This window comes from Rhodopirellula sp. MGV (assembly GCF_002251265.1).
Classification (GTDB): Bacteria; Planctomycetota; Planctomycetia; order Pirellulales; family Pirellulaceae; genus Stieleria; species Stieleria baltica_A.
In genome coordinates, this window is sequence record NZ_NPDI01000014.1 from 1 (window position 1) to 46,386 (window position 46,386).

The 46,386-nt window shown below is 53.6% G+C and carries 36 protein-coding genes; 11 read left to right on the forward strand and 25 right to left on the reverse strand.

Going from position 1 to position 46,386, the window contains the following annotated elements:
• Positions 1-33 precede the first annotated feature (33 nt).
• The gene (locus tag CGZ80_RS05410; RefSeq protein ID WP_094412162.1) at positions 34-1,113 is read left to right on the forward strand and encodes a methyltransferase domain-containing protein; all 1,080 of its coding nucleotides are present in this window, start codon (positions 34-36) and stop codon (positions 1,111-1,113) included.
• A gap of 223 nt (positions 1,114-1,336) precedes the next feature.
• Here the strand turns inward: CGZ80_RS05410 and CGZ80_RS05415 are convergent, their stop codons facing one another.
• The 19 genes from CGZ80_RS05415 to CGZ80_RS05505 all read right to left on the reverse strand — a co-directional run bounded on the left by CGZ80_RS05415 (position 1,337) and on the right by CGZ80_RS05505 (position 26,820).
• Positions 1,337-3,154 carry a heparinase II/III family protein gene (locus tag CGZ80_RS05415; RefSeq protein WP_158222563.1) on the reverse strand — a complete coding sequence of 606 codons (1,818 nt, stop codon included), beginning with the start codon at positions 3,152-3,154 and terminating at the stop codon, positions 1,337-1,339.
• Positions 3,155-3,200: 46 nt separating this feature from the next.
• A complete protein-coding gene (locus tag CGZ80_RS05420) occupies positions 3,201-4,541 on the reverse strand; it encodes a glycosyltransferase family 4 protein (protein ID WP_143543755.1) in 1,341 nt (446 codons plus the stop codon).
• Positions 4,542-4,771: 230 nt separating this feature from the next.
• On the reverse strand, positions 4,772-5,437 hold the full coding sequence (locus CGZ80_RS05425; RefSeq protein ID WP_158222564.1) for an FkbM family methyltransferase: 666 nt from the start codon (positions 5,435-5,437) through the stop codon (positions 4,772-4,774).
• A gap of 83 nt (positions 5,438-5,520) precedes the next feature.
• Entirely contained in the window at positions 5,521-6,903 is a 1,383-nt protein-coding gene (locus CGZ80_RS05430) for a flippase (protein ID WP_094412171.1), read from the reverse strand.
• Positions 6,904-6,942: 39 nt separating this feature from the next.
• Positions 6,943-9,066, reverse strand: a complete 2,124-nt coding sequence (locus CGZ80_RS05435) for a bi-domain-containing oxidoreductase (protein ID WP_094412173.1) — start codon at positions 9,064-9,066, stop codon at positions 6,943-6,945.
• Between the two features lie 26 nt (positions 9,067-9,092).
• Complete coding sequence (locus CGZ80_RS29085) at positions 9,093-9,662, reverse strand: CatB-related O-acetyltransferase (protein WP_143543756.1); 570 nt, start codon at positions 9,660-9,662, stop codon at positions 9,093-9,095.
• A gap of 73 nt (positions 9,663-9,735) precedes the next feature.
• Positions 9,736-10,962 (reverse strand): glycosyltransferase, encoded by a 1,227-nt coding sequence (locus CGZ80_RS05445; RefSeq protein ID WP_094412177.1) that lies wholly within the window; start codon positions 10,960-10,962, stop codon positions 9,736-9,738.
• Positions 10,963-10,964: 2 nt separating this feature from the next.
• A complete protein-coding gene (locus CGZ80_RS05450) occupies positions 10,965-12,299 on the reverse strand; it encodes an O-antigen ligase family protein (RefSeq protein WP_094412179.1) in 1,335 nt (444 codons plus the stop codon).
• On the reverse strand, positions 12,296-13,579 hold the full coding sequence (locus CGZ80_RS05455) for a glycosyltransferase family 4 protein (protein WP_143543757.1): 1,284 nt from the start codon (positions 13,577-13,579) through the stop codon (positions 12,296-12,298). Before CGZ80_RS05455 ends, CGZ80_RS05450 begins: the two co-directional genes overlap by 4 nt.
• The gene (locus tag CGZ80_RS05460; RefSeq protein WP_094412183.1) at positions 13,579-14,154 is read right to left on the reverse strand and encodes an acyltransferase; all 576 of its coding nucleotides are present in this window, start codon (positions 14,152-14,154) and stop codon (positions 13,579-13,581) included. Before CGZ80_RS05460 ends, CGZ80_RS05455 begins: the two co-directional genes overlap by 1 nt.
• On the reverse strand, positions 14,148-15,338 hold the full coding sequence (locus CGZ80_RS05465; protein ID WP_094412185.1) for a glycosyltransferase family 4 protein: 1,191 nt from the start codon (positions 15,336-15,338) through the stop codon (positions 14,148-14,150). Before CGZ80_RS05465 ends, CGZ80_RS05460 begins: the two co-directional genes overlap by 7 nt.
• Positions 15,339-15,399: 61 nt before the next feature.
• Positions 15,400-16,872 (reverse strand): oligosaccharide flippase family protein, encoded by a 1,473-nt coding sequence (locus CGZ80_RS05470; protein ID WP_094412187.1) that lies wholly within the window; start codon positions 16,870-16,872, stop codon positions 15,400-15,402.
• Positions 16,873-16,914: 42 nt separating this feature from the next.
• Positions 16,915-17,709, reverse strand: coding sequence for an FkbM family methyltransferase (locus tag CGZ80_RS05475; protein ID WP_094412190.1), 795 nt, complete (start codon positions 17,707-17,709; stop codon positions 16,915-16,917).
• Between the two features lie 36 nt (positions 17,710-17,745).
• Positions 17,746-20,346 (reverse strand): O-antigen ligase family protein, encoded by a 2,601-nt coding sequence (locus CGZ80_RS05480; RefSeq protein WP_143543758.1) that lies wholly within the window; start codon positions 20,344-20,346, stop codon positions 17,746-17,748.
• 78 nt (positions 20,347-20,424) lie between these two features.
• A complete protein-coding gene (gene gmd, locus CGZ80_RS05485; RefSeq protein ID WP_094412194.1) occupies positions 20,425-21,438 on the reverse strand; it encodes a GDP-mannose 4,6-dehydratase in 1,014 nt (337 codons plus the stop codon).
• Positions 21,439-21,512: 74 nt separating this feature from the next.
• The gene (locus CGZ80_RS05490; RefSeq protein WP_094412196.1) at positions 21,513-22,481 is read right to left on the reverse strand and encodes a GDP-L-fucose synthase family protein; all 969 of its coding nucleotides are present in this window, start codon (positions 22,479-22,481) and stop codon (positions 21,513-21,515) included.
• Between the two features lie 6 nt (positions 22,482-22,487).
• Positions 22,488-23,882, reverse strand: coding sequence for a UDP-glucose 6-dehydrogenase (locus CGZ80_RS05495; protein ID WP_094412198.1), 1,395 nt, complete (start codon positions 23,880-23,882; stop codon positions 22,488-22,490).
• A gap of 71 nt (positions 23,883-23,953) precedes the next feature.
• Positions 23,954-24,535, reverse strand: coding sequence for a transcription termination/antitermination protein NusG (locus CGZ80_RS05500; RefSeq protein WP_094412200.1), 582 nt, complete (start codon positions 24,533-24,535; stop codon positions 23,954-23,956).
• A 713-nt stretch (positions 24,536-25,248) separates the two neighbouring features.
• Positions 25,249-26,820, reverse strand: coding sequence for a glycosyltransferase family 4 protein (locus tag CGZ80_RS05505; protein WP_094412203.1), 1,572 nt, complete (start codon positions 26,818-26,820; stop codon positions 25,249-25,251).
• Between the two features lie 518 nt (positions 26,821-27,338).
• On the opposite strand from CGZ80_RS05505, the gene CGZ80_RS05510 reads away from it, so the two are divergent.
• Together CGZ80_RS05510 and CGZ80_RS05515 are read left to right on the forward strand one after the other, a co-directional pair.
• A complete protein-coding gene (locus CGZ80_RS05510) occupies positions 27,339-28,283 on the forward strand; it encodes a hypothetical protein (protein WP_143543759.1) in 945 nt (314 codons plus the stop codon).
• A 52-nt stretch (positions 28,284-28,335) separates the two neighbouring features.
• Positions 28,336-29,742, forward strand: coding sequence for a polysaccharide biosynthesis/export family protein (locus CGZ80_RS05515; protein ID WP_094412207.1), 1,407 nt, complete (start codon positions 28,336-28,338; stop codon positions 29,740-29,742).
• 102 nt (positions 29,743-29,844) lie between these two features.
• Here CGZ80_RS05515 and CGZ80_RS05520 read toward each other — a convergent pair whose 3' ends face one another.
• Together CGZ80_RS05520 and CGZ80_RS05525 are read right to left on the reverse strand one after the other, a co-directional pair.
• Positions 29,845-32,154, reverse strand: a complete 2,310-nt coding sequence (locus CGZ80_RS05520) for an AMP-binding protein (protein WP_094412209.1) — start codon at positions 32,152-32,154, stop codon at positions 29,845-29,847.
• A 310-nt stretch (positions 32,155-32,464) separates the two neighbouring features.
• Positions 32,465-33,694 (reverse strand): Na+/H+ antiporter NhaA, encoded by a 1,230-nt coding sequence (locus CGZ80_RS05525; RefSeq protein ID WP_198953631.1) that lies wholly within the window; start codon positions 33,692-33,694, stop codon positions 32,465-32,467.
• Positions 33,695-33,947: 253 nt separating this feature from the next.
• Between CGZ80_RS05525 and CGZ80_RS05530 the strand changes: the two genes are divergently transcribed.
• From CGZ80_RS05530 to CGZ80_RS05565, 6 genes are all read left to right on the forward strand, one after another.
• Positions 33,948-34,829: a hypothetical protein gene (locus tag CGZ80_RS05530; RefSeq protein WP_094412211.1), complete on the forward strand. Its 882-nt coding sequence runs from the start codon at positions 33,948-33,950 to the stop codon at positions 34,827-34,829.
• A complete protein-coding gene (locus CGZ80_RS05535) occupies positions 34,826-35,518 on the forward strand; it encodes a class I SAM-dependent methyltransferase (RefSeq protein WP_094412213.1) in 693 nt (230 codons plus the stop codon). Before CGZ80_RS05530 ends, CGZ80_RS05535 begins: the two co-directional genes overlap by 4 nt.
• A 1,060-nt stretch (positions 35,519-36,578) precedes the next feature.
• Entirely contained in the window at positions 36,579-37,433 is an 855-nt protein-coding gene (locus CGZ80_RS05550) for a glycosyltransferase family 2 protein (protein ID WP_233148243.1), read from the forward strand.
• Between the two features lie 114 nt (positions 37,434-37,547).
• A complete protein-coding gene (locus CGZ80_RS05555; RefSeq protein WP_094412218.1) occupies positions 37,548-38,846 on the forward strand; it encodes a PQQ-like beta-propeller repeat protein in 1,299 nt (432 codons plus the stop codon).
• 22 nt (positions 38,847-38,868) lie between these two features.
• On the forward strand, positions 38,869-39,663 hold the full coding sequence (locus tag CGZ80_RS05560) for a hypothetical protein (protein ID WP_094412220.1): 795 nt from the start codon (positions 38,869-38,871) through the stop codon (positions 39,661-39,663).
• Positions 39,663-41,285: a hypothetical protein gene (locus tag CGZ80_RS05565; RefSeq protein ID WP_094412222.1), complete on the forward strand. Its 1,623-nt coding sequence runs from the start codon at positions 39,663-39,665 to the stop codon at positions 41,283-41,285. Before CGZ80_RS05560 ends, CGZ80_RS05565 begins: the two co-directional genes overlap by 1 nt.
• A 7-nt stretch (positions 41,286-41,292) precedes the next feature.
• Here the strand turns inward: CGZ80_RS05565 and CGZ80_RS05570 are convergent, their stop codons facing one another.
• The 4 genes from CGZ80_RS05570 to CGZ80_RS05585 form a co-directional block, all read right to left on the reverse strand.
• On the reverse strand, positions 41,293-42,675 hold the full coding sequence (locus CGZ80_RS05570) for an MBOAT family O-acyltransferase (protein ID WP_094412224.1): 1,383 nt from the start codon (positions 42,673-42,675) through the stop codon (positions 41,293-41,295).
• A 6-nt stretch (positions 42,676-42,681) separates the two neighbouring features.
• Complete coding sequence (locus CGZ80_RS05575; protein ID WP_094412226.1) at positions 42,682-43,776, reverse strand: hypothetical protein; 1,095 nt, start codon at positions 43,774-43,776, stop codon at positions 42,682-42,684.
• A 9-nt stretch (positions 43,777-43,785) separates the two neighbouring features.
• Complete coding sequence (locus tag CGZ80_RS05580; protein ID WP_094412228.1) at positions 43,786-44,466, reverse strand: toprim domain-containing protein; 681 nt, start codon at positions 44,464-44,466, stop codon at positions 43,786-43,788.
• Positions 44,467-44,531: 65 nt separating this feature from the next.
• The gene (locus tag CGZ80_RS05585; RefSeq protein ID WP_233148244.1) at positions 44,532-45,404 is read right to left on the reverse strand and encodes a carbon-nitrogen hydrolase; all 873 of its coding nucleotides are present in this window, start codon (positions 45,402-45,404) and stop codon (positions 44,532-44,534) included.
• A gap of 25 nt (positions 45,405-45,429) precedes the next feature.
• Here CGZ80_RS05585 and bioD point away from each other — a divergent pair, with 25 nt between their 5' ends.
• Positions 45,430-46,092 (forward strand): dethiobiotin synthase, encoded by a 663-nt coding sequence (gene bioD / locus CGZ80_RS05590; protein ID WP_094412230.1) that lies wholly within the window; start codon positions 45,430-45,432, stop codon positions 46,090-46,092.
• Entirely contained in the window at positions 46,085-46,291 is a 207-nt protein-coding gene (locus CGZ80_RS05595) for a hypothetical protein (protein ID WP_094412232.1), read from the forward strand. Before bioD ends, CGZ80_RS05595 begins: the two co-directional genes overlap by 8 nt.
• Positions 46,292-46,386 lie beyond the last annotated feature (95 nt).

Genomic DNA, 46,386 nt, shown 5'->3' on the forward strand with positions numbered 1-46,386 from the left:
GCCAATACCGTTCTGATTGGTGGCTAGGACGGCATGCGACAAGACCTCTTTGAACAGCTAGGTCCAATCTGTCCCGTCTGTTCCAGCGACACCGAGCAATACCCTCTTTCAATTGGAGCAATCGATTGCCAAACCGACGATCACATTGTCGAAGGGCAACTCCTTTGCGAAAATCCGAGATGCCGTCGTGAATATCCGATCATCGACGGAATCCCGCTGCTGATCCGTGACTTGAGAAGCTACCTGGCAAACAACGAAGCTTCGGTGCTGCGACGAGACGACTTGTCGCTGAACATCGAAAGTGTTCTTGGAGACTGCACCGGTCCATCGTCAGCGTTTAACTCGACCCGACAGCAACTCAGTAGCTACGTTTGGGATCACTACGGCGATTTTGATCCCTCGGAATGCAACTCAGCGACTGCGCCCGGTTCGATGCTGAACTGCCTCCGGTCCGCACTCGACCTTGCCGAATTCCGGCCCAGCGGTGACCAAGCAATTTTGGACCTTGGCTGTGGACCAGGCAGAAGTTCGTTTGAAATGGCCCAACGATTTAACCGACCTGTACTGGGCATCGACTTGCACTACCCGATGCTAAAGATCGCCTCAGCACTGACCCGTGATCAGAATCTTTGCTATTCGCGTCGCAAGGTCGGACTCGTCTACGAACGCTGCGAATTCAATGTCAAATTAGAACGGCCTGAGCTTGTCGACTTTTGGGCATGCGATGCGACAGCCCTACCGTTCAAAGCAGAAACGTTTTCCGCTGCGATAAGTTTGAACTTGCTGGACTGCATTCACTCTCCGATCGAAATGTTAATGTCACTCGACAAAGCACTTGTCGCGAATGCTCCCGCAATTGTCGCATGCCCGTATGACTGGAGCGAATCGGCCACCTCGGTCGAATCTTGGCTTGGTGGTCATTCACAGCGAACACCGGACGGCGGATCCAGCGAAGCAATGGTAAGACGCCTGTTGAATCCTAGTGGGCCCGATGCGATCGGCAACCTGCAATTGTTGGCCGAAGCCGACCACCCTTGGCACGTTCGACTTCACAACCGAAGCTACATGACGTATCTGACACACGTCATGTCGATACAAAAACTCGCCAACTGACGCTTCAAAGTATCGCATTCTATTGATTTTCAAGTGTTGCCTTGCGCGTCGTGAAATAGCATCCTCTCCACTGCTTGTGCGAGGCGAAAGGCGACCAAGGGACAAGACAAATCAGAACTTCAACAGGTCAAGAGACTCCGCAACAATACGCAAAAAGCGTCTCGTGGAAACCCACAAGACGCTTTCAAATTTCAAACATTGGCAACTGACGGATCAGGTATTCTCAATCATCAACTCCTGACGTTGCTGAATGCCCTTCGTCCAGATCCAAGTTCAATGAAGTCCCATTCGGCCAATCAATGAGCAGACGACCATTTTGAAGCGTGATGGTTTCACGTGTCAATTCAGCCGCCGTGTCGATCTGTATTGTAAAACGGAGCCAAGCACGGGATGCGGGTTCCGAACTCAATTCCACGACGTCGTTGGTTAGACGCACGCCGAAGTCAGGGCAGTAGATACCTTTGGCGGTTTTCAACGAAGTCGGTACTGAACCGTCGCACCAAAGTTTGACTTCCTCACTGCCATTCGTACTCACTAGGTCCGCCGAACCGTTTCCTACCGAATGGGTGAATGTCCAATCCGGATGCCAATGCAATCGCGTTATCGCAGACTCGGCAATCGGGCTACAATTGTCAAACCAATCGATAATCGACCATTGGGATTCAGAGGCCAGTAGAATTCGCCCGGCAGGAAATCCGAATGCATCATGCGCTGCTGCTACCCATTTAAACTCACCAACGGCACCACGATTGTTCCATAAAGGATGGCCACGCCACCCCATCCGAAAACTGGACCAGTGATCACAGTGTTGACGACCGCCAACTTGCAAGACATTGTGCGCCGCCGATCCTCGGCACAGCAAACGCAAATCGCCCGGCTCGTACTGAAAATTACCGGTATCCACGATCGCCGGCTTTCCGGCGATCGATGCCGTTATTTGGAACAAGTCCGCGTGCCCGTGAGCCGGAAGATGGTCGCAAGCTAGCGGTCCCAAATCAATCAGAATTTGGTCGCCATGGACCGATTGGTGTTTCCAATAATCAACTTGCGATTGATTGTCGCGTCCGACTTCCAGTCGATCGCACCATTGGAACAAGGACTTTAAATCGGGAGTTTCAGCGACGACGGAGTCCGACAACAACGGGATTCCTCCATTCGGTGTTGCAAGAAACTCCATGAACGATGCCATCCGAGCTGCCAAATCACGCAATTGCCGGGCAAAGTCTGACTTGGCAAAATTGGCTGCCTCTAGACAATGCAGCACGCACACCAGCATCAACGCGTGGTAGGTCGGTGTCCGTTCGAAGTGCTCGCCGGTTGGCAAAATTTGCAATTCAAGCTGCGTCTTTAGTTGCGTTTCGACCCAAGAGAGATCCGGGACGGAGTCTCCGTCTAAATAACAGGCCACCAGATAGAGCGCCGTAAGGTTCTCCAATAGGTGATTGCCGCCGAGATCCAATTCCAGATTTTGACTCAGCCAGCGGATTTGCCCTGAGAGCGATTGCCAAAAAGCTGTCTGCACAGACTCGGAAAGCGGTCGAATCGCTTCAACACCGAGCCACACCGGAAGCCGGCGAGAGATACAGAATGGATGCCAAGCATCCGGGTCGCGCATCGGATGCTGATGCCGTGAGTCGCCAAGCCAAGACGCAATGATTTGCTCGGCGAGCGGCTGCGATTGGGAAGAGGCAACCTTTAAAAGAAACTCTTGAGACTGAAGATGAAATCGCCAGAGGCGCGTCGATTCAGGCGTCCAATCGACTTCGTATGCCCCGGCATCTATTTGCGTCACAAGTTGCAACGTTTCGTTGAGAAACGTAAACCGCCCATGTTCGATGCCGTGGAGATGCTCGTTGCGTCCAGGCCATAGATCGATCCGTTGTAATGCAACTTGTCGATAAGCCTGTTTGGCATTTGGCTTCCAAGCCACCAACGGCTGATTCCCATCGAACACGAATCTCGCCGGTAATCGCCCGCGGAGCTTTCGCTGCAGCATTCGCAATCCACGCCAAAAGAATTGGCGTGGTTTGTGGTATCGCATTAGAGCGAGGATGCGTGAGAGACGCTGTCGCGACATGCGAACCGATTTAGCAGTGGGCGTCGCTACTCGAAACGGCAACGTCGCCCTGCGTCGGACTGGCCGCTGATTCCCAGGTTCGGTCCGGCAAACAAAATGTTTCACCTGCCGCGGTCCGTCGAACGATTTCTAACATATCGGCTGCAAGGCGATCGCGATTGAAATACTCGGTAACGAACTCGCGTCCGGATCGTCCCATTTGGTCGACCTTCTGTGGATCGGCCGTCATCTCTTTTAGAATTTCAAACAGTTGTTCGTCGTTTTCCGGCTCCAATGACAAGCCGCTACCAGCATCCAAGACGATATCACGTGCCCGTCCTCGCACGCCCATGATGATCGCTCGCTCCATCGCCATCGTTTCAAAGATCTTGGAGGGGATCACATGCTCGAACAGATCAACCTTACTCAGGTGCACCAGACACGCATCCGATGCGGCTAGGGCGTCCGGCATCGCTGATTTATCGAGCCGACCCGTTGTCTTCACCAAATCACCTAGATCGCGTTCTGCGATCATCTGTTGAAGTTGCTCAAGCGTCGCGCCACCACCAACGACCAGAAACACAACGTCGTCACGATTGGTCTTACGAAAACGCTCCGCCGCTCGGACAACGATTTCCAGCCCGTGCGCGCGTCCGACCGTTCCAATGTAGGAACAGACGAAACGATCCCCCAACCCATAGCGGTCGGCAAACTCCCCCCCGTTGCGATTAGGATCGAATTGATCCGGATCCACACCATTGGTAACCGTGCTGATCCTATTGTGAGCATCGACTTTGCTCAACACATTGTCGCGATAGCCGGGGCCGACAGTCACCACATGATCAGCACTGCGGTACATCCAACGTTCGATGCGTTCCAACGTTCGGATCAGCAATCCACGACGAAGCGCACCAACCGTCACGATCGATTCCGGCCAGATATCACGGACTTCCAGAACGACGGGGCGGCGTTTCAGCTTACCGGCCAGGATGCCAGCGACACCACAAAAGAATTGTGGCGTCGTCGCAACGATGACGCTCGGGCGGCGTACCATGAACAGGTACGCAAAGAGCGCCGAAAAGAGATACGAGACGTAGTTGACGATTAGCCCTACACGCCCCAGGTTTGGACGTATGAATGACCAAACACGGACAACGTTCACACCGTCAATCACTTCACGCTGTGGCCACAGACGGTTTTTGTAACCCGGATAAACCTTCCCATCGGGCACATTCGGCGCACAGGTGATGACAGTCACGTCAACATCGGTATTGTCGCTGACCCACCGATTGACGTGCTCCGACGTCCGAGAGGCCGGAGCGTTGCCTTCGGGGGTGTAATAGTGCGTAAAGAAAACGACTTTGAGGGCCATTTGCAGCTGAAACGATTGGACATTGGTGGGGACGCGAAGATTCGCGCAATTGTCAGTCAATCGTTGCCGAAAGTTACCACCTACGCAACTAAGAATCAGCTAATCCGTCCCAGTTCGGCAAGCAACTGGGACGATCAAGTGGATCAGGCGTTCAATTGGACCGTTGTAGGCCCAATAACGCAACAATTGAGACATCCCGTCAGCTCTTGCCCCAAAACAGAACTTCCCGGTCATGTGGTTCCCGATGGAATTCTCCGACGGTAAACCTTGTTGGCGTAAGAACGGGATCGCCAAATGCGGTCCCAGAGATAACCGTGCTGTTCAAGCAACGAATCAATTTCTGCTTCATTGGAATCGCGGACTTCGACAAGAATCCAGTCGAAGGTTGTTTTGTCGAAGGCCACACCTTTTAAGACTTCGAGCTCATATCCTTCTACATCGAGCGAAAGCAAGTCGACATGCCGGACTGAGCATTCGTCAAGAATACTCTGCAACGTGCGAGCAGTGACTTCAATCGCCGCTTTGGCGTTCAATCGCTGGATTTCTAAACCGTTTCGGATATGAGCATCGATCACTTCAGCATTGATCGCGCCATCGTTGACAACACTCATCAACCCGGCCTGTTCGAGCTGTACAGTCGGATTCGGATATCCTTCGCGCACCAACGCCGCATTGAAAACTTTTGAACCCTTCCGCAGCTTTCTGCACTGTTCATAAAGCTCAGGCGTAGGTTCAACCAGAATTCCAGTCCAACCAAGCACACGTTCGAAATAATACGTGTTGCTTTGGCAGACGCCGTTGTTCGCACCTGCCTCAATGAAGACCCCACCTCGTTTGCCTTTCAAAAGGGAAACCAACTGAAGGTCAAGGTGTTCGAGGCCAACCGAGGAGAACAATCCGATTCCGAATCGTTCACAAGTTGGTCGAACCAGATGGTTTTTGACTGCCCGGAGGCATGAATTGAACATTTCCTGAGGCCTCACAGTTCGATTCCGGACTCACCCTTCCACGGCTTCTCTAGCGTTCTCAGTTGCAGCTTTGCGAAGCCTCTGGTTGGACGGAACACAAAACTCATTATCCACGCCGAAGTCGCGTAGCTTAGAACGGTTGCCAACGCCGCACCGTATTCCGCCCAGATCGGAATCATCACGTAGTTCAATGTCAGGTTGGTTGCCACCCCAATCAACGTGGCCCACATTTGATACAAGTGTGCCTTTTCGAGGTTCAAATGCTGTGACCGCGCGACCCCCAAAAAAACAAACATGATCGCGATCGCGTGAAGCCTGAAACAGGGAACACTCCGATAGTATTGGTCGCCAAACAGCAGGTAGATCAATGGCGGCACAAGAATCTCTGCGACCAGCAATGTCGCATATGCCCCCAATGTATTGAGTCGCAGATAGCGGTACATAGCCACCGAGTATTCCTTACGACCGGCCGCGTGAGCTTTGGTCAAACCAGGAAACAAGGTGTTGCCGAGCGCGAGCGGAATGAAAAACCAGAACCCTGACAATCGCGCCGCCACCGTATAGATACCGACCACCTCGGGGTTGGTCATGACACGCAACATCACGATATCGACATTCATGTACAACGCGATGCTTAAACCCGAAAGGATCAAAGGCCACGACTCGCGGAGCAAGGTCAAAAACGTGTGAGCGTCGGGAAGATGAAACGTCGGCAAGAGCTTGAGTATCTTGGCAAGCACACTGGTAACGAGAACCGTTCCCATCACAGTGGCAGCGTTGATGATCGCAAACGATTCGATCCCAAAATCGAATTCCACCATGCAAACTTTGATGATCGCGGTGATGACGAGAATCGAATTGGTGATCCAAACGATCCACTTTTCCCGGATTTCGGCTTGAAATAGCAGACGCGGCACGTCGAACGCGATCGTGGTCAACGGTAAACAACCGATGATCAAAACCGACGCTTCAACCTGCGACTCGCTAGGGACAACTCCCCAGGCGACCAACGTCCAGAGCAAGAAGTACGAAAGCAGCCCGATCGCAACCCGTGAGAAAACGACCGTCCAAAACAGCTTGCTTCGATCGCTCTGTTTAACAAACTCACGAACAACCACACTGTCAAACCCAAGCGTGGTCAATGGAGTGAGGATTGCAAGCAACGACCCGGCAAATGCCAAGATGCCGTACTTGCCAGGGCCCAGATAATTCGCAACCAAGGCCGCGACGAAGAAGCCATGGAAGATCTGCAAGCCCTTGTCAGCGGTCAACCAAAACAAGTTCTCGGCGAGCTTTCGACGGTATGGTGTTAACCAAATCGCCGTTTGTGGATTCAGTTGCTTCAAGCGAAACAAGTCTACGATCCCAAGAAATGCGGGCTTTTCAATTTTCAAACGCCTAGTTCGACCCGTACGGCGCCTGAAATGCTGTTGTTAGAGCTTCTCGCGAATCTGTTGATCGGCTTGGAGCGTTGCACGCGATACTTCGAACATTTCTTGGGCCGAGATGAGCCACTCGCCGCGACGACAGACTGTATCGACAAACGACTCGACCTCTGCCGCGTGCCCCTTATCCTGACGGCGTGTTTTGAGTGTCTGCTTTCCACCGATCACGCTTGATTGCCGGAAATTGTTGATCACCGCAACATTACCGCCTGCAAAGACTTCGACGCGTTCCTTCGGAAAAGCTTTGCTACCGTTGGATAGATAGTGAACCGAAGCAATCGAGCCGTCGGCGAATGACAATTGGATCGTCGCACAATCACCTAGGCGTCCATCGCCGCCCGACATCGGCGTCGCATTCACATCGACAATCGGTGAATCGATCATGAAGCGAGCCAAATCAATAAAGTGACACGCTTCCCCAATAATCCGACCGCCACCAACCGTGCGATCTTGAGTCCAGTGATCAGCTGGAATCATCCCAGCATTGACGGTAATAACGGCAGTCTTCGGCCCAGTTGCCGCCGACAGCCACGACTTGACCGCAACCGTGTGCGGAGAAAAACGGCGATTGAATCCGATGACAAAACGCTGAGCCGGATTGCGTTCCATTGCCTCTTCGATCGACGTCAACTCTTCTGTCGTCATCGCCAGCGGCTTCTCGACAAACACATGCTTTCCATGGTCCATCGCGTCAGCCACGATTGCGGCATGGGTATTGTGTGGGGTGGTGACAAATACCGCATCGACTTCGGCTTGGTTCAAAATTGTGCCAACGTCGGTTCCACAATTCGCGAAGCCAAACTTCTTGGCCGCATGCGAGGCCGAAACGCCGGTTTGACTGACAATTGAATGCCGAACGACTTTTGCATCGGGCAGCAGCGGCAAAAGCATTCGCGTCGTAAATGCACCCGCACCGATAAATGCTAGAGAAGGTCGGTCACTCGATCGTGCCGGCACATCCGACTGTGCCTGCATCGGCAGAAGCTGACTTCGTTTTTGTACGACATCATGAGCAGGGTAATCCAATACGATGCCCAAAGCCGTCTTGTCGTAGATCGCTTGATAGCCATCGAGTGCGTCATCAAACGAAAATCGATGCGTCGACAATGATGCGGTATCGAGTTTGTTATCCGCCATCAGTTGCAAGACGGCTTCGAAATTTCTTTTCTCCGTCCAACGAACGAAACCGATCGGATAATCCAATCCAAGTTTTTCGTAGTTCGGATCGTAGCGTCCGGGGCCATACGAGCACGAAACTTGAAAGGAGAGTTCCTTTTCGTAAAAGTCAGCTCGTCGAAGGTTTAAACCGATGACTCCGACCAAAACAATTCGTCCTCGTTTGCGACACATCGTTGCCGCTTGGTGGACCAATTCGTCGCTCTTGGTCGATGCTGTGATGACGACCCCATCAACTCCGATACCGTCGGTCCATAGCTCCGCCGCACGTACCGGATCTTCGCCTTTGCTTAGGTCGACGACTTGTGCGCCGAACTGCTTCGCAAGCGCAAGCTTTCGTTCGTCAAAATCGATCCCTAAGACCTGGCAACCTTGCGCACGCAACATCTGCACTGTCAACAAACCGATCAGTCCCAACCCGCTGACAACGATTCGTTCGCCCAGCGTCGGTTGAATCAATCGGATTCCTTGAAGTCCGATCGCGGCGACGACGGTGTACGTCGCTTCTTCATCAGTCACCGAATCAGGAATCTTGGCGACCAAATTCTCAGGCACCGAGACCATTTCGGCGTGAGGTCCATTGCTGACAACGCGGTCGCCAACCGTGAACGCCGATTGCTCCGAACAGCTATCGACGACGCCGACGTTGCAGTACCCAAGCGGAATGGGCGCGTCGAGTTTTGCTTTCACAGCGTCAACGGTCGTCCAAAGTCCGTCCGTTTTAATCTTCTGCAAGACCTGTTTGACCTTATCCGGTTGCGATCGCGCTTTTGCGAGATAGCCACCGCGACCAAAGTCGATCAGCATCTTTTCGGTGCCGAGCGAAACCAATGTCTGTCGCGTTTGAATCAGGACACTGCCGTTCGACCTGCGAGGGCACGGAACATCCGCGAGGATGGTTTCACCACTACCCAAGTTTTGTAAAATCTGTTTCATCTACCAACCACACTTGCCGATTCGGCTTACTTATCAATCTCACTAACGCTTTTTCGCCGACATTTCAGTCCGCTCACAACAGGGCCGTCAAGCATCTCTTGATGATGCAATCTGTCCTGTTCTTCGAACCGCATCTTTATCAAATTTGCCGGTACGCCCGCAACGATCTCATAGGGTCCCACATTTTTTGTCACGACTGCGCCAGCGGCAACAATCGCCCCGTCTCCGATGACGACCCCCGACATCAATATCGCACCGTAACCGATCCAAACATCACGACCGATCCTCGTACGTTTTGCAGTCGGACGCCCCGAAAATACCGTTGGAACCCCAGGAAGATCGAACACATGATCATGACCGACAATTGCAACTCGCGACGCAAGAAGCGAATACCGACCAATCTCAACCCCAGTTGTGAGCGAGCACTCCGCTCCCACGAACGCGTGTTCGCCTAAAATGAGATCACGGCACACTTTAGCGCTCGGAACGATATACGCGGATTGATGTACCGATTTGCATCCACCGATTCGCCGGCGAAATGCCATATAGCTCGTGCGGCGAACCGAATTTATTGAATCAAAAATTGAAGCATTCACGTTTTAGCACCAATAGCGTCTCCCGCTTCGATTCGAGCAGGAGGAATGTCTCAAACTCTTTTAGAAAGCCGGATCAAGCTGGAGCAGGCCCCCCACGGACCGCCAGATCAACGACTCCAGCCTGGTATTCTGGGTTGTAACAATCGTCAACCATTTTCCGACAGGCGTCCTTCATCCGTTGCACCTCGATTGGATCTTTTTGCAAGTGCCCCCGGATGATTCGTACTAATGAGGCAACACAGTCCGTCTCAAAGAAATATCCCGTCTCGCCATGCTCGATCGCATCAACCTCGGGTCCGCGACGAACTGGATCATCACAGGTAACCACCGGTACCCCGAACGTCAAACTTTGGATGACAGTAAGTCCCGCAGAACTCGGACAGACCGTCAAATCGGCGGCCATGGTGTCAAAAGCAACCTCATCAACATCAAAGCAGGCACCTGCGAACACAACGACCGATGCGTCTGATTCAATTCGCCCACTTTCCGTCCATCGACGCCTTGCTGTTTCCCACCGAGTTTTCAAGTCCGGTAACTCAGGTCCATCCCCGATGACCAAAACATTTACCGGATCCCCTTGCACAGCCAACTCGTACGCTGCTTCGATCAACAAGTCCATCCGTTTGCTCTTCTGCAACCGCGCGGCACAAACGAGAACGGGGCGTTCAACATCTGGAAACCATTTCTCTCGACGTGACCTGATCGCCTCCGCTGAGCTTGACTCAATCAATTCTACATGTCGTTTGTAGTCCAAACTATTCATCATCAAATATAACCGGCTCGCATCAAATCCTTTGCTGATACCGATCTGTTTTGCGGAAGGACCGTAAAGCAATAACCCATTTGCAATTCGATAAAATAGAACTCGAACCCCGGCCAAAAACCCCGATTCTTCGTGACGCCATCCCTGAGTCCAAAACAGCACCCGTCGACCCCGTAGACGCGCCACGAATGCCGCCACCCAGGTGCTTAGGAATTTCCAGTCTCCGAGGAAGATGAAACATTCGTAGTCGCCGCGAAGAGTTGCGGTAACGACCCGCCGTTGCCATAAGAACCCTAACGGAAAGAAATGACATTTCGCCGCTCGAAAACCTCGATCTTCCAACCCAGGTCCCCACACCGGCAAACCCGGCATCGACTGGTTTCGGCTATCCCCAAAAAAGTCGAGATCAAAACGGGGATCTTCGAGAAGCGTTTCCAGTACTGGACGCCGATACTCGGCAAAAAAATGATAAACAAGGGCGATCTTGACTTTCTCTTTATCGACACTTCCTTCGTCATTGCTCGTCAGGTATTTCATCCCTAGCACTCAACCTCACCGAAAGCCATTTCGTCGTCGCTCTCCTGCTTCTCGATAAACAACTCTTTGATCGTATGACTTGCCCAGCCTTGGTGCTGCAACGCCAATCGATCGATCATGATTGCAATGAAGAACATCCCTGGACTGGAGTAAAGTGTCCCTTCCTTAACGGAGAGGAACGTGTGAAACAACAGCACTCCGACAAGCCCCAGTGCTTGCCTTCTACCCTGCCAATCAGGCGGGATCTTCGCTGCGAATAGAATCGCGTTCTTAAGCGACCGCCAGTAGTAGATTGCCAGCATCAAGAACCCAAGAACCCCAAGCTCACAAAGCACTTCAATTGGAATATTGTGAACATAGAATCCTACGATCCGGAAAGAGCTACTTTCTCCCATACCTAGAAGCCATTCAAATGGCCCCGCATGCAACCATCGATTGATCAACTCTCGTGACATGTAGGTACGGCCTTCGACGGCAGAACTCACAGACCCTCCCCTCCAACGCGCCAGCCCCGATTCGCCGACGTAAATGAAGATCGCATAGACCATCGCGGAAAGGATGACGAGCACGAAGAATAGCTGAATCAACCCCTTTGAACTCGTTGTCCGATTCGTTGCGGCATAGACCAACGTCATCACCACACAGAAAGAGACGAGCTGACCACGAGATTGTGTCAGTACGATAATGTAGGCGCAGACCCCTACAATGATGAGCGTTGCTAAGCGGTGAAAGAATTTCTTTTGCATCGTCGCAACGGCAAACACCGCGACCACGGCCGCGCAACTCGCGGCGGCTAGCGGAGGTGCAAACAAGACCATCCTTCCATTCTCAATCGATGGAGTACTGAGTCGTATCCCCCTTCCCGTCCATTCGCAAGCAAACGCGATCAGCAACATGATCGGCGCGCCAATCAGCACTGTACTTTTTGCGGCATCTTCACATGCGCGCTGATGGGAGCAAAGAACGGGTCCAACAGCAAAATACAAAACGAAGTATGGCCATTGAGAGAAGAATCGCCCACGAAATGCTTCCGGCGAAAGTGTCCACAAGCCACTTAGCAATGCCAATCCATAAATCAGCAGAGTCAACACCTGCATTGGCGTAGGCTTCGCAGCATTGAAATCTGAAAGCAAGATCCTAGAAGCGGCAAACAACGAAACGAGACCGACACCTACGTTTACCAGATTTCCCCTTTGGATAAACAGCGGCGACTGAGACTGCAACAGCTGCTCCAGCCCAAACATTACGATCATCAGACCTATCGCGGCCCCGGGTCTCCGTATGCTAACCGCAGCCGTACCGCCCAAACACAATAAGAAGAATGCGATCCAGATCACGGTTTTGGCTTCCTTGCTTGCGTGCTTTTCCCGAAACCATTGTCTAGATGCTTTGCAACTTCACTAAACTGAAAACAAGTTTCAGTCTGCAATCCGTGCAAGTCTCGATAGCACCTTGTCCAATGAGCCCGATGATTGCGTGGTGAATGAAATTCCAAAAAGGCGGCTCGGGCGTCAGTCATATCAGGCGAATTTGCATGAACCGAAACTTCCTCTCCGCTCGCTATTTCGGCTAGCCGCGCGTGCATTGCCAATTCAATACCGACCGCAGACGTCGCGTCACATGTAATCCCCAAATTAAACGCTCGGGTCGCCCAACCAAGCCACCCCCAGTCAGAAGACACGACACGACGCCCAAGCTTCGCGGCAATCAATAATATGCTCGCTGAGCCGACATGCCGTGGATAGCAAACGGCAACCGTATCCGCTGCGACAAACATCGCCGCGAACTCGTCAGAATTTGAAAACCGATCCTGAACGGTAATTCTGGAGGAGAGATTCTGTCGCGTGAGCCATTCCCTCATTCTGTGTTCTATTTTGCCGATTAAAAGCAAGTGAATAGGCATCGATGTGTCGATCCGATTGATCGCCTCAATCAAATGCCTCGAACCCTTCTTCCCAGAAACACCACCGGGACAGCACACCAAATGTACGTCCTGCGGGACCTTCAGAAAATCTCTTGCTTCCTGCCTGCCTATCTGCTGCGAAACATCAATTAGCTCTGGCAGCAAGCCAGTCATTCTGTCGTGCCACCCTCGCTCGCGGAGCCAAGTCCACGCCAGAGGATCCAAATAATGAAGCTGCGTCCATCGTGACCGCTTTTGCATCTTGAGCGAGCAGACCGAGGCTAGTCGGCTACGAAGCCTCTCGCTCGTGTATGCAAACACGCCGCGCATCATTAAACCTTCTACGGCCACATCGGGTCGAAAGATCGCACTTGGCCGGAGCTGAGCTCCCCATGCCTGCGCGAGGCCGTCTGCATAAGGAACGTAGACATGTTTTACACGCGTCGAACTCGCAATCTCCGCTACCATCTCCAACCGCGATTTTGCATTTGCCATCGCTGACAAGTCTTTTCTGATCGCTGGAGTACCAATATGCTCCACTTGGGAAAACACATCACGCAAAAAAACGCGACCGCCCTCCTGCTCGAGGGCGTCTTCGGGGACCGCTAACTTCACGTCCGCGCCCAAACTGCACAAATGGCTCGCCAAATCGCCAACGTAGTGTGCGCGATGACCGGAGAGATTCGGCTCAAACACAAGTACCGACCCAGCCATCACAGTTTCCTCACCGGCTTTGCCGGCACACCCGCCGCTACACAATCAGCTGGCAAATCACTGACTACGACACTCCCGGCGGCAACAACAGTTCTTGCCCCAATCTTTACACCTTTGAGAACCGTGACATCTGCCCCGAGCCAGACATCGTCCCCAATCTCAACTGGCGCAGACTCGCCCGCCATCTTCGCTCGACGTGCCTGCCAATCGACGGGATGGAAATCAGTATCGAAAACTTTTGAGTTGGCTCCAAACATTACATGATTGCCGATGCTGATCCGCTCGACACAGAACACGCTTCCTCCAGACATGTGGAAACAGTCGCCGATCGTTAGAACCCCATTACTTCCAACAACGATTTGCACCGGGTGATTGATCCCCGCCCTATTGAATGTGGTGCTTCCAACAAGCAGCATGTCCTGACCGAATGACATCTGCCCACCTTTCGATCGGCGCAACTGTACCGGCCCACGCATGCGGGCACCCGGAGGAAATGCGATCTGATTGAAGATCAAAGCGCCCCGATTCCTGAGTTGCCAATACAGCAAGAACAACTTTCTCGCATAACTCAACATGCAGTGCCTCCATGCGTTGCCAGAAGTTGAGTGTAGACTTGCGCGGTCCGCTTCACATTTTCGCGTTGCGAGAAGCGACGGGACGCCACTTCATAACTTGCCCTACCGCACGCAGAGCGATAGGAGTCTTCGCAAAGCCTATTGACCGATGCTGTAAACGAGCTCGGATCGTTCCATTGGAACACTTCGCCTGATTCGCCAGGACTCATCATTTCTGTAAGGTTGGGCATGTCGGAAACCAGAGTAGGCTTCCCCATCGCGGATGCCTCCAACACACACCGCGCGCTATGCGGCTCGGTGAATGGGGCAACAACAACATCCGCAGCATTAATGAGTGCAATCGGATCGTCTACAAAATCCATTTGATCACAAACAGATGATCGAGCAATCGCTGCACCCACACGTGTCTCGTACTCCGACTTCGGAGAATGAAACCCAGCGATGACAAACCGTGCTCGTGGATCAAGCTTACCTGCCGATTCGTTGATTAGACTAGCAATCTCCAAACAACCGTTTGCAGGCGCTATTCGAGACAACGATAGAAACACAATTTCATCGTCGCTCCAACCAAGCTTTTTCCTAAACGACGGAGCATTGGTGAAAGCCTTTTCAAAAAACTCCTCGCCGACAAAGTTGTTGACCACGGTTCCTCTTGATGAGCCAACGTCTCCAACAGAAGACAATCCGTAGTGATCAATTCCAATGAAGTGATCCACATACTTTCTGTTCATTCGAGCAAGGTTTCTGCCCCACCAATCCCCAAGCAAAGGTTCTCGAACATGTGCCAATACTGGAATGCTCGCGTCAAAACGCTTCACCCCCTTGGCTGCGCCGACAAGACACGTGGAATTCAAGTGAACAATGTCGGGCCTGATCCTATCGACAACCTCGCTCGCACACTTTGCCATTCGATTAAAGGCGAGGACCGCGTAACCTCGTGCCTTTAGGGTTCTACATGGGGCGACAGTCGAACCATTGAACGGACGCACATCCTGCTCTTCACACACCTCTGCACCAGCGGCGTGGAACATCTCTTTTACTTTTTCATTGCCCATCCGCCGGGGCATGACAACGGTCTTTCGATACCGCTGAGAATCAAGCCCAGCAATCAACATCGAAAGGCTACGCGGAGCGCCTCCCATACCGATTGCGTGGTGGAAAAAAAGAACGTGGACTTTATCCATGAATTTCCTCAGCTGAAATTGAGTCCACGTGAGAGGAACCGCTCACTACGCCTCCACAGGACTAGCGACCAACCCGAACTACACGTCGCAACAGTGGCTGAACGCGATTCGCGAGAACATTTGCAGACTCGGGAAACAGTAGCCGGATCAAGACCGCGTAGAGGAACAAAAACACGCAACCGCTCACTCCGCCACGCAAAAACGCATTCGTACCCGCCATGACGACAAACTGCAAGTAAAGTGCCCCAACGAGTGCGATCACGCCACAAATCGCCGGGCCGATGAAAACAGCGATCACATCCGGTAAGCACTTCCGCGGGGATGAGACACAGAACAACACGTTCACAGGACCCAAAAACATAAAGTACGCAGTCGCACCAAATGCTGCGCCTAGAATCCCAAACTGACTCGCACAAACGGCAACCGCTGAAAGGAACAGCACCGCGTAAACAACACTTATCAATAGCAATCGATTAAATCGCCGCTGTGCCTGAAGCAACGCACCGGCTGGCGAACCAACACACCGAAATGCGAGTCCAAAACTTAGGATTTGGATGATTGGAGCGATCCCCTGATAATTTTCGTTGAATCCGATTTCGACTGCGGGATAGGCGATCACGATCTGCAAAAAACTTGCTGGGAACGCAATCAGCGCCAATTCCCGTGCGGCTCTAAAAAATGCAGCTGTTTGACGAACGGGCTCTTTCGAAAGCTGGCTTAGCCCTGCGAAAAGAACTCGGGTGATATTATTGGAAGTGAGCGAAAAAATCTGAATCGAAAGCGAGAAGGCCAAAAAGTAGATCCCAAGCGATGTCGAATCGGTGAACAATCTGACAATTACATAATCACCATGCCAAGTTGTCATAAAAATTAACTGCGCCAACGCAGTCGGTGCGCCCGCGACAACAATCGCTCGAATCAAACGTGGTGAAAACGAAATACGAAACTTCTCGCCACATGCTCTCCAAGACTGAATCGCATAAAAACCGGCAACAACCGGAACCGGAAGCAGCAGTGAGTACACCCCAAATCCAGAGACGACGAGGCAGATCCCTAGGCCAGCCTTCACCAGCGAATTAACTACTTCGATCATTGACAATCGTTGGTAGTTCATCTTCGACTGAATACAAGCTGTTGCGGGTGAACAAATGCTTGCGAAGACGATCGATACCGCAAAAAACGGTAATACGTAAGGTAACCGTGGCTCACCGAACACCCTCACAAGAACTGGGGTCGACGCCAAGAGCAACGCAGCAGCCAGAGTACCAAGGCAAATCGAAGCGGTAAGCCCGGGCCCAAGAAGACGAGACACCGCTTTTGGACGCGAAATCAGAATTTGCGATACACCGCCCTGCTGCAGAACTGACAACACCGCGGTGATCGAACTGGCCAATGCAAACAATCCGTACTCGTCGGGCGACAACAGCCGAGCATAAACCAGCTGAGCAGCCAGCGCCATCAACTTGGCAAGAATCGATGCGACCGAAATCCATCCGATCCCACGTATAGTCTGGCTAGTTAGTGAGTCTCCCATTCAAGCAATTCTTTCTGTGTTACCTAGGCTTCAACACGCACGTTATGCCCAGCGAATTTTCGCAGTGAGTTCTTCTCGGGCAGCAAAGAAATTGCACTGCAAGAAGTTTTCGTCATTGAATACGTTGTATTCCTTGAACTCCACTCGGTTAGGAAAAATTCGCCCTAGCTGATACCCATGGGCCTCCAACAAATCGTAGTAATCCTTGAGGAGACACCGTGATACAGCAGCAGCAGCGTTGTATTCAAATTGGATGGCATCAACGCGACCAGATGCGATAGTTTCTAGAAACCCCGATATGACCTTGTAGTCCATCCCTTCGACATCAATCTTCAAAAAGTCGATGTGATCAATGCCATTTCGCTTCACATAGTCATCGCCGCGCTGACATTCAGCAATTAAAAGCTCCGGCTTACAATTCCAAGGCAGCTCATATGCACTTGTCCCTGTCGAATTCCCAGGATAGTACTGTAGTTCCACCTCTTCGTTCTTATCTGACAAACCAGCGTCATTGATCAAGACATTCGGTCGACCACCAATGGCTTTCTCTAACTCCGCACGTGTCGATGGTACGATTTCAAACGCGTGCAATTGACAGTCTGGACATGTACTAAGAGCGACTTCTGCCCACTGCCCTTCGTTCGCACCAACATCAAAAATAACGAACGGTCTGCCTGATTCTTTCTGATTGACGCAGGCCTGCAGAACGTCCCTCTCACCGTTAGTATAAATGTCGTGGTTCGAGGAATTGAACTGTGCTTTGCGTATTCGATTTGCAACGCCCACGACCTTTCGCACGACCGCAGAATCGGGCCGATTTGCAATGTAATTAAACATCGCCCTAGACAAATACTTCTTCAACGTTGCACCAAACTATTTTAGAGGGGACATTGCAGCAAGTCGGTGCCGCCATGCCTCGAAACGACTGTCTTCCGGAAAAACTTGTAATGCCAGCGTGGTTACCTGGGTGGCTTCGAGGTACATGCCAGCTTTGACCATTTCATCAATCTGCTCCAAGTAGATTGATGCATCGACGGGCGAGAGCTCCCGAGCAACCATCAGTGACTTCAAACCCTCGGCAGTTTCACCCAATTCGAACAAGACCTTGGCACGCAGTCGCCAACATGCCGATTGTTGCAATAGCGAATCCGCTGAACTGCAGTCCAATTCCGCTGCTACCATCCGGAAAAAGTCATCCGCAGATACGCCAAGCTGCGTTCGGATCACAGGTGTCTTCAGAAGAAACCGTACCGCATATTGAAGATGCAGTGAATTCGCTGGCACGACTTCACTAACAGCGACTCCTGGATGGCGGGCGGCGAATCGAATCGCCTCCGCAACTGACGGCGGTTGCAACAGAGAGGCCATGTAGTAGCACTTAATCGCAATCTGCTCTGAATCGATTCCAACAGACTGCTCTGCTAATTGACCAAGTCGCAATAGCTGGCGTGGGAACCTTTTTTGCAGTTGAAATAGTCGAGACACCAATGCCAAAGAATCCACCTGATCAGGTTCGACGAAGTCAAGGTAAACCAACTTACTGAGCAGATCTGGATCAAGCGGTAAATCGACGGCGCCTTGCACCGCATGTGCATATGCTCGTCGATAGAATTCCTGGTAACTCGGCTTCGGCGCACTCGAGGCATCCGCTAGCGGACGAAGCCTGCGACCGGTTTTCGACGTCAAACTTATCGCTTGCTCCGCCTCCTCCGCGTTTGTCGGATTCAAATACTCGATTTCACTGAATCGCGCGCGTTGCTGTAGCAATGAACAGGCAACGCGGTGGAGCGCCGGCGAATCATCTTTGGTGAGAATTTGCTCGATACGCTCAATCCGACGATCAAGCACCGCAAAATCAGTAGCTGCCTGACCAATTAGAGCCTCTGCCGATCGAACCTCGCTCTCAACAATCGCATCGTCTCGCAAAACATTAAGCGAAGCCCCTATCGCTACCAGGAGAAAAACGACTGCTAAGACCTTACAACCCATTCTCGAAAACCGGACGCTTCGTGAGCCATCTGCCTCGAACCCAAAATTACTCTTTGAGAGGACAGCTGACATCAGCACAGAGAATGCGAATAAATTCGCAAATAGCACCAATCCATAGTCAAAGGTCTGCGTCCAAACTGTAGCTCCGAAAGCAAACAACCCCGCCGTCTTCCCGCCTTTTGCGATAGCCTCTTCCGTATTCAGACGATCGAGTTGGAGAAAGACAACAACAATCGCGATGACTAAGAAAATTCCACCTATCACGCCCTGGTCGACAATTGTCTCGATCCACAAATTGTCAGCATGGTGAAACCATGCCTCCGCGCTTCGGCTTTGATATGGCAAATAGGCGTAAGCGTAGGCTCCCGTCCCAGCGCCAAAGGGAAGATACGCTTTTGCTGAACGCATTGCGTCATACCAATGATCCCATCGCTGATCCTCCGCCTGACTCGCATCTTCAACCACCGCTCCTCGAAACACCAATGAGAACGCCTGCTGGCGGCTCGATTCCGACGCATAAATTGAACCGATAATCGCAACCGATAGTCCCCCAACGACAACTACCAAGGCAATCAATTTCCGATAACGCCCCCGGTTGACGACGAAGAGCAATGAACCAACCAAGCCAACGACCGCCACCAAGGATCCACAAGCGAGTAGCGCACTCGCCTGCAACACGATCGCCGCGATCGAATAGCTGAAAAGTGAGTCTCGAAAACTTTCAGCCAAACCCTCAAAGCTGAAACCGGACGAGAACTCACCTCGATGATTTACTTTTGCGTAGCGCCAATGGGCGACTCCGAGCGTCGCTGCAAGTCCGAATAAAGTGAAGAGCCCGGCATGATGCCTATTAACGAACGGCCCAAAACCGAGTGAGCCTTCGCGAGCCCAACCGCTAATTGAAAACGCGCTGTCCAACAGCGATACGAAATCAACAATCGACACCGAAAGCGACAGGGATAACAATACCGCGGGGACAACAGACGGCATTCTCGAACAGGCTAGAAAGACTCCAGCAATGACAATCGCGACACTCCAAAGCGCCGCCGCATGAAACGTCGAATCAGCATCAACCGAAAGCGGCAACTGATCGACGAAAAGCCCGGCGTGAGCAACACCTTTTTCGATTGGAGCAAGAGAATCGAGGAATTCGTTTGCTACGCCAGGCGAAAGCCTCTCAGCGATGGAGACTGGAAACGAAGTTCCCTGCACCCATGCGTATGCATTCCACAAAGCGAACACAAGGAAAACAACAGGCACTCGAAATCGCGGCAGGCCGTGAACAGACACCGCAATAAACAATACACTGGCAATCGAAGCAGCCACCACTGAGCCTACATATTGGCTCCAGTTGAGCGCGCCCCCGAAATCGATCGCCACTGCCGCCGGAACCATTGCCAGCAAGAAGCTAGCAATGGCTACGATCGTTTGCGAGCGCGACCTTACTCTCGATTGGCTAAGATAAGACATGAGTTGCGTTTGCAACCATCACAACACCAACGGCACACCGAGAAGCCGGCGCGCCGTTGCGAAAGCAAATCCGCTATCCAACCAGATCCAATACTAAGCGGTTGCTTGGCGCGATGCTTCGCTGCGGGCGAGTTCGAGGTCGTGGTCGACCATCAGTTCAGCTAGCTCTTTGCAGCTCGTCTCTGGCTCCCAACCCAACTTCTCTTTTGCTTTGCTGCAATCACCAAGCAACAAGTCAACTTCCGTTGGGCGGTAGTACCGTGGGTCCGTTTCGACGAACTCCTTCCAATCCAGATCCAAGTACTGGAACGTGTAATCCAAGAACTGGCGAATGGTGTAGGTCTCACCTGTCGCCAGAACATAGTCATCTGGCGTGTCGTGCTGGAGCATCATCCACATGCCACGAACATAGTCTTTCGCGTAGCCCCAGTCGCGTTTGGCATCCAAGTTTCCAAGATACAGTTTTTCTTGCAAACCAACTTTGATGCGGGTCGCCGCACGCGTGATCTTTCGAGTCACAAAGGTTTCACCACGGCGTGGCGATTCGTGGTTGAACAAAATCCCGTTGCAAGCAAACAGATTGTAAGCGTGACGGTAGTTCACGGTTTGGTGAAACGCGTAAACCTTTGCACAGGCGTACGGGCTTTGGGGACAGAACGGTGTCTTCTCAGTTTGAGGCGTTTCGAAGACGTCGCCGTACATCTCACTGCTCGATGCTTGATAGACGCGAACCTGCTTTTGCTGGTTCAGCTGGCGAGCCGCTTCGAGCACGTTCAACGCACCGACGGCAACCGTCTGCACGGTGTAAACCGGTGCATCAAACGAAACGCGAACGTGCGATTGCGCCCCAAGGTTATAGATTTCGTCCGGCTCAACATTCAGCACCAAGTTGGTCAAGCTCTGACCATCAGTCAAATCGCCGTAGTGCAAGAACAGCTTCGCGTTCTTGTCGTGCGGATCGATGTAGATGTGCTCGATTCGATCGGTGTTGAACGTACTGCTACGACGAACGATCCCGTGTACCTCGTAGTCCTTTTCGAGCAACAGCTCGGCGAGGTACGAACCGTCTTGTCCGGTAATGCCAGTGATAAGTGCCTTTTTCGTCATAGCCACGTTGATGGGTTCGGTGGTGATTTTTTAAACAACTGGTTCTGCCTGCCAACGCGGGCTCGACATGACCGCTAGACTTCTCGCAAACAGCCCGACTCGGTAGCTTGCAAATAGTCTTCGTAAGTTCTTTTGATCCCTGTTTCCAGGTCAATCTTCGGACTCCACCCCGTTGATTGGATCAAATCGGTATTAGTCCGCTTTACGGGGGTCCCATCCGGCTTTGACGGATCTTGAACAATCTTACCGGTGAATCCAGTCACCTTGGCAATCAATTCTGCCAATTCACGAATCGAAATATCGGTTCCAGTCCCGACGTTCACCAAGTTTGGTGGATCATCAAGGTTCACCAAGTGAACCAAACCTTGCGCCAAATCATTGACGTGCAAGAACTCGCGGCGCGGCGTACCTGTGCCCCAAATCACGACCTCTTCGGCATTCGTACGCACTGCTTCGTCGAAGCGGCGGATCATCGCCGGCATCACGTGCGAATTGCTGGGGTGATAGTTGTCACCGGGGCCATAAAGATTCGTCGGCATCGCCGAATGGAACAGAGCGCCGTACTGCGTCCGGTAATGCTGGCAAAGCTTAAGCCCGCTGATTTTGGCGAGCGCGTATGCTTCGTTGGTTGATTCCAACGGCCCTGTCAGCAAGCAATCTTCTGGCATTGGCTGGGGCGCCATGCGTGGATAGATGCATGTACTGCCAAGGAACAAGAATCTGCGAGTTCCATTTCGATAAGCCGCGTCAATCGAATTGGCGGCCATCATCAAGTTGTCGTAAATGAACTCTGCCGGATAGGTGTCGTTCGCATGAATCCCACCGACTTTGGCGGCGGCAAAAATCACGACGTCCGGACGTTCTTCGGCGTAAAAACGCTCGACCTCAGATTGCCGGGTCAGATTCAGTTCGCTGCGATCACGAGTCAGCAAATCTGAATCCGCAATTCCAAGCTCTTGCAACAGGCGGACCACAGCACCACCGACCATCCCTCGATGGCCGGCGACGTAGACGCGTCCCTTAGGAAGTTTGACTGCGTTCATCTTTGTTTAGAATCCGATTCCGTGGTACTCAAATCCGCTCTCACCCAAAGCAAGTTGCTTCAGGCGATTGCGTCCATCAAAGACGAATGCCGGCTTCTTCATCGAGGCATAGATTTTGTCAAACTCGACGTCGACGAACTCGTCCCATTCGGTCAAAACCGCAATCGCATGCGCATCCTCGGCCGCTTCATAACTGCTCGATGCGAACGTCACGTGGCTTTCGATCAACGCTTTCTTTGCGGGGCTGAGGCCATTGTCACCTTCAGCGAAAACGTATTCCAGTTCTCGAATGACCTGTTCAGGACTCACCTGTGGGTCGTAGATGCAGACGCGAGCCTTCTCTAACAAGAGATCGCGGCAAACATAAATTGCGGCCGACTCGCGAGTATCGTTCGTGTCCTTTTTGAACGCGAAGCCCCAGATGCCGATCTTCTTGTCCGAGACGGTATTGAACATCGTCCGAACCATGCGGCTGACGAAGCGTTCTTTCTGGTAGTCATTCATGCGGACGACTTGTTCCCAATACTGGGCGACTTCGGGAAGCCCGAAATACTCGCACAAGTACACGAGGTTCAAGATGTCCTTTTGGAAACAACTGCCACCAAAACCGACAGATGCTTTGAGAAACTTCGAACCGATGCGCGAGTCCGTACCGATTGCGGCGGCAACTTCATCGACATCCGCTTCGGTCGCTTCACAGAGCGCGCTGATCGCATTGATCGAAGACACACGCTGCGCCAAGAATGCATTGGCGGTCAGCTTGGATAGCTCGCTACTCCACAGGTTCGTCGTCAGGATGCGATCCTTCGGAACCCAGTGAGCGTACACGTCCACCAGTGCTTGAATCGATTCCTGACGCTCGCCGCCGATCAAAACACGATCTGGTTCAAGCAAATCTTCAATTGCGGTGCCTTCCGCCAAGAACTCTGGGTTGCTCAACACGTCAAATGTCGAGCCGTTGCTTGCGTTCGATAGGATTCGCTTGACCGCTTCCGCCGTACGCACCGGCAACGTCGATTTTTCAACGACGATCTTGTGCCCTTCAGAGACCTCGGCGATTCGCCGTGCACACTTTTCAACGAACTCGAGGTTCGCCGCTCGCCCGGCACCGACGCCAAACGTTTTCGTGGGAGTGTTGACCGAAATGAAAACCATGTCGGCTTCTTTGATCGCCGAATCGATTTCGGTGGTGAATGTCAGGTTTTTTCCGCGGCATTGCTTGACGATGTCATCAAGGCCTGGCTCGTAAACCGGCAACTGGTCCGAGTTCCACTGGGCGATTCGCTGTTCGTTGATGTCGACGACTTTGACATCGATATCGGGACACTTATAGGCAATCATTGCCATGGTGGGTCCGCCAACATAGCCGGCACCGATGCAACAAATCTTGGTAACACTCATGAATACGAATCGTCGCTAATTAGGGCTTAGTACAAGTCACTCTTAAACAAAACAAATCAACCGGCAGGATCTCAAGAGGTCGCCGTCTCATCCGGGGCAGGACCGATCGGATCCAACTGGCAGTCATCCAATTTGACGCTGACGCCTTGATCCATAAATCGCACGGAAACAAGCAGCCGCGTTTCCTGGTCTCTTCGAATCACCACGCCTTCGAATCCGGCGAATGGTCCGTTCTTGACTCGTACCTGCTGACCGGGCGAGATCCTTTCTTCGATCGACATCGGGGCGCCGATGTTGATCAAGTCGCTCACCTGCGATAGGTCAGTCAACAACATGTCAACGTCTGTAATCTCGGTGACCTTTTGGACGCACCCAGTGCAGACGGCTTTGTATCGGGATTCATCCGATCCGCAAAGAAAGATGTAGTTGGCGAACAGAGGGACGTAACTCGTTCGCACGCGTCCCGCCGGCGAACGGCGACGCTGTTCAATTTGCGGACCGTAATGCGCGACCTCTATCTCACGCAGCTGTCGCATTAACTGCTTCTCTTGGCGGCTTTTCGTATACAGCAACCACCACGCAGAACTTGACGCGACGTCTGACTCCAACAGATTCAGCGGAAACCGATCGGGCTCTTTCGGAAGAATGGGCACGAACTCAAAATCCTTGGTGTGATCGCATCAAACTAAACGAACTGCCGTTCACGCCAGCCCGAGAGTATGCGTCGAGTCGCCTCCAACGCATTCAAAATCAAGCCGCTTCAAGTGGCGTCTCGAACCGCGTGTCTCAACGATTTTAACCAGCGTTTTCGTCAAGACCGGCACCATTTGAACGGGCAGCGCGGACTTCGTCCACCTGGGTGACACCTTCGCTCAAATCCGAGCCTTTGTTTCACCCACAACGCGGTTTTCCATCCCGACCGCCAACATGACACTTTGGACGGTCAAGTTAACTTAACCCTTCCCAAATACCTATTGGCTACGATCGATGTCGGCGCAAAGGTTTACCCTCAATCACTTTGGCCGTCCCGGTTCATCGGACATTCCCGAACAGGCCGACAAGTCGGAGACCTGTGCCTGCTTTGCCGATATTCGCAATTGAGCTTGCGAGCGACCATAACGCCGACAGCCACGACGCCAATCCGATGACAGCTGCCGTCACAGACAACGTGACGTCGTCCCAAGATTCCGCTACCGCGTTCATCGAGCATTCTTTAATCCATCACAGAACGCTCGGCGAATGCCCACGATAGAGCCGCGAAAAGAGTCGCAACGCAGGCGGTGGCTTAGCACTGGAAGGGGCAAACAAAAAAGGCAGTGTCCGGTGTGCGGACACTGCCCCATGTTTCAAAATAGACACGGCGAGATTAAGTCAGGATCGTTGACGTATCGCTGTGACGCTCGGGAGCATTAAACCGTGGCGAAGGCGTCGAAACAGCCTTTTCAGCCCCACCAACATGCATGCGTTCTAGTTCGTCGATTACCAACTTGACCTGTGGCTCAAGATCCGCGAGACGCATCGTCAAATCAGCAATGCGTTCGTGGATACCGGGCGAGTCCGCCGCCGCGACGACGTGCAAGGTTCCGATATTCACTCCCAGCGACTTGCCTTCGGTCTGAATGATGATCGGCCACCGCATTTGAATTTGGTTCAATCGGTCAGGCATCCGAACCGCGGACCAACTTGCGTGGTAGCCCTCGTGAATCCAGGAAAGGTTCAAATCGATACTGATCTTTGCCAAGTTGTGGACTTGTGCAAAGTCGACCAAGGGCTCCCAGACGACTCCCCAATCACCGGTACCCTGCAACGGGACACAGCGATGGTTCTTTTCAGTCAGCCCCTGTGCGGGTGTGATGAAGAATGACCGCGTCATGTGAGTCGCTTTCATCATCAGCAACTGGCATTCTGCATAGCCAAAGGAACGGGTCACCACCAGGAATGCGCCCGCAAGCACGATACCCAACATCGCCAGCCAGGGCATTTCGAAATGCACCGAGGCAACTGCCAAGGTTGTCGTTACCGCGCTGAGCAATGCCACGATGCCAAGCATCCCTTTGTGGCCGTATTTCTTGTCCAGAAGGTGGTGCAAGTGCGCACGATCGGTCGCATAGATACTGCGCCCGGTCAACCACCGCCGCGCAATCGCCGCGGTCGAATCGAACAAAGGAATCGCCAAGATTCCGATTGGTGCAGATGCCAACAAAGTCGATCCCTTGACACTGCTCCAGACCGACAGCACTCCAATGAACAAACCGATTGTCATGCTGCCCGCATCACCAAGGAAGATCGAAGCGGGCGGTTTATTGAATACAAGGAAGCCAATCAAGCTGCCAGTCAGACAAAATGCGAACGCGGCTCCCAAGGGCGATCCCTGCGTCAGACTAAGCACAGCCAGTCCGAATGTAATGAAACAACCAACGGTCGTCGCCATTCCGTCTGCGCCGTCAATCAGATTCAAAGCGTTCACACAAACCAGCAGCCACAACACTGTGACAGGAAACGCCAGCGAGCCGAGATAGATCTCAAAGCCCATCAACCCAATCTTGCTAACAACCGTTCCGCTGCCGACCAACACCGAGATGATCAGGATCTGCATCAACAGTTTCTGGCGACCACGCATCAGCCACACGTCGTCAATTAAACCGACCAACATGATCGCCGATCCCGCGAACACGAGCCGGTACCACTGATTGGCAACGTACCCTAACTCGAATGCCCCAAAATGGCGGTCGTACAGAATCGTCGCGGCAAAACCTGCGAGCACAGACGCTAAAACCGCCAGCCCCCCACCGAGAGCTATTGGCTTACTGTGCAGCTTTCGTTCTGCGTCTGGCTTGTCGACCATTCCGACCAAACGGGCGAACCCGCGAACCGCCGGGACGAAAACGAGGGCCGCTGCGATCGAAAAGACTAGTGATATCAGAGTGAGCGAAGTCATAGATGTCGTTTTGCACCACCGTTGAGATTCATACCGCCTGTTGACTTTCTGACTCGCACCTCTGGGGTGAGCTCGTCAGTAAAGTCTACCCGACGATTTCAGACCGCCTCAGTCTAAAAGCGAAAGGTCAAATCAGAATGCCTTCTTTCTGCCGATTGGGTTGCCTTTGCAACGATCAGAGGGAAAGCCCACCCTGAAATCCGAGGCAACTATGGCAGTTCATTGTAATTGGAACGTCTGTCAAAAATGCTAGAACCCGCACAAGCCGCGATTCCGTCAGTTTTCATTAAATCCTCTTCACCGTTACGGCGATAAACACCCCTAGGACGGTCCGCCCCAATCGGGCTTGTCGTCCGAATTGATTAAACAAGCGACTTCGAATTCCGCCAGCAGCCAAGGGGGGCCAAATGGCGATTCGTTCTGACAGTGCGTCCAACGCACCCGAACAAAATTCCGTTCTATCGGGTCATTCGCAAAACGACTCGATTTCCCGCCAGAAAACGCAACGACGCCTTAGGATGAGGTCTCTTGCGCTGGCAGGCACCGCGGCCCTCATCCTGACCGGTTCTGCCGGATGCTCAATCCTTACCAATGCGTATAGCTACGCGAGAAAGTCCGATTGCTTGGACGATTTCATGCTATCGCATCGCAACAAGGTCTTTGCACAACGCGCCTGGTTCCGTGAAGCAAGCTGCCATGCTGGCCAAGCGAACCTGTCCGAGTTCAAAGCGGGCTTCATCAAGGGCTACATCGATGTCGCCAACGGCGGATCCGGCTGCACGCCCTCCGTCGCTCCCAGCCAATACTGGGGGTGGAAATACCAATCCCCAGGCGGACAAGCTGCGATTGGAGCGTTTTTCGCTGGCTATCCGTATGGTGCGAAAGCGGCAGAACAAGACGGCCTGAGCAATTGGTCAAACGTTCGCCCGCACCGCCTGCCAAGCGACCCAGACGCCGAGCCGGCAACGGAAGCGACACCCGCGCCCGCTCCGGTCATGTACGGTCCAGACGGAATGCCGCTTCAGGAATACATCGTTCCTGGCAGTGAAGTCGAAGTCATCATGCCAAGCAACGGCGAACCTTACCCAGGCAACACACCGTTGCCGACGGAAGAACTGCTGCTGTCGCCAGAAAGCGGCGAAACCTTGCCAATGCCTCAATCGAGCACGATCGAGAATCTGGACTCGGCAGAGATCCTGCCCCAAGAGCCAGCTCAAACGTTCGTCCTTGAGTCGTCTCCGGCGTTACCAAGCGATGTTGAATCCTACTCGCTGAACGACCAGGCGACACAAACCGGCCCCGAGCAAGAGCTTCCCGAAGACGCGATCGAAGGCATCTTTGGCAGTATCGACTTGCCGACCAACGCTGGTCACAGTCCTGCCGATTTCGCGTTGCCCCCAGTTGGACCGGCGGCTGCAACCGCTGACGCTGACGGCAACGACATTCCCTTCAAATTTGAATAAGCAGCTCGTGGCCAAGAATCCACGCTGAATACCCTCAGTGAGAAGTTCAAGGATGAATACAACCCCTTCAAACTTGGTTCAGAGCCAGCAGGACGCTGGCAACGGACGACGAGCACAACTGTGGCGCCAGATCAAGCGATTCGGCTTCACGATCGCCGCATCGACCCTGTTTGCCGGTTCAATGACCGGTTGCTCGGCATTGACACAACCGATCGATGGTATCCCGGCCAGCCGGGTCCCTCGACAATACTTTGCCGAGCCAAAGAACGACTTGGTGCCCGTCGACATCTCGCTGCTGACACTCGAGCCGCCACGCGAGTACGTTCTCGGTGCGGGTGACATTCTGGGTGTCTACATTGAAGGTGTGTTGCCATTCAATCCACCGAGCTCACCACCCGAACCGCCGCCAGTGAACTTTCCCGACGCGGAAAGCACCCTGCCACCGTCGATCGGTTACCCAATCGCCGTTCAGGAAGATGGCTCACTATCGCTGCCTTTGATCGAACCACTGAACGTCAACGGACTGACACTTGATCAAGTCCGTGACGCAATTCGCGATGCCTATATCGACAACGATATCCTTCGCACCGACAAAGCTCGCCCGATTGTCACGATCATCCAAGAACGCACCGTCGACGTCATCGTCGTCCGTGAAGACGGCGGCGGCGGACAAGGCTTGCTGCGAAACGCAGCCAGCTCCGACTTCCTTCGCGGCGGTTCGGACCGAAGTGCCAGCGGTGGTCTTGTCAAACTAAAGGCCTACCAGAACGACATCCTGCACGCCTTGGTCGAAACCGGTGGACTCCCCGGCTTGAACGCCAAGAACCAAGTCAAGGTTTTGCGTGCGAGCACCCGAAATCGCGAAGCCCGTGAAGAGTTCTTGGCCAAGTATCGCAAACAACGCCTCGCCGCGATGGCTGACCCCTGTGCCTGCCTGCCAAAGCTTCCCGAAGACCCCACGGTCATGCGAATTCCGCTGCGTCTACCACCGGGAGAATCGCCGAACCTGACTCAAGAAGACATCACGCTGCAAGAAGGCGACATCGTCTACATCGAATCACGTGAAACGGAAGTCTTCTATACCGGCGGCTTGCTGCCTGGTGGCGAGTTCCCACTGCCTCGCGACTATGACCTTGACGTCCTTGGCGCGATGGCGATGGTTGGAAATGGTGTCTACGGACAGTCAAGCCAATCGCAACGCTCCGGCGGCATCGGCGGACTCGGTGGTGCGATCGCGACAATCCCACCAGGTCGCCTCTACATCCTTCGCAAGACGGACTGCAATGGCCAGATCGCGATCGAAGTCGACCTCGCCAAGGCGATCAACGAACCAAGTTCTCGACCGCTGATCAAAGCGGGCGACACGCTTGTCCTGCAGTACAAACCAGAAGAAGAAGTTCTCAACTTCGGTCTTGGAACCTTCTTCACCTACGGGATTCGCGAACTACTCCGCAACTAGCGGACAACTCGACTCCCTGGAAAACGACAACGCCGTGCGACTGGCTTCAGTTGCACGGCGTTTTTTATGCTTACGAAAGAACACTCTGAACCTAGCGAAACTTCAGCTAGCCCCGGTGCTGCCAGTCAATTCCAACGCCAGATCCTTAGCACCTTTCAGATCCAACTTGCCAGTTCCCAACAGCGGGATCGCATCGACTTCGTAGAACGAATCACGACCGGGAATGAAAAGGTTTGGCAGCCCCGCTTCTTTCAGCCCCGCCAGAATTGCTTCGGTATCAACCGCAAGGGGACGATGCAGTACGATCAGTCGCTCGCCCTTCTTTGAATCTGGAACCGCGGTCACACAAACATGCATCGCGCCTTCGTCAGCGTCCGCGGCCTCTTCGCCTCCGCCAACACGGCCAATCACATTGCAGATCTCTTCTTCGACTTTGACGTGTGGCACCATTTCACCGCCGATTTTCGAAAATCGACTGAGTCGTCCGGTGATGTGAATGAAACCTTGGCCATCGATGTGGGCAACGTCACCGGTGATGTAAAAGCCATCTTGGATCGCCTTTCCCGTCAGGTCATCACGGTTTGCGTATCCGGCCATCACGTTGGGACCGGCGATCAACAACATGCCGTCTTCGTCAGCTTTCATCTCCTCACCAGTGTCTTGCGAGACCACTTTCGCGCAAACGCCCGGCAACGGACGGCCGACTGAGCCTTCGATCCGATCAGGCTGGTGAACGGATGGCGAACGCGTTGGCGGAACGTTTACTGACACCAACGGACTTAGCTCTGTAGTGCCATACCCTTCGACAGGACGCACGCCGAACTTTTCTTCGAACGCTTCGAACAACTCGCCTGGCATCTTCTCGGCCCCGACCACGCAAATGTCAAGCTTTGCGAATTGCTCGGGAGCGACGCGACGAATGTATCCTCGGACGAACGTTGGCGTCCCAAGGATTACCGTGACACCGTATTTCTGCGAAAGCTTTCCAACTTGTTTCGCGTCCAATGGATTGAAGTGATAAACGCCACAAGGCCCCAGCACCTGCGCGGCCCACAGAGTGACGCTGTATCCGAATGAATGAAAGAATGGCAATACACCCAATACCACGTCGTCATCATTCAGACGAATCGCTTTTTCAATCGCGTCGACGTTGTGGCTGATGTTACCCTGAGTCAACATGACGCCTTTGGGCATCCCCGTCGATCCGCTGGTAAAGATGATCGTCAACAAGTCGTCGATCTTGACACGGTTCAAACCAAGGATCTTGAACAGCATTCGAGCCGGGACAAGATTCGCCTGCAAAAACGCAATCGCCTTGTCCGCCGTCGACACCTTGTCTCGCACCGATTCCAACGTGATCACATCCGAATCGATTTCTAACCCGATCTTGCTTAGAAACCGTTCGCTTGTCAGCACATGCTTGATGCCGACTTCCTTGATGCAGTAGTTGATGACTTCGCTCGAAACGGTGTAATTCAAATTCACCGCGACGCGACGATCGAAAGCGAGCGCGACGTTGACGACCACTCCGCCAGCACTCGGCGGCAGCAAGATGCCGATGTTCTGTTCGTCTTTTGAAAACACCTCACGGGCAAGCATCCGACGAAGCGCGAGAGCTCGCGTCAACGCATCACGCCCCTTCAACTCGGTACCCATCGAATCGGCGATTTGCAATCGACTCCCTCGTCGACGCCAGGCGCGAATCAAGGACTTACTTAGCAGAGGAAATTCGCTGCGGTGCTCGACTTGTGCACGGGCCGCGAGCTGGGCGACTTGCGAGCGAACGATTTCTGTTGGTGTCTCATGCTCAAGCGGCTTGCCGATATACAGCGTCAGACGTCGACGAAATTTGTTTGGCCACTTCAAGAAGAATTTGCCGCCGGAAAAGCTGAAGATACTCCCCCACATCCCATCCAAATAGAACGGAACGATTGGAGCATCGTTGCCCTGAAGGATTTTACGGAACCCGGGCTTGAAACCCTGCAACTGCCCCGTGCGTGTCAGCGTTCCTTCGGGAAAGATCCCGATGACGTCGCCGGCCTTCAAACCTTCGCGGGCCGTCTTCAGTGCGCGCGCGATGGACTTGGGATTCGTCAGCATCAGGATCGTACCAAACGCTGCGGCTACCCACTTCGTAAATGGCGTCGCAAAGTTTCCGCCGTCAACGACGAAACGAACGTTTCGAGGCAGCATCCAAAGCAGCACAGCACCATCGATCCAAGAAACGTGATTGCCGACGATCAGATAGCCGCCTTCCGCAGGCAGATTCTCTAACCCGACAACATGCTTCCGATACAAAAGTGACAAAAGAGGGCGGATCAACGCGCGAACAAAGACACGCGGCGCGATCAACGCGAACCCGGCCATCGACAAGACAATGGCAATGACAAACCCAAAGATATACCAACCCATGCGCGACGTTTCCTACCCTACGTGAGGCTTCCTCCCAAGCGAGGCTTTTGTCGCCACCTTGCGTCCAAAAAACCTGCGGCAACCGAGCAACCATTCGCACGGACGCAGCAATTCGCTACCAAGAGAACCCAAAAGAATAGGCGAAGAGGGCCAATTCGAGCAACACCGCGGCCCCCACATCAAATCCGGGATTGTGTAGAAACCGCCCTATGGTGCCGCAGACGCGCCTTCCGGCACGCCCAATCACGCATCGCCGCTCGGCCGCAATCCAACGGAAACTCCGGGCTGCGGCCCTCGCAACTGCCAGCGATCAGTTCGCCGCCGGCTCTTGTTTGAGAAACGCCAAGCGAATTCCCAACGCCTTGGCGGCAATAATTGCACTCACCGGCGCCAAGAAACTCAACAGCGCGCCCATCTTCACCGAGTCCTGAATCGGACCGGGATCAGGGAACGCAGCGGTTGAGACAAACAACGCCACGGTAAAGCCCAGACTGGCAATACACCCGATTACGGTAACGTGCTTCAAATTCATTCCGCCCGGCAGTTCCAACTTCAACACACGAACCGCAAAGTAGCTGAACGCGAGGATCCCAACCGGCTTGCCAATGAACAAGCCCAGCGTTACCAACCAAGTTCCGGCACCGACACTTGAAAGCACCACCCCCGCGTTTACCAATGCGAACAAGCCCAGAATCAGCTCCACCGGCTCCTTCCACCAGTGTTCAAACTGGTTCAAAGTGTCCGATTGGCTGCCGTCTTCGGCAAAGAGACCCTCATCGCGTTTGGCGTGAGGAAGCGTTGGGATGATCGGCACCAAACCGAGCGCGGCGTGAATGCCCGACATGTAGAACGAAATCCAGCTCAGTACGCCGGGGATCGCCAGATACCACCAAAAGTTCTTCACACCCGCTCGGTTGAACGCAACCCCCATCGCAACCGCAGCGGCGGTCAATCCCAACCACCCCAAGTTGACATCGCCCGAAGGATAGAACACCGCCAAAATCCCCAACCCGACAGCGTCATCTGCAATCGCCAAAAGCAGCAGGAACGAGATTGCCGGGTGACCATTGCCGAAAATCAGGCGCGCGATCAAGTAACTAAACGCAATGTCCGTTGCACAAGGGATCGCCCAGCCATTGCCAAGTTCACCATATTGGCCGACCATCAGGGCACCAATAATGTAAACGATCGATGGCCCGACAACTCCTCCGGCAGTCGCTAACAGTGGCGTCGCGGCAGTCCGGATGTTTGACAAAGCCCCGCCCGGCAAGATCGATTCCCAAACTTCCTTTGCCGCGATCGCAAAGAACAGTGCCATCAGGATATCGTTGACGAGGAAGTGGAACGTCAAACCATGGGCATCGTGGCCGTGACTAGCCACGGGCCAAAGATTGACATGGACAAAGTTGTGATACGAATGCCCTGAAAACAGTCCGTCCGCATTTGCCCAGATCAGGGCGAGTAGCGATCCGAGAACCAAGAACATTGAATTGCTGTATAGGAATTCGCGAATCGGCTGATCGCCCTTCGGCTTCGACATCTTCTTTCTGCCCCAGAGATTTGAAAGCTGTGCACAAGTGATTGAAAAAATGGCAAACCGGCTGACAGCCCAATCGCCGCGCAACCCTAGTTCCCATTTATTCGCCGACCGAGAAAAATGACACACGCCGGCCGTGCACTGAGGGTGAAACGCCACACCTGTCGCAACCTTCTCTCCACCTTTCACTGGACTTCCGAATGAATCACGACACGTCTACCACCCTTTTCATCGCTCCTGCCCCGCCAAAGGTGCGATGAACCTGGGCATCCTTGGCAAAACATCACTGCTCGTTGCGCTGCCCAATCGACTGTCACTCGACGCCGTCACGGTTGGATTGGCATGGAACACAGTCATTACCAATGAATTTACGGGCCGACTTCCCGCGTGGCACGAACTCCTAATCATCGGGACTTCAATTTGGATCGTCTACACGATCGACCGGCTACTCGACGGGCGAACGCTTTCCGAAGACACACCGGCAACTGACCGCCACCAATTTCATTCGCGACACAGCTCCAAGCTTTTAATGGCTTGGCTGACCGCGGTTGCAGTAGTCGCTTGGTGCTCCGCCTACCACGCCACCGAGACACAACTCCGCTGGGGAATCGTTACCGTTGGTTTAGCGATCTGTTACGTCGTGAGCGCGCAATTGCTGAACCCGATCAAAACGCTATTTCCGAAAGAGGTTCGAGCCGGTGCACTGTTTGCCCTCGGCGTTTCACTCGTCGCCTGGTCCGATCACCGGACCACCGCTTGGCAGCCACTGTTGCTGATCACAATCCTCTGCGCCGCGATGTTCACAATCAACTGTTTGATCGTGTCGGCATCCGAATCGGAAATTGACGTAGGACAAGGGAACGACTCGCTCGCCCGGCGTCACCCGAAGTTGACCGAACGCTTCATCTTGATGATCGCTCTACACACCGCCGTCACGATCATCGCCATGACGACGGCTCAGATACCGATGACCATCGGACTCTGCATCTTGACCAGCGATGCATTGCTCGTTTCGTACGTCATCCTGGAACAGCGGCGCAGCGTTCGCAAACTGTCACCGTCGGCTTGGATGGCGTCACTTGCCGACGCCGCAATCGCCGTCGCCCCTTTGACCTGCATCGCACTTCTACAACGATGAAGTCCTCCCGATCATCACGCGGATACGATCGCCTTGCACCGATCTATCGAATGCTTGAGGTGTCGATGTTCGGAGTTCGACTACATCAAACTCGCCTCGCATTGCTGGACCAATTGCCATCGATCCAAACCGCGTTGTTCCTAGGTGACGGCGATGGCAGACTGCTTGAAGCGTTTTGCAAACGTCAACCACATGCCGATGTGACCAGCATTGATCAAAGTCCAAAGATGCTTGCGAGCCAGAGGTGTCGGATTGATCGCCTCAGTCACTCTGGGCAGATCCATTTCGAACTTGCCAACGCGATCGATTACAAGCCACCTGAACAATCATTTGATTTGATTGTCAGCGCCTACTTCTTGGATTGCTTTACCGAGCAACAACTCCGTGAATCGTTGCCACGATGGCTTGCCGCGCTCAAGCCGGATGGGAAGTTGTACTACGTTGACTTCTGCGTTCCCGACGTTCGTAACGAAACAATCACGCGAACAGGCCGCTTCCGTTTCCAACTGCTGCTCTATCTGATGCATCGTTTCTTTGCAGCCGCAACGGCACATCCCACCCGGACGTTGCAACCGATGGAATTGCTTATCGAGAGCGCAGGCTTTCAACCAATACACGTCGCCACAGAAATCGATCCGATGTGTACGTGTAAGATCTACCAATCAAAAAAGACCGCCCTTCGTCCGTGAAGGTCGGTCTCGAGTTTTGTCACGTAGTTGATGGCGCAGCACGTCCATGGCATTGACCCAGTCCAACCGAATTAAGTGACAAAACGGAAGTTACTTTCCTAGTCGCAAATCGGGGTTTGACTTGCCGGCAATCCGTACGAGCCGACTTCCAATTTTCAACCGCAGATCCTTGCGGCTGTTCCGGAACAACGTCTCCTACGCTATCCCAAAATGGCTTTGTCGCTGAACATGAAAATTCAGCCGTCCGGGGCTAATTCAAGCAATGCCTTGGGGCGGGTGGTCGCAATGGACGAAGCTGTGTCACGCGACCGACGTGAGCTGGAAGCACAAAGCGAATCGATAGTTCGCAAAAGCGTTTGTCGAATCACGACAAAGCGTCTCCCGTGCACGAGTGAAGAGCAGTACTTGGCTCGGAAGCAGAACAACTTTTCCACAACCCGAGCGAGCAGGAATTTGCCAACGTTGGCACCGAATGTCAACAACAAAGTTTGACGACTGAGCGATGTAGCAAAGCACCAAGATGGAAAGCGTCGGCAATTTTCGATGCGAAATGGACTCAAAATTTTTTTGGTTTGTTGTGACCAATTGAACCGGTTGAACATCACTTGCAATGACGCCAACGAACGCGCGTGGCGACTGGCGAGTTGACTTTCAAATCGATGTCTAGAAATGCCAACTACCATCGCGCATCTCGCGTTCGTTTCGAACATGATTTCGACGCGCAACGACGGACGAAGTTATCAACGATGCGGCAAAACACATCCGCGTTTCGGTCGATCTTTCGATTCACATTCGCAAGCAATTTGCGAATGTCATCATTGCCGCCACTGAAAGCGATCCGAAAAATTTTTCGGATCAACCAACTAGTTCTCCGCCGCGTCCTCCGGATCTTGATACACTGCGTCGGTCGCATTGGCGAATGAATCGAATGCCACGGCAATTCGCCGTCCCAATCCCGGTGCGCGTTTTGTCTGTCGGTCTAGCACGGGTTGCAACTACCTCCGTCACCAATGACAGCCCTTTCTTCTCATCGAACGTTCAATCGATCTCGGATTGCCTAGTGAAAGACAGCTCGTTGGAAGACGTTTCGATTGAACAACCATCCGATCCTTCCGGTGACTCGCCTTCGCATTTTTGGACAACGGAGTATGTCAAAAAGATGCGTTCGTTGCTTGGGAACGATGTCTGTCGCAAGCTTGGGATTTTCGAACTCCCCAACGACTTTCTTCTCTCCGTTGTCGTCCCCGTTTACAACGAAGGCGGGACCGTTTCATCGGTTGTCGATCGCTTGACCAACACTGGCTTGCCGATGGAAATTATTCTGGTCGATGATGGCAGCCAAGACGGAACCCCCGAAGCGCTCGCAAGCCTGTCGTCACGTCCGCACGTTGTCGTGTTGACCCACTCGCACAACCGTGGCAAGGGGGCGGCGATCCGAACGGGAATCAAGCACGCCAAAGGTGACATCGTCGTTATCCAGGACGCCGACCAAGAATACGATCCCTCCGATTTTCGGTACCTGTTACAGCCGCTCCTGGCCGAAGAAGCTGACGTCGCGTACGGCACCCGATATGGCCATTACGACCGACAACTTTCCCCTTGGTGGCATCAAGCCGTAAACGGTTTGATCTCCTGGCTCGCCAGCCTTGCGATCGGTATCCGACTCAGTGACGTTGAAACGTGCTACAAGATGGTGCCACGACGACACCTGATCGATATCCAGGAGCAACTGCAAGAATCACGTTTCGGAATCGAAATCGAATTGACAGCCCGTCTTGCCCGCAAACGACTTCGATTCACCGAACGCCCGATTCGTTACCGACACCGCTGGTACGACGAGGGAAAGAAAATTGGATGGCGAGACGGCGTGAGCGCGCTTCGCTGCATCATGAAATACGGGCTCTTGCGACGCTAACACCGGCCGCGAAGGCGAATTTTTCGCGTATCTTCATCTCACCGCACAAGTCAATTCGGCTAGAATTGACTCCTCGGTCGGCCAGACACAGCCGGTATCGATATTTCGGAACGAATGAACTTTGCGTCTGACAATCAACTGACACCCCCATCCGATTGCCCCACCCCAGTCATGCGAATCGCCTTTTCCCATCGGATTGCCGCATTGCTTCTTACCGCATGTTCAACCAGCTTGCCATCCAATGCGGCTGATTGGCCTGGGTTCCACGGGCTCGGTAAAGCGGGCGTCGTTTCCAATGCGACACTGCCAGCAGGACTGTTGGAACAGAAAACAAAATGGTCATTGGACCTCAAGTCGCGTGACGTTGGTTCCGTCGCCGTACAAGATGGGCGTGTTTATTTGTTGGCAATGTCTCCCCAGTCAGAAACGATCCGCCTGATCGCTGCTGAACTTGCCACGGGAAAAGAACTTTGGTCGCAAGAGTACCCTCAGCTGGCCAATCACCTGCACAGCCGCAACACGCTTGCTTCAAGCACGCCAGCAACCGACGAACAATTCGTCTACATCGCCAACAGCGATCGCCAACACACTTGGTTACGGTGCCTCGATCATGACGGAAACCTGCAATGGTCTCGTGACTTCGGTCCTGCGCAAAGCCAGCACGGTTTTGCAACGTCCCCAACGGTCGTTGGCGATACAGTCCTGCTGAATTTTTCCCAGCAGAACGAACAAGTCCGCGACGGCGAACCAGGAACCAGCCGGATGATCGCCGTCGATCGCAAAACCGGCGAAACCCGCTGGTCAACGCCAGTGACATCCACCCGCGTTTGCTATGGCGTCCCCGCTGTGATTAACAACCAAGTCATCGGCGCCAACACCGGTGACGGCGTCTTCGCACTCTCGCTCGACAACGGAAAACTACTTTGGCGTTTGCCAGCGTTTAAGATGCGTTGCGTTAGCTCACCACTGATCATCGACGATCTGGCGATCGGAACGAGTGGCAGCGGTGGTGGTGGAAACCATTTGGTCGCCGTTCGAATTCCCTCGAAACCAGGTGAAACGCCAACCGAGGTGTACCGCGTTGAAAAATACGCGCCGTATGTGCCCACCGCGGTTATTAAAGACGGCATGCTTTTCATTGTTGACGACAAAGGCATTGCGTCTTGTGTCGATGCCAAGACTGGAAAATCGAAGTGGACCAAACGGATTGGCGGCAACTTTAGCGCATCGCCGATCATCGTTGGCGATCAAATGCTGCTGACCAGCTTGGAAGGCGAAGCCACGGTACTAAGTGCAACCGGAAACTACCAAAAGATCGGACAAGTCGATCTCGGTGCCAGTATCGGTGCGACCCCAGCATTTGCAGATGGTAATCTGCTCATCCGCGTCGGCGACGAACTTCGCTGCTACTGATTCGCACGCGCGAACACTAACTATGAAGCACGCTCCTCTTGTTTTTAACGGCAACGGTTGTTCGTTGACGCTGATCACTCTGGTCTGTCTTATCACAACCGCAATCGGACAAGGATGCTCTAAAAAAGACCTCTCCGAAATCGCTGACTCGATCTCCGAAAAGGGCGAGTCATTCGTTAAGGAAAGTCGCAAGCTCACCGATTCCTTGGTCAACGAGCCTGAACAGCCTCCTACGCCCACCGGTGAACTCGAGTTGCAATTTGACACGCCCGTTCGTTTCGAAGCGGCGAATGTACAAGTCTTTTGTGTCGGTTACGGGCGTCCCAATTCACTGCAATTGCTCACTTATGATGCGAGCGCCGATCGGTTACCGGATTCCGGGCTCTTGATCGAAGCGGCAACAGAGATCGAAACCGTCGCGCTGCTCGTCGGAAAAACGCTCGCCTGCAACCTATTTGTTGCCACCGGTTACAACCGCCCCGTCCTATCGACCTCGATTGAGACCCCCGTCGAAGTGCGTTTCGACGCGATGAATTTCTCCGCCGGAACTGTCACCGGGACAATCTTGCCTTGCTCCCTAAAGCGCCTGACGGCGAAATGGTCGAACTCTCTGGCGGTACCTTCACCGCCATCATGCTTTCGGAGTAAGTCGTGTTGTTGGGATCTGTCCGAATTGGCCAGCGAGCAATCGCTTTGGCGATGTGGTTGGCGGCGTTGTCGGTTCTGTCACCCAAAACGCATGCCGCCATCTCTGGCGAGCACTATTCCACCAGACCTCTCGGTGTCATTGACGGAGCGGCAAAACAAATCGCATTGATGTACCAGTTACTCTCCGAATGGGAGCAGCTCACCATCGACAGCGTTTCAAGAATGGATGCCGGCGATTCGATCCCGCACGAAAAACTTGCCAAGGCATTTGCGCGTTCCTATCAAGGCATTTGGTACGCCAAGCAACTACAAGCCATGGGCGAACCGGCGGGGTACGATTTAGAAACACGCTTCACGCTTCTTCGAAATGCGTTGGGAGGCTTCTCAAACTCCCTGCAAAAACATCATCAGGCAGAGCTCAGCAAACTAAAAGCCCTGACCGAAGTGCGGCGTGACACACTCGCCAAGGCCATTGAGATGGCCCGAAGCGGTCAACTGTCAAACGCCGAAAAATCCGTCCGCGACTTGCATCTACGTCAGTTGCTGAGCGTTTTCTATTTGCCCTACTCCGGCTACCGCGACTTCGAGAACGAAGTCGCACCAGTTCACAATCGATTGATTGATGACCTGAATCGCGAACGCCAACAGCAATACGCTGAGAAAGCGCAAGCCGTTGTCGCTCAGTCCGCGAGCGTTGTGTCCGATTTTGAAACCGACAGTCAGCGCGTCATTGCGGAACTAAAATCGGCACAAGGAGACCCCGTCGAAGCGATTCGATGGCTCGACGAGCGTTGGTCACAAGACAACTTGGCAATTTCCAAAACTCGCGCCATCTCGCTCGCGTTCGGACTCGCTGGCGATGCCGCCGCAAATCAACAGCAAGCTCTTCATCAGATCGATCAACAAGCGATTTCGATGCTCGAAGCGCTGATCGATGTGGCAAGCCAGACTGGCAGTGATCAGCCAACAATCGCTCGTTATGCAGAATTCGTTCAAGCAGTCGTACGACTGAACAGCCACTGCGGCAACTCTTTGAATGAACGCCTACAGCCCGCGTTCGACCGTTGGACCAATCAGTCCCCCGAGCTGACAACAGCGGTCTCAACCTATCATCAGGCGGTCAAGCAACCAATGTTGTGGATGCAACGACGGGCGGCAGAGCAATCAGAACAAAAAAAGCGAGACTACCTTGAGCTCGATCATCTGACCGGTAAGCCGATGAAGCCGACCAATGCTGATCGGCCATCTATCTACCTCAATCAATCGCCACGCGTACGTCCGCTGACGCCAGCAAATTCAAACCTGCCCTACAATTGGCTCGAAATTGAGGCGAACTCTTTAGTGGGTACCTTAGTTCGAACCGGGCAAAGTTTTCCTCCAATGAATGCGGGTGAAGCCTCCTGGGTCCCTTTTTCCCAAAGCTACGCTTCACACTTCATGCCACCTAAAATCCCGGCTTTGATTCGTGAACACGTTGAAGCCACGCTGCTCGTCACGCAATCACACCCGCCTCTTTCCCTTCCTGCCGCGATCGCCATTGACGCGATCGACCGTGGAGCGTTTCTGCAAATCGGCGGCACCATTCGTAGCGTGGCGATGTCACCGAGTGTCGTTCGATTTGGAAATCCAGTTCCCGAAATGAGCCAACGCGTATTGCTTGGTAAATTTCACAACTTCAATTCTTCGCCCCCCGCGACACGTTCACTCGCCTGGGAATTCGAACTAGATCCCAAGTGGATCCAGCACCAGTTGTTCTTCCTTGAAATCGAGACCACCGTTTCGACGAAGTGATTGTGCGCTAAAACTGAAAATACACGAACGGTGTGAATCCTCGCGGTGCATACAGAATCAGACACCAGATCATGACCGTCGTCGCGACCGCCGAATAGAATCGATCGGCAGGCAACCGCATCATCAATCGATAACGCGACATCCAAACGGCATACTCCGCCAACATCAATGCCATCGCAACCAGGGCTAAGGGTGGCAACCACAGAATGCCAGTGTGTAGAAACGCAAGTTGCCCCAGTACCTCGGCGACTTGTTTCAGACTGTCGCAGCGGAACAAGATCCACCCGAACATGACGATTCCCATCGTCGATGCCCAGCGAATCGAACGCCAGACGCGCCAAGGCGTATGCGACGCGAACGATCGCTCGACGCACAACACCATGCCATGCCAAACTCCCCAAAGCACGAACGTCCACGCGGCACCGTGCCAGAGTCCACCCAGCGTCATCGTCGCCAATAGATTCAGAGATGTCCTGCGTTCACCCATCCGATTGCCACCCAACGGGATATAAAGGTAGTCCCGCAGCCATCGTGACAAGGTCATGTGCCAACGACGCCAAAACTGTGCCGGCGACAGTGCCAGATACGGATGGCGAAAATTCTTGGGAAAGCGATAGCCAAGCAACTTCGCCAAACCGATCGCGATGTCCGAGTAGCCCGAGAAGTCATAATAGATCTGCCCCGCATAAGCGATGACTGCCAACCAGACCGTCGCGCCGCTGTACAAGTCTGGCCCCGCAAACACGACATCGACGAATTCTCCCAAACGGTCGGCGATCAAAACCTTTTTCACCAGCCCACGCAACACCGTTTGAAATCCGCCGTAGGCCCGGCGTGATGACCACGCTGGAACAACGGCAAGCTGTGGTAACAACTCCGCCGCACGAACGATCGGCCCGGCGACCAACTGGGGGAAGAACGCAACGTACAACGCGAAATCCACTAGCGAGTCACTCGCTCGCAACTTCCCGCGGTAAATATCGATCGTGTAGCTAAGCGTTTGGAAGGTATAAAACGAAATGCCAACCGGCAGGACGATTTCGAGCGTGCTGACGTCAAAGCCGATCGGCGCCAACAAAGCCTGCGCAGACTCGATAAAGAAGTTGCAGTATTTGAAAAAGCCAAGCGACCCAAGATTCACACACAAGCTGAGTGCCAGCCACCGACGACGTTGTTGCTGACTCGTCGCCAACTCGATCTGACGTCCGGCGACAAAGTCGACGATCGTCGACAGCAACAACAAACCACAGAAGCGGTAGTCCCAGTACGCATAAAAGTAATAGCTGGCGACCAGCAACAACACGTTGCGTTGCAAACGCGTACGCAGCTGCCAGACGGCAACCAAGACAACGGCAAAGAAAATGAAGAATTCGGTGATCGTGAACTGCATCCTGCATCAATCCCCGCGACGGCCAGTCTGCTGATCGGCCTCAGACTTCTGGGTGAGCACCTCAACGACTTGATTTGCGATTAGCTCATTCCCAAACCCGTTGTAGTGCCCCTCTCCGAACCTGCCATTGTGAAATCCACGCGGCCAACGCCCATTCATCGCAGCCTTCTGCAGGGAGTTGTTGACATTGATCACTGTTAACCCGTTTCGCTCGGCAAGGCGATGAATTGCTGACGACCGTCGTTCATCGGTCGGCCCCCATACGACGATTCCGTTCGTGATGGTTGGAAATAGCGGCGCATCGATCATCACACACGGAACGTCGGTTGCTTTGCAAAGTCGCTCGAACTGCTTTGCGACAGCTTGTTGAAACTCGGCCTCCTGACTGGCCAGCGAATCTTGCCCCACAACGGTGTTTGGCTTGCCTGATTTCGCAATTGGACCGACGCTAAATCTCAACTTCCGAAAGTTGTCGGTCTGGCCGTCTGTCAGCACATTGCGAGCTGCCTGAACGAAGGCGGCGGGCAGATTTGCAGACGCCCAATTCAACCGGGGATCGATCACTTCACTTGGAGTCTTTGCCGCAACACTCCAATCCTCCCACTCCGACACGAGGAACAGATGCATATCGATCTCAGGAATGCCCTGTGCGGATTCAACGGTTTTGATTTGGTGAATCCAGTCGTTGCAATCATCGCCGCTTCTTGCAAACGGCAACACGGTCACCTGTTCATCAGCCTTCGCGTACGCCCGCTCCAAGCAAGCAAACAGCTTTTCACGATCGTCAACACAAACGCCCTCCGCCTGTGAATCCCCCCACAGCGCGATCACCCGTGAGTTCTCACTCGCATGATTGGCTGGCAGATACGATTTACCCGGCATGCCCCAACGTCCGATAATCGTCGTCGCATAACCTTCGCTTCGCCATCGATACCCGGCCCCTACTTGCAATACAATTGCATCTCGGTGCGAGTCGACTTCGCGCGGCAAGTAGCTTCTGACAAACAGCGGGGATGTCAGGAGGACTAGCAGCGTCCCGACGATACTTCCGCAGATCCATCGTGCAACGATCTTGCGGCTGATTAGTCGTGACTGCTGCATGCCATTTCCCTACTCGCGGACTTTGCCGCCAGAACAAAACACCCGCCGTGCCATCGCGGCGTCTTCCATCCCCATCAAGTATGCCGTGCGACTGTTCGGATCCAAACAATGCTCGACCAACGCTTGATCGCCCAAACTGGCCAGCCCACGGTACCGCTGATACGTGTACGGGATCGACTGGGCATCGAGCGCGTCCTGAATTTTCCTCAGGTGTTCTTCACTTGCCGCGTAAAGATGATCGCCTTTGGTCGCACCATTGATTTGAAACATCGGTGCCTTGATCAGACTGACTCGTCGCTGCTCGAGCAAGCCGGGAAAGAATCGCTCAAGAAACATTAGCATCAACGCCCCGCAATGGATTCCGTCGGCGTCAGGATCGAACAGCAAAAGCACTCGGCTGTACCGCGTTTGACGATAGTCCGCAGGATTCCATCCGATTCCCAAAGCGGCGACAAACGCGTCGAACCATTGGTTGTTTCGAACCGATGACCGGCTGGCTTTCACCGCATTCATCGGCTTACCCTGCATCGGCAGGACTGCCTGGTAACGTGTATCACGCGAACGCGCGACGGACTGCGATGCCGAATCGCCTTCGACGACAAAGAGCTCGCGGTAGGGACCAGAAACCGATTCGAATTCGATTCCTCGGCCGCAGTCAACGAGCTTGGTTGATTGTGTGATCCAGTTCATACCCGCAGTGATCGCAAATTCGTCGACACCTCTGGTCCCCAGAAAGTGCCGACTTAGAAATCGAATCAATCGATCCAGCGTTTCAGCAGACCGTCATACGCATCGATCCGGCGGTCACGCAAGAACGGCCAGTGAGTACGCACGACGTCGATTTCTTCCAAGTTGCAGTCGGTGCACAGCACTTCGCTCTCTTTGTCACCGCCCTGCACTACCATCTCGCCACGCGGAGACGCGATAAATGATGAGCCCCAGAACTCGATTTGCCCTTCGATCCCGACCCGGTTCGGGGCGACCAACCATAGTCCGTTGGCGATCGCATGAGCTCGCATTGCGGTTTGCCAAGCATCACGCTGCCCGGCGCCGAACTCGTCTTTTTCTTCCAAAATCCAACCGATTGCCGTCGGATAAACAAGAATTTCGGCTCCCGCCAAGGCAAACAACCGGGCCGCTTCGGGGAACCATTGGTCCCAGCAAATCCCGACGCCCAATTTCCCATAACGGGTCTGAACTGGCTTGAAACCCAAGTCGCCGGGTGTGAAGTAAAACTTCTCATAGAACAACGGGTCGTCCGGAATGTGCATCTTGCGATACACGCCAGCCACCGATCCGTCCGCATCAACGACAACGACGCTATTGTGATAAAGGCCAGGGGCGCGTCGCTCGAACATCGGCACGACGATCACACATTCCCATTGCTTGGCCAGCTTTTGCATCCGCTGAACGGTGGGGCCATCGAGCGGCTCGGCATAGTCAAAATTGCGATGATCCTCACTTTGGCAAGGATACGGCATTGCAAAGACTTCCTGCAGGCAAACAATCTTGGAGCCTTCCGCGACCGCCTTTTCGACCATCCCTTCGGTGTGGTCCAACATCGCTGCTGGCGCCCCCGCGTAAACACTTTGAACCAATCCGACTTTGACGTTCTTGAGTGATGTCACTTTGCCTGAAACCTGACTCGTTGAAATGAAACTAACTTTTGTTTCGGGGACCGGCACCGACGTCGGCAAAACCTATGTTACCGCACAACTGGCACTGTCATTGGCACGCCGTGGCGTGCGGGCCGGAGTTTACAAACCCGTGGCCAGCGGGTGTATCGGGACAGACACCAATTCTAGCGAAAGAATCTCTTCTGACGCAGACCAGCTGACGGCCGCATTACAGCGTCCCGTTGATCCCGATCTCATTTGCCCACAGCGATTCCTCGCCCCGCTCGCCCCCGATGAAGCCGCTCGCCAAGAAGGCCGCCGTGTCGACCCTGATCTACTTTTCGAAGGTGCGAAACGCTGGGCAACCGAGTGCGAACACTTGCTGGTGGAAGGCGCCGGCGGACTTTTCAGCCCCATCGCCGACGAACTGCTCAATCTGGACCTGTTCTTAAAACTTCGCACCGATCCAGAATTCGAAACTGAACTGGTGCTCGTCGCCCCCAATCGGCTGGGCGTGATCCACGAAACGTTGGCGACCGTCCGAGCAGCCATAGCACAGTCCGCTGCGATCGACCGAATCTATTTGACCGCGACGCAGCCTCAGAGTGACCAATCCGGTCAAACCAACGCCGCCCAGCTCCGGCATTGGCTGCCAGAGCAGAAGATCGTCACGGTCGATTGGAACGGCACGGTTGAATAAGTCACTGCTGGCTGAATCGCTGCTGGCTGAAACACAGCCGACTGCAACGCTGCCGACTGCAACGCTGCTGGCTGCAACGCTGCTGGCTGCAACGCTGCTGGCTGCAACACTGCTGGCTGCAACACTGCCGACTAGTGCTACGGATTGGATTTCCGGTGCCACGAGGGAAAGTTCTGCGTATCTTTCCCAGCTACCCTAGTTCATGATGCAAAAAATTCCCTTCCCCTGCCTGATGTTAGTTTGCTGAAGACGAACTCAAACAAAGGAAGGGAATATGTCGGGTCGAGCAGTGAA

What these genes read in the sequence shown, in the direction of transcription:
- CGZ80_RS05410 (WP_094412162.1), top strand. Translation starts at nt 34, where the DNA reads ATGCGACAAGACCTCTTTGAACAGCTAGGTCCAATCTGTCCCGTCTGT.
- CGZ80_RS05415 (WP_158222563.1), bottom strand. Translation starts at nt 3,154, where the DNA reads ATGCGATACCACAAACCACGCCAATTCTTTTGGCGTGGATTGCGAATG.
- CGZ80_RS05420 (WP_143543755.1), bottom strand. Translation starts at nt 4,541, where the DNA reads ATGGCCCTCAAAGTCGTTTTCTTTACGCACTATTACACCCCCGAAGGC.
- CGZ80_RS05435 (WP_094412173.1), bottom strand. Translation starts at nt 9,066, where the DNA reads ATGAAACAGATTTTACAAAACTTGGGTAGTGGTGAAACCATCCTCGCG.
- CGZ80_RS05445 (WP_094412177.1), bottom strand. Translation starts at nt 10,962, where the DNA reads ATGAAATACCTGACGAGCAATGACGAAGGAAGTGTCGATAAAGAGAAA.
- CGZ80_RS05455 (WP_143543757.1), bottom strand. Translation starts at nt 13,579, where the DNA reads ATGGCTGGGTCGGTACTTGTGTTTGAGCCGAATCTCTCCGGTCATCGC.
- CGZ80_RS05460 (WP_094412183.1), bottom strand. Translation starts at nt 14,154, where the DNA reads ATGTTGAGTTATGCGAGAAAGTTGTTCTTGCTGTATTGGCAACTCAGG.
- CGZ80_RS05465 (WP_094412185.1), bottom strand. Translation starts at nt 15,338, where the DNA reads ATGGATAAAGTCCACGTTCTTTTTTTCCACCACGCAATCGGTATGGGA.
- CGZ80_RS05470 (WP_094412187.1), bottom strand. Translation starts at nt 16,872, where the DNA reads ATGGGAGACTCACTAACTAGCCAGACTATACGTGGGATCGGATGGATT.
- CGZ80_RS05475 (WP_094412190.1), bottom strand. Translation starts at nt 17,709, where the DNA reads ATGTTTAATTACATTGCAAATCGGCCCGATTCTGCGGTCGTGCGAAAG.
- gmd (WP_094412194.1), bottom strand. Translation starts at nt 21,438, where the DNA reads ATGACGAAAAAGGCACTTATCACTGGCATTACCGGACAAGACGGTTCG.
- CGZ80_RS05490 (WP_094412196.1), bottom strand. Translation starts at nt 22,481, where the DNA reads ATGAACGCAGTCAAACTTCCTAAGGGACGCGTCTACGTCGCCGGCCAT.
- CGZ80_RS05495 (WP_094412198.1), bottom strand. Translation starts at nt 23,882, where the DNA reads ATGAGTGTTACCAAGATTTGTTGCATCGGTGCCGGCTATGTTGGCGGA.
- CGZ80_RS05505 (WP_094412203.1), bottom strand. Translation starts at nt 26,820, where the DNA reads ATGACTTCGCTCACTCTGATATCACTAGTCTTTTCGATCGCAGCGGCC.
- CGZ80_RS05510 (WP_143543759.1), top strand. Translation starts at nt 27,339, where the DNA reads ATGAGGTCTCTTGCGCTGGCAGGCACCGCGGCCCTCATCCTGACCGGT.
- CGZ80_RS05515 (WP_094412207.1), top strand. Translation starts at nt 28,336, where the DNA reads ATGAATACAACCCCTTCAAACTTGGTTCAGAGCCAGCAGGACGCTGGC.
- CGZ80_RS05520 (WP_094412209.1), bottom strand. Translation starts at nt 32,154, where the DNA reads ATGGGTTGGTATATCTTTGGGTTTGTCATTGCCATTGTCTTGTCGATG.
- CGZ80_RS05525 (WP_198953631.1), bottom strand. Translation starts at nt 33,694, where the DNA reads ATGTCGAAGCCGAAGGGCGATCAGCCGATTCGCGAATTCCTATACAGC.
- CGZ80_RS05530 (WP_094412211.1), top strand. Translation starts at nt 33,948, where the DNA reads ATGAACCTGGGCATCCTTGGCAAAACATCACTGCTCGTTGCGCTGCCC.
- CGZ80_RS05535 (WP_094412213.1), top strand. Translation starts at nt 34,826, where the DNA reads ATGAAGTCCTCCCGATCATCACGCGGATACGATCGCCTTGCACCGATC.
- CGZ80_RS05555 (WP_094412218.1), top strand. Translation starts at nt 37,548, where the DNA reads ATGAACTTTGCGTCTGACAATCAACTGACACCCCCATCCGATTGCCCC.
- CGZ80_RS05560 (WP_094412220.1), top strand. Translation starts at nt 38,869, where the DNA reads ATGAAGCACGCTCCTCTTGTTTTTAACGGCAACGGTTGTTCGTTGACG.
- CGZ80_RS05565 (WP_094412222.1), top strand. Translation starts at nt 39,663, where the DNA reads ATGTACCAGTTACTCTCCGAATGGGAGCAGCTCACCATCGACAGCGTT.
- CGZ80_RS05570 (WP_094412224.1), bottom strand. Translation starts at nt 42,675, where the DNA reads ATGCAGTTCACGATCACCGAATTCTTCATTTTCTTTGCCGTTGTCTTG.
- CGZ80_RS05575 (WP_094412226.1), bottom strand. Translation starts at nt 43,776, where the DNA reads ATGCAGCAGTCACGACTAATCAGCCGCAAGATCGTTGCACGATGGATC.
- CGZ80_RS05580 (WP_094412228.1), bottom strand. Translation starts at nt 44,466, where the DNA reads ATGAACTGGATCACACAATCAACCAAGCTCGTTGACTGCGGCCGAGGA.
- bioD (WP_094412230.1), top strand. Translation starts at nt 45,430, where the DNA reads ATGAAACTAACTTTTGTTTCGGGGACCGGCACCGACGTCGGCAAAACC.